Consider the following 57,671-nt stretch of genomic DNA (forward strand, 5'->3'; position numbering starts at 1 on the left):
CTCCCCATGCGAGAGTAGGGAACTGCCAGGCATCAAATTAAGCGTGCTGATATGGCTCAGTTGGTAGAGCGCACCCTTGGTAAGGGTGAGGTCCCCAGTTCGACTCTGGGTATCAGCACCACTTTTTAGGTTAAAGTTCGGCGCGTTAAAAAGAATTTGTCTGGCGGCCGTAGCGCGGTGGTCCCACCTGACCCCATGCCGAACTCAGAAGTGAAACGCCGTAGCGCCGATGGTAGTGTGGGGTCTCCCCATGCGAGAGTAGGGAACCGCCAGACATCAAATAAAACAAAAGGCCCGATCGCAAGATCGGGCCTTTTGTTTTGCCCATTATTTATCGCTAAGCGCAAGCGGTTTACGCAGCGACAGCGGAGTCAAACGCCGCTTAGCGGCTGATGACAATGATTCAGTTAGTAAAAGGCCCTGCGAGTGGTTTTGCGCCTGATGCCGGTCGTCATAGCAAAGCCTTGCCGTTGCGCAGACCATAAAATAAAGCAGCTTGCAGAATTATAAATATTAATTGATACGGCTGCCCCAGTTAAACTGCAGGCGAGGTGGTTGACTGGGGAACGGCAGGATAAAACAAGAGAACGCTAATTTCCCGATAAGATATAGAGTAAATACCGTTATTATTTATTGTGGATGTAGGACATAAATTATCCGGACTCAGGATGCGGAAATACCGCACCCTGAAAGGATTATTTTGAAAGTGCAATAATACCCAGCGTCAGGCCAGCTACTGCAGCTGCGCCGCCGGCGATAGCGCCAGCCGTTTCCCAGTTATCCTGAGTGGTGCCTTTCATACAGGTATTGGTATGTACCAGACGTCCCTGGTCGTCGTATACGGGCACGCATGGGGAATTATGAGCGCAGCCTGCCAACAGAGCGGTAAGCAATGCGACCGGAATCAATTTTTTCATCTTGTCACCTCAAATTAAGCGTTCCGTTAAAGACTGAACCTTTTACGAATCCAGAATTATTTTACCACCGCTGTACAAGGGGCGAACCCGGGAAATAATCTCAAGGAGTGAGTATTGTAAACATCATGGAGAAATCGGCTAGGCTCTTCGAAAGAGAAAGCGTTATCTGCTTAATATATAAAGGTGTTTAACCCTTACGATTTTTATTGTATTGCTGCATTAGCTCATGATGCAAAATAGTTATCTGCTCCCGGAAAGAGCGGAGCGGAAGAGAGGAGCCGCACGGCTGGCCTGCATAGTGCGCCCGGTACTTATTGTCATGGGGTTTAAGAGCGACAGGAATATAACAGGAGATGCCGGAGAGCGCCCGGCGTTTAGCTTTCCCGGCTTTTTTTCGACAGGTTGTTGGTTTTTCGCCTTTTAATCCTGACCAGCTCCTCAGAGGAGTAGTGCGAACTGACGTTGAGCCTGCGCAAACCCATTTTTATATATTCGCCGTTAACTTCGATACCAATAAATTTGCGCCCGTAGGCTATCGCTACCGCACCGGTGGTAAAACTTCCGGCAAACGGGTCAAGCACTCTCTCCTCTGGGTTTGAGGAGGCGAGGATAATGCGCTCCAGCAGGGCCTGGGGCTTTTGCGTCGGATGGTTCTCATACTCCTCCATCAGATAGCGCACCCGCGGAAAGGTCCAGACGTTGCCGGGCACCTTTTGCGTATTGTAGGGGCGAGGTGGGTTTTTGCGGTAATCGATCAGCGCGCGCTTTGCCCCGGTTTTGGCCTCGACCAGAATTTCGCTGCTATTGAAGGTGTAGCGCTTTGGATCTTTTACCATCATCAGAATCGGCTCATACATGGAGCCGAAGAATCGCTTCGCCTGCACGCCGGAGCTGTCGTAAGCCCAGACGATGCGGCTTTTAATGGTAAACAGTTTGCGGCACTGGAGGTCGATCCAGGGCATATTTTCCGTGCTGTTCATGATATACATGGTGCCGTGCTTCCTGAGGACCCGATGGCACTCCCTGATACACTCCAGCAGCCATGCCAGGAACAGCTCTTCATCCCATGACTCCACCATGCCGTCGAAATCTTTTCCGATGTTATAGGGCGGATCGGCAAAGATCAGATCGATGCTTTCCGGAGGCAGTTTTTTCAGTTCCGAAAGCGCATCGCCGTGGATAATCTTTTTTGTATCATCGCCGAAGTAGTGAGGTTCAATGCCTGCCTTCATGATTATTCTCACAGCTAATACCTATAAAAAAGGCGCTCACCCGTGTCGGGCCGCGCCTTTTTACACAAGCAGCGAACTGAATAAATTAGTTCATGCCGTATTTTTTCAGTTTTTTACGCAGCGTACCACGGTTGATGCCCATCATCAGGGCAGCACGGGTCTGGTTACCGCGGGTGTATTGCATCACCATGTCCAACAGGGGCTGTTCTACTTCAGCCAGTACCAGCTCGTAGAGGTCATTGACATCCTGACCGTTTAATTGAGCAAAATAGTTCTTCAGTGCCTGTTTAACCGAGTCACGCAGGGGCTTTTGGGTCACCTGGTCCTGAGAGTTAACGGTAGAAACGGTCAGTACGTCAGAATTTACGCGTTGTTCGAACATAGTTCTGTCAGCTCTTTATTTCTGTTTACGCAAAATTTTCGAAGTATGCCTCCAACGCCTCCAGCTGTTCGCTGGCATTCTCAATGGCGTTGAATGTGCGCCGAAACTGGTCATCTGGAGCGTGCTCCCGGAGATACCAGGAGACGTGTTTACGTGCTATTCGGTATCCTTTTGCCTGACCATAGAAGTCATGCAGTTCCCGAACGTGCGCGCAAAGCAAGCGCTTTACCTCTGCCAGAGGCAGGGGGGCCAGTAACTCCCCAGTGTCCAGATAATGCTGGATTTCCCGAAAGATCCAGGGTCTTCCCTGAGCTGCCCGGCCTATCATCAGGGCATCCGCCCCCGTATAGTCAAGCACTGCTCTGGCTTTTAGCGGGTCAGTAATGTCGCCATTCGCGATAACCGGAATGGAAACTTTCTGCTTAACTGCCCGAATGCTGTCGTACTCAGCGTCTCCGTTGAACAAACAAGCGCGGGTGCGGCCATGAATGGTCAGAGCCTGAATGCCACAGTCTTCGGCCAGTTGGGCAATTTCTACGCAGTTACGGTGTTCCGGTGCCCAGCCGGTGCGAATCTTCAGGGTTACAGGAACGTCCACGGCACTGACGACTTCGGCAAGTATCGATTTTACCAAATCGGGGTGCTGCAAAAGGGCTGACCCTGCAAGCTTGCGATTCACTTTTTTGGCCGGACACCCCATATTGATATCAATAATCTGGGCACCGCTTTCCACGTTAATACGTGCGGCATCGGCCATCTCAACAGGATCGCTGCCGGCAATTTGCACCGTGCGAATACCTGGCTCATCAACGTGCACCATCCGTAGCCGGGACTTGTCGCTTTCCCATACCTGCGGGTTAGAAGACATCATCTCGGATACTGTTAAACCGGCTCCCATCTCATAGCACAGCGTCCGAAATGGCCTGTCCGTGATGCCTGCCATGGGCGCTGCGATCAGGCGATTTCTGAGCTGGTAATGTCCGATGCGCATGAGTTAAGAAATGACCATACTGTGACTGCAAGGCGGCGTATATTACGCATTTTTTGCGCGAGATGAAAGGCCAAACTTTGAGCAATCCACTGAGGCGGATCAAAGAATCGCGCTTCAGAGGTCAGGAGAAAAATATTTTCCTGTAAAAATCAATCGCTTGATATTTTATGGCGTTTTTTTGTACATCGACAATTTTGCGCAACTTCGCATTTTTTCTTAGTCATTCCGGCAGAGAGCCAGATAATCTGCTGAATTAAACGGCAAATTATCTGGCCTCTGCTGTGATAAAGGCGGAACGTGGGAGGCCTATTCGACAATAGTCCGACCGTTCAGCGGCTGCGTCGGGCGGTTGTTATCATGACGCATCGCAGTTTTAAATTTACGCAGCTGTTCGGCAGAGAGAGTTAAGGGCGACTTCATGACGATCCAGGCGACTTTTTCGCTGCAGGGCGGGGTGGTTAATGAACCGCTAAAGCGCCAGTAGGCCCTGTTCTTCGGCAGCAGCTGGTTAATTTTAACCGGCGAAGAGAGCGAAACGCTGTTGCCCGTTGCCGGAATGGTTTTCCACAAATGCTCAAGTGCCTTGTTAGGGCTGCCGGGTTCAAACATGACGGCGACCACGGCAAGCTTTCCGGTCAGGCTTTTATGCACCAGATGCATTTCCATCGCGTAGTGCTGGCCATTAACGGTATTTTCACTCGGCGCGTGGAAATGAAACTGCTCCAGCGTGTAGGCATAGCCATCAAGTTGAATTGAATTTACGCCACCGCCGTCCGGCGCGGCCTGTAGCGTGTGGCCGTTGTTCAGAAAGATCGCCGGGCTATCCACATAGCGGATCTCAAGGGGCGGGAGACGCTCTTCGCGTACGAACTGTTGCCGGATATCGACAGGAGACTGGCTCATGCCGGTCTGGCATACTTTGAACGCTTCGCTGATTTCTCCCCAGCGCTCGGGCGCGCCGTCGCCCTGATAGCTCCAGTGAGCCGGGGCCGCCGAAGCGGACAGAGAGGTAAGGCAGAGAGCCGCCAGGGTTATTGCAGAGGGACAGATTTTCATATATTCACCTAATAAATCCATTTGGGTAAGAAATAATTTAATATTATGATTTTAATGGATATTATATCGGTGCGACGCAGGGGAAGAGAAGCGGATTAGAGGAAAAGGGTGCGATCGGGCGATCGCACCGAAAAGCGTTACTTCTTACAGCCGGTAATACGACACCACTCCTCTTTCTCAATCACCGGATCGAGGGTAAAGAGATCGGCATAAGCGTCGCAGACGCTCTCCGCCTGGCTGGCAAGAATACCGGAAAGGCCCAGCAGACCGCCTGTAACGGGCAGCACGCTGATTAACGGTGCCAGCTCGCGCAGTGGGCCTGCCAGGATGTTTGCCACCACCACATCGGCTTTCATGCACTCTGGCTGGTCCTGCGGCAGATAGAGCTCCAGTCGTTCGGAGACGCCATTGCGTTCGGCGTTATCACGGCTGGCCTGAATCGCCTGCGGGTCGATATCCACGCCAATGGCTTTCGCCGCGCCCAGCTTCAGGGCGGCGATGGCCAGAATACCGGAGCCGCAGCCGAAGTCGATTACCGTCTTACCGGTTAAATCAAGGCCGTCAAGCCACTGCAGGCACAGGGAGGTGGTCGGATGGGTGCCGGTGCCGAAAGCCAGACCCGGATCCAGCATCACGTTAACGGCGCTGGCATCCGGTACATCGCGCCAGCTCGGGCAGATCCACAAACGTTCCCCAAAGCGCATCGGGTGAAAGTTGTCCATCCACTCGCGTTCCCAGTCTTTATCCTCAAGCTGTTCGATTTTGTGTGCAAAGCCCGCGCCCAGCAGCGGATGATTTTCCAGTATCGACACCACTTTCTTCATATCGGTTTCCGCGTCGAACAGCCCGATGACGTCGGTATTGCCCCACAGGCGGGTCTCTCCCGGCAGCGGCTCAAATACCGGCGTGTCGTGGGTGTCCTGGAAGGTAATGGAAACGGCACCCGCTTCCATCAGGGCATCGCTTAAATCTTCCGCATTAGCGTCGGAGGCATTTAATTTCAGTTGAATCCATGGCATGGTAAAACTCTTTATTTATCAGTAGATAAAATGGCTTCCTGCGGGGCGGAAACACCGAAGCGGTTGCCGATCAGGAAGGCCAATAAGCTCAATAGCAGCGAGGGGACGATCGGATGAAAGCCCAGCCACTGGATATTTAGCGTTGCAAGAACGGCATACAATCCACCGCCGACGATCATCGCGCTTAAGGCACCGGTGGCGTTCGCACGCTCCCAGTACAGTCCCAGCACCAGCGGCCACAGAAACACCGCCTCCAGGCCGCCAAAGGCCAGCAGGTTGAGCCAGATGATCATCTGCGGCGGTTTCCATGCCGCCAGTAGCAGCAGTGCGCCCAGCAGCAGGGTTATCGCCGCCGACATCCGCTTCAGCCGGGTCTCGTTCTGTTGCTGCTCAGGATGAAGATTAAGATAGAGATCTTTAACGATCGTCGCGGAGCTTTGTAGCAGCTGGGCGTTGATCGTCGACATGATGGCCGCCATCGGTGCGGCGAGGAAGATCCCGGCGGCGACCGGCGGCAGAACCTTCACTATCAACGTGGGGATGACCAGATCCGGAACCGTCAGCCCCGGAAGCACTGCCCGTCCCAGCGCGCCGGCCAGATGCATACCCAATACCAGGATCGCCATGATGATGGTGCCGATTATTATTCCCCGGTGTACCGCTTTGCTGTCCTTATAGGAGATACAGCGCACCGCCGTATGCGGCAGGCCGACCACGCCAAAGCAGACCAGTACCCAAAAAGAGGTCATAAAGGTCGGCGACAGAATGTCGTCGGCCCCCTGCGGCGAAACCAGCTTCGGATCGATAGTCCGCAGCGTCTCTACCGCGTGGCTGAGGCCGCCCGCGGCGTGCACCACGCCCGCCAGCAGGACGATGGTGCCGATCAGCATCACCAGCCCCTGCATGGTATCGTTGAGCACGCTGGCGCGAAACCCGCCGAAGGCGGTATACAGCGCAATGCTGATGCCGAAAATCAGCAGGCCGGTTTCATAGGGAATGCCCGCCGCCGTCTCCAGCAGGCGCGCGCCGCCGATAAACTGCACCGTCATCGCGCCGATAAATGCCACCAGCAGGCTGAGGCTTGCCAGCCAGACCAGCAGCCGGCTGCGATAGCGTGCGAACAGCATGTCGTTAAGCGTCACGGCGTTATAGCGACGGGCGAGGATGGCGAACTTCTTACCGAGGATGCCCAGCGACAGCCAGATGGCGGGGAGCTGAATCATCGCCAGCAGTACCCAGCCCAGACCGTACTTATAGGCGGCACCGGGTCCGCCTATAAACGAGCTGGCGCTGATATAGGTGGCGGTCATCGTCATTGCCAGCACGATCCCGCCCATTGAGCGGCTGCCGAGAAAATATTCGTTAAGGAAGGTGCCCGTCGATCGCTTGCGCATCGCATAGAGAGAGAGCGCGAACACTACCAGCAGGTAGGCGATGAGCGGCAGAATGACTTCAGACTGCATCGTCATCCTCCAGCGGGATTTCACGATAGATAAATTTCACCATCGCCCGGCACAGCAAAATAAAGATCAGCGGCGTCAGCAGGCAGGCCATTTCGAACCAGTGCGGCAGGCCGGTCATGCCCGGCTCCACGCCGGGTAAGTAAGCGGTTGCTAACCACGCAGCCAGATAGGAAAGGGTCAGCCACAGCGCCCAGCGCGCCTCTCTGTGGGCCTGAACAAAACGTTTGTCCATTTTTTGTCCCCCGGGATGAAGAAAACGAGAATTGTACCCTAAGGAGCACGGCGGCCCCCAGCAATAAAAAAGGCCGGAATATCCGGCCTTGTATGGCGAAAGCAGGCCTATTTTTCCTGCATGCCGAGCTTCTTCTCCAGATAGTGGATGTTGGTGCCACCGTGCTGAAAATGCTCGTCGTTCATGATGCGGGTCTGCAGATCGATGTTGGTTTTAATGCCGTCGATAATCAGCTCCTGCAGCGCGTTCTTCATGCGGGCAATCGCCACATCGCGGTTTTCGCCGTAGCAGATAAGCTTACCGATCATGGAGTCATAATACGGCGGAACGGTATAACCGGCGTAAATATGAGACTCCCAGCGCACGCCGAAGCCGCCCGGCGCGTGGAAGCGGGTAATTTTCCCCGGGCTTGGCAGGAAGGTATTCGGATCTTCGGCGTTGATACGGCACTCGACCGCATGACCTTTAACCTGGACCTCTTCCTGCTTAATCGACAACGGCTGGCCGGCCGCAATGCGCAGCTGTTCTTTAATCAGGTCAACGCCGGTGATCATTTCGGTAACCGGATGCTCAACCTGAATACGGGTGTTCATTTCGATGAAATAGAACTCGCCGTTTTCAAACAGAAACTCAAAGGTGCCCGCCCCGCGATAGCCAATATCCACACAGGCTTTCGCGCAGCGCTCGCCGATGTAGCGGCGCAGCTCCGGGGTGATGCCCGGTGCCGGCGCTTCTTCGACCACTTTCTGGTGACGGCGCTGCATGGAGCAGTCGCGCTCGGCCAGATAGATGGCGTTGCCCTGGCCATCGGCCAGCACCTGAATCTCGATATGGCGCGGGTTTTCCAGATATTTTTCCATGTAGACCATGTCATTGCTGAAAGCGGCTTTCGCTTCAGCTTTGGTCATGGAGATGGACTGCGCCAGTTCGGCATCGCCGCGCACCACGCGCATACCGCGACCGCCGCCGCCGCCGGATGCCTTAATAATCACCGGGTAGCCAATGCGTTTGGCATGGGCGCGGTTAACGTCCATATCATCGCCCAGCGGACCGTCGGAGCCTGGCACGGTCGGCACGCCAGCCTTCTTCATCGCGGTAATGGCGGAGACCTTATCGCCCATCAGGCGGATAGTCTCGGCCTTCGGGCCGATGAAGATAAAGCCGGAGCGCTCAACCTGCTCGGCGAAGTTGGCGTTTTCGGAGAGGAAGCCGTAGCCCGGGTGGATAGCCACCGCGCCGGTAATTTCGGCGGCGCTGATAATAGCCGGGATATTCAGATAACTTTTTACGGACGGGGCCGGACCGATACAGACCGTCTCATCCGCCAGCAGTACGTGTTTTAAATCGCGATCCGCGCTTGAGTGCACGGCAACGGTCTTGATGCCCAGCTCTTTGCAGGCCCGAAGAATGCGCAGTGCAATTTCGCCGCGGTTGGCGATGACTATTTTATCCAGCATGTTCGCCTCGTTACTCGATGACGACCAGCGGCTCGTCAAATTCTACCGGTTGTCCACTTTCGACCAGAATGGCCTTCACTGTTCCTGACTTGTCCGCTTCGATCTGGTTCATCATTTTCATGGCTTCGACGATGCACAGGGTGTCGCCTGCGTTCACTTTCTGACCCACTTCGATAAACGCTTTTGCGTCAGGGCTTGGGGTGCGGTAGAAGGTACCGACCATCGGAGAGCGTACGATGTGACCACTGATTTCCGCTGCCGCCGCTGGTGCTTCCATTACCGGCGTGGTTGCAGTCGCGACGGCGTTAGACAGAGCTGGCTGCTGCATTGGCGCAGCGTAGGCCTGTTGCATCACGGGAAAGCCTGCGCTCGGTGCCGCACGGCTGATGCGTACAGACTCTTCGCCTTCAGAAATTTCCAGTTCAGAGATGCCTGATTCTTCAACCAGCTCGATCAGTTTTTTTATCTTACGAATATCCATGAGTGGGTTCCGTACTCTTTGTTTAGTGTGTTTGTGACAGCGTGCTGCCGCTGTCCGTAAAGCGTATGTCCCGCTGCGCGGGGAGAATTCAGCCCAGGGCGGCGAGACGCCGGCAGAGTAAGCGTCGGCGCTCAAAATGAGTCTTATCTGACATTGTGCAGCGATCTTCTGCCATCCTCCGGCAAAAAACAAAATATACCTTCGATACGCGATTGTCACCCTTTCAGCGGCTTAAATATTACCAGCCCGGGCGTCAGGGTTGCGCATTATAACGATTTCGTGGCAATTGGCAGCTAAATACTGGTCTTATCAGAGAAGATAATCAACCGCTAACATGTGGATAACAACCGTACGACCGCATCCGGCAACGCGGCGCACGGCTATTGACGCTAGCGCCACCACTGGCGGAACGTGCGGTAGCGGCAGGCCAGCAGGGCGATCGCCAGGGCGGCGTAGAGGAGCGGCTGCGGTGATAAAATTTTTACTGACCACAGATAATGAACGGGTGCCAGAATTGCCGCCAGATAGACGAAATTGTGTAAACGCTGCCAGCGCCTGCCCAGCTTTTGCTGCGCATAGCGCGTGGAGGTCAGCGCCAGCGCCAGCAGGATCAGCCAACTGAGGATGCCCAGCGTCAGGTAAGGGCGGGTAAGCAGCTCGCGGCCCAGCAGCGCCAGGTGATTAATGCCCAGCTCCAGCAGCGCATAGCAGGCCAGGTGCAGCGTTGCCCATGCGAAACACCATAGCCCCAGCAGGCGTCGGGTGCGAATCAACAGCGGCTGCCTGGCGTATCGCGCCAGCGGCGTGACCAGCAGGGAGGCCAGCAGGAATTTCAGCGCCGTCCTGCCGGTGAAGTGCTGAATATCCTTAGCGGGATCGGCGCTCAGGCCGCCGTGATTCAGCGCCCAGATCAGCCACAGCAGCGGGAGCAATCCGGCGAAATGGAGCACGACTTTCAGTCCGGTAATCTGTTTTGCCGTCAGACGCACTTAAAAGTTCTCCCGTAGATCGAGACCGTGATACAAGGACGCCACCTCGTCGGCATAGCCGTTAAACAGCAGGGTGGGCTGGCGCTGTACGTCCAGAATGCCGCCCGCGCCGATAACGCGCTCGCTCGCCTGCGACCAGCGCGGATGGTCGACGTGCGGATTGACATTGGCGTAGAACCCGTACTCGTCCGGCGCGGAAAGATGCCAGGTCGTCGGCGGCCGCTCGCGGGTCAGGGTAATGCTGACTATCGACTTAATGCCCTTAAAGCCATATTTCCACGGTACGGTCAGGCGGACGGGCGCGCCGTTTTGCGGCGGCAGCGTTTTGCCGTAGACGCCGACGGTCAGCAGCGTCAGCGGATGCATGGCCTCATCCAGGCGCAGACCTTCAACGTAGGGATACTGAAGGCCGCCGCCGATAAAGCGATCCTTCTGGCCGGGCATCTCCTCCGGAGCGTAGCGCGTTTCGAAGGCGACATATTTCGCGCTGCCGGTGGGTTCAGCCAGCGCCAACAGTTTCTGAAGCGGAAAACCAATCCACGGCACCACCATCGACCACGCCTCGACGCAGCGCATCCGGTAAATGCGCTCCTCCAGCGGGAAGCGGTTAAACAGGTCATCGTGATCCAGCGTCAGGGGCTTTGCCACTTCGCCGCCGATCTTCAGGGTCCAGGGATCGGTTTTCATACTGCCGGCGTTGGCCGCCGGGTCCGCCTTGTCGAGACCGAATTCGTAGAAGTTGTTATAGCCGATGACTTTGGCTTCCGGGGTCTGAGGGAGGGGGCTTTGCCAGGCGGCGGGCTTGCTGAACTCAAGCGGCTTGCCGGGCGGCGCGGGGGAGCGATCGTTACCTTTAAACCAGCCTAACAGATCGGCGTGCGCCGCGGTGGGTAAAGAGAGGGCGGCAGCGCCGATCCCCAGCGTTTTCAGCACCTGACGCCGCTGCATAAAAAAAGCCGACTCGGCGGTAACATCGGCTTCTGTAAAGGGACGAATTTTCTTCATAACGGACTCCTGGGTAGCCATAGCGCGTAGTTACTATGGCAGGGAGTCCGTCAGCGTGCTGAGAAATTTTGTTGCTAATTTGTAAGGTGCACGGGTGATTGATTAGCTAATTTTCACCAGCGTGCGGCCCTGTGCCTGGTTATTCATGATGGCTTCGGCAAACGTGGGTGCCTGCTCCAGCGTAATTTCCGTTGCCGTCTGGTCGTAGAAGCATTCCGGCAAATCGTTGGCCAGGCGCTGCCAGGCTCGGGTACGACGGTCGGCAGGCGTCATGACCGAATCGACCCCCTGCAGGCGGACGTTGCGCAGAATAAACGGCATCACCGTGGTGGGCAGGGCAAAACCGCCCGCCAGACCGCAGGCAGCGACGCAGCCGCCGTAGTTCATTTGTGCCAGCACCTTCGCCAGCACGTTGCCGCCGACGGTATCGACGGCACCGGCCCACAGCTGCTTTTCCAGCGGCCGCGTTTCGGCAAATTCATCGCGTCCGAGGATACGATCTGCGCCGAGGCTCTGCAGATAGGCGTGGGTGCTTTCGCGACCGGTAACGGCCGCCACCCGGTAGCCCAGCTGGTGCAATAGCGCTACGGCGGTGCTGCCCACGCCGCCGCTGGCACCGGTCACCACGATCTCGCCCGCTTCGGGCCGCACGCCGGCCTCTTCCAGCGCCATGACGCACAGCATGGCGGTAAAGCCGGCAGTACCGATAATCATCGCTTTACGCCCGTCCAGCCCGTCGGGCAGCGCCACCAGCCAGTCGCCTTTGACGCGCGCGCGCTCCGCGAGGCCGCCCCAGTGGTTTTCACCTACGCCCCAGCCGGTCAGCAGCACCGCCTGTCCGGCGTGGAAGCGGGGATCTTCGCTGGCGCGCACGGTGCCCGCGAAGTCAATACCGGGAATCATTGGAAAGTTGCGGATAATTTTTCCCTTCCCGGTGATGGCCAGCGCATCTTTGTAGTTCAGACTGGACCAGTGAATGTCCACCGTAACGTCGCCTTCCGGCAGCCGACTCTCTTCGAGCTTCTGTACGGATGCGAGAGTTTTACCGTCCTGCTGTTCCAGGATCAAAGCCTGCATAACGTGTCCTCAATTTGCCTGGTGAATTGGAAAAATCGTCCCAAAGACTATACTCGCTAAATGAAACGTGATGCCGATTTAACGCAATAAATTGCCAGTTAAGCCTGATTTGGTAATATGCGCGCATTCTTTTATGCCTGGTTAAACTTCGCGTTCAGTTTTACGTTTTCGTGTCGCTTTACCACTTTCGTACCGTTTCCAACCGTCGGAGTTAACACAAGGATGCGATTAACGACGAAATTTTCAGCGTTTGTCACCCTGCTTACCGGGCTAACCATTTTTATGACCCTGGTCGGCTGTTCGCTGAGCTTTTACAACGCGATCCAGGATAAGCTCAGAGATCGCGTACAGGCGGTCGCTACGGCCATCGACGCCCGGATGGTCTCCAGCGATTTCTCCACGCTGAAGCCGCAGGTTAACGAGCTGATGATGACGGCGGACATCGTGCAGATTAAGCTGCTGCACGGCGGAAAGCGGGTCGACGGCTATTCGCGGCAGAAAAGTTACCGTCCGGTCGGCCCCGGTAACTTGCTCATCCACCTGACCGTTCCGTTGTTAAAGCATCCCGGCATGTCGCTGCACATGACCTATCAGGATCCGATGGGCAATATTTTCCATTCGCTAAAAACCACCGCACCGCTCACTCTGTCCATCGGCTTTATCATACTGCTGCTGTTTCTGGCGGTGCAGTGGCTGCAGCGCCAGCTTGCCGGACAGGAGCTGCTGGAGGTGCGCGCCACCCGCATTCTGAACGGCGAGCGCGGGCAAAACGTACGCGGCTCGGTCTACGAGTGGCCGGAGCGCGCCAGCAGCGCTCTGGATACGCTGCTTTCCGAAATTCAGTTTGCCAGCGAGCAGCGCAGCCGGCTGGACGCGCTAATCCGCTCCTATGCCGCTCAGGATACAAAAACAGGGTTGGGCAACCGCCTCTTTTTTGATAATCAGCTGGCAACGATGCTGGAAGATCAGGAGAAAGTCGGCGCGCACGGGGTTGTGATGATGATCCGTCTGCCCGATTTTAGCCTGCTGCAGGAAGGCCGGGGGCGCGGCATGGCGGAAGATGAACTGTTTATCCTGATTAACTTGCTGTCGACCTTTATGATGCGCTATCCCGGCGCGCTGCTGGCACGCTATCACCTCAGCGATTTTGCCGTCCTGCTGCCGCACCGCACGCTGAAAGAGGCCGAAAGCATCGCCGGGCAGCTCCTGAAAGCGGTTGATACGCTGCCGATGCATAAAATACGCGATCGTGACGATATGGTGCATATCGGCATCTGCGCCTGGCGCAGCGGGCAATCGACCGAGCAGGTCATGGATCACACCGAGGCGGCGACCCGTAACGCGGTGCTGCAGGGCGGCAACGGCTGGGCGGTTTATGACGACACGCTGCCAGAAAAAGGACGGGGCAACGTGCGCTGGCGGACCCTGATCGAGCAGATGCTCAGCCGGGGCGGGCCGCGTATTTATCAAAAGCCGGCGGTCACCTGCGACGGGCGGGTGCACCACCGCGAGCTGATGTGCCGGATTTTTGACGGCAAGGAAGAGGTGATCGCCGAAGAGTATATGCCGATGGTGCTGCAGTTTGGCTTAGCCGAAGAGTATGACCGCCAGCAGATTGGCCGCCTTATACCGCTGCTCGGCTACTGGCCGGAGGAAAATCTGGCGCTGCAGGTCTCGGTGGAGTCGCTGATTCGCCCGCGTTTTCAGCGCTGGCTGCGCGATACGCTGATGCAGTGTGAAAAATCCCATCGCAAACGCATAATTATTGAACTTGCGGAGGCAGATGTAGGTCAACACATCAACCGATTACGCCCCATTGTCCGTCTGATTAACGCGCTGGGCGCGCGCGTGGCGGTCACGCAGGCTGGTTTAACGCTGGTCAGCACCAGCTGGATTAAGGAACTCAGGGTCGAATTGCTTAAGCTCCATCCGGGGCTGGTAAGAAACATTGAGAAGCGAACGGAAAACCAGCTGTTGGTGCAAAGTCTCGCGGAGGCCTGTACCGGCACCCATACCCAGGTTTATGCCACCGGTGTGCGTACACGCGATGAGTGGAATACGCTGACGGCGCGCGGGGTTGCCGGTGGGCAGGGCGACTTTTTTGCCTCCTCGCAGCCCCTTGACACTAACGTGAAAAAATATTCACAAAGATATTCGGTTTAACCTGCCGTTTAGTGTGTTTTCACGTAGAATAACGCGCGCTGCGCCTGATGGGGATGGGGGGAAGCCAGTCTGCCCGCCGGTTTGTAGCAGCATGTATGCAGGTGAATGTCCTTGGCCAGGTTACAAATGGGGCGAGTTTTCTGCTGAAATATTCAGTTCTGAAGGACTCAGCCAGAGTTTTGTAACAAAGGAAACGAACTGCACTAATTTTCACCGTAGCAGATGATTTTTGCGCCTTGTCGCTGCTGCGTGTGGTTGGTAAAGTAAGCGGATTTTGTTTTCCGCCCCAGCTTTCAGGATTATCCCTTAGTATGTTGAAAAAATTTCGTGGCATGTTTTCTAATGACTTGTCCATTGACCTGGGTACTGCGAATACCCTCATTTATGTAAAAGGACAAGGCATCGTATTGAATGAGCCTTCCGTGGTGGCCATTCGTCAGGATCGTGCCGGTTCGCCGAAAAGCGTGGCCGCCGTGGGTCATGATGCGAAGCAGATGCTGGGCCGTACGCCGGGCAATATTGCTGCCATTCGCCCAATGAAAGACGGCGTTATCGCCGACTTCTTCGTGACCGAGAAAATGCTCCAGCACTTTATTAAGCAGGTGCACAGCAACAGCTTTATGCGTCCAAGCCCGCGCGTTCTGGTCTGCGTACCGGTCGGCGCGACCCAGGTTGAACGCCGCGCGATCCGCGAATCCGCCCAGGGCGCTGGTGCCCGTGAAGTGTTTCTGATTGAAGAACCGATGGCCGCGGCCATTGGCGCGGGCCTGCCGGTTTCCGAAGCAACCGGCTCCATGGTTGTGGATATCGGCGGCGGCACCACCGAGGTTGCGGTCATTTCGTTGAATGGCGTGGTCTACTCCTCCTCCGTGCGCATTGGCGGCGACCGCTTCGACGAGGCGATCATCAACTACGTGCGCCGCAACTATGGTTCGTTGATTGGCGAGGCCACCGCTGAACGCATCAAGCATGAGATCGGCTCCGCCTATCCGGGTGACGAAGTCCGCGAGATCGAAGTGCGCGGGCGTAACCTGGCGGAAGGCGTTCCGCGCGGCTTTACCCTGAACTCCAACGAGATCCTCGAAGCGCTGCAGGAGCCGCTGACCGGCATCGTCAGCGCGGTGATGGTCGCGCTTGAACAGTGCCCGCCGGAGCTGGCGTCCGATATCTCCGAGCGCGGTATGGTACTCACCGGAGGCGGTGCGCTGCTGCGCAACCTTGACCGCCTGCTAATGGAAGAAACCGGCATTCCAGTGGTTGTTGCTGAAGATCCGCTGACCTGCGTGGCGCGCGGCGGCGGCAAGGCGCTGGAAATGATCGACCTGCACGGCGGCGACCTGTTCAGCGAAGAGTAATCAGAGGCTGGCAGGGTGAGTCGCCTTTCCCTGCCGAATCTGATACGAGAATACGCAAGCTTATGAAGCCAATTTTTAGCCGTGGCCCGTCGCTGCAGATCCGCATTGTGCTGGCGGTACTGGTGGCGCTCGGCGTGATTATCGCCGACAGCCGCCTGGGGACGTTCAGCCAGATCCGCACGTACATGGATACCGCCGTCAGCCCTTTCTATTTTATTTCCAATGGTCCCAGAGAGTTACTTGATGGCGTATCGCAGGCGCTGGCGTCCCGCGATCGGCTGGAGCTGGAAAACCGGGCGCTGCGCCAGGAGCTACTGCTGAAAAACAGCGCGCTGCTGATGCTGGGGCAGTACAAACAGGAGAACGCGCGTCTGCGCGAGCTGCTGGGTTCGCCGCTGCGTCATGACGAGCAGAAGATGGTAACCCAGGTGATTTCCACGGTGAACGACCCCTACAGCGACCAGGTGGTGATCGACAAGGGCAGCATGAACGGCGTTTATGAAGGTCAGCCGGTCATCAGTGATAAGGGCGTCGTGGGTCAGGTCGTGGCGGTAGCCAAGCTAACCAGCCGGGTGCTGCTGATTTGTGACGCCACCCACGCACTGCCCATTCAGGTGCTGCGTAACGATATTCGCGTTATCGCCGCCGGCAACGGCTGCACCGACGATCTGCAGCTTGAACACCTGCCCGCCAATACCGATATTCGCGTCGGCGACGTGCTGGTGACCTCCGGCCTGGGCGGTCGTTTTCCGGAAGGCTATCCGGTTGCCGTGGTCTCCTCCGTCAGGCTGGACACCCAGCGGGCCTACACCGTTATCCAGGCGCGCCCGACGGCGGGGCTGCAGCGTTTACGCTATCTGCTGCTGCTGTGGGGAGCGGATCGTAACGGCGCGAACCCGATGACGCCGGAAGAGGTGCACCGCGTTGCTAACGAGCGCCTGCTGCAGATGATGCCGCAGGTCCTGCCGTCACCGGATGCAATGGGCCCGCCTGCGCCGATGCCGGCACCTGCCACCGGTCTCGCTTCACCTGCTGCGCAAGAGACTACCACGCCGCCCCAGCGCACGCCGGGAGGCCGCTAGTGGCCAGTATGCGTCGTCAGGGGCGCTGGATTATCTGGCTCTCCTTTTTTGTGGCGCTGCTGCTGCAAATCATGCCCTGGCCGGAGGAGATTATCGTCTATCGGCCGAACTGGGTGCTGCTTATTCTGCTCTACTGGATCCTGGCGCTGCCGCACCGCGTGAACGTCGGCACCGGCTTTGTGATGGGCGCTATCCTCGATCTTATCAGCGGTTCGACGCTGGGCGTGCGGGCGCTCTCAATGAGCATTATTGCCTGGCTGGTGGCGCTGAAGTTTCAGCTGTTTCGCAATCTGGCGCTCTGGCAGCAGGCGCTGGTGGTCGTGTTGCTTTCCCTGGTCGTGGACACTATTGTTTTCTGGGCCGAGTTTTTAGTGATCAACGTCTCTTTCAGGCCGGAAGTGTTCTGGGGTAGTGTAGTGAACGGCGTGCTCTGGCCATGGATCTTCTTGCTGATGCGCAAAGTGCGTCAGCAGTTTGCCGTGCAATAAAAGGTTTCTATGACGTCACTTTATCTGGCCTCCGGCTCGCCCCGCCGTCAGGAGCTGCTGACTCAGCTGGGCGTAGACTTCGAACGTATCGTTACGGGGATTGAAGAGCGGCGCGGCGAGGGCGAAAGCGCGCGGCGCTACGTTTGTCGTCTGGCGCGGGAAAAGGCGCTGGCGGGCGTGGCGCAGGCGTCGCGCGATTTGCCGGTGCTGGGGGCCGATACCATCGTCACGCTTAACGGCGGGGTGCTGGAGAAGCCGCGCGACGCGACCCATGCGGCGTATATGCTGCGCCAGCTTTCCGGAAAAACGCATCAGGTGCTGACGGCCATCGCGCTGGCGGACCGCCGGCGGGTGCTGGAGCGTCTGGTGGCCACTGACGTCACCTTTCGGGCGCTGAGCGAGAGGGATATCGCGGATTATATCGCCAGCGGCGAACCTATGGATAAGGCCGGCGCGTACGGTATTCAGGGGCTGGGCGGCCGTTTCGTCAGAACGATCGGCGGCAGCTACTATGCCGTGGTTGGCCTGCCGCTGGTTGAAACCGAGGAATTGCTGGGCGAGTTTATTTCACTGCGCGAGAAAAAGGATCAACATGACGGCTGAACTGTTGGTAAACGTAACGCCATCGGAAACGCGAGTGGCGTATATCGATGGCGGTATTCTGCAGGAAATTCATATTGAACGCGAGGCGCGGCGCGGGATCGTAGGCAATATCTACAAGGGTCGGGTCAGCCGCGTACTTCCGGGTATGCAGGCGGCTTTTGTAGATATTGGCCTGGAGAAAGCCGCGTTTTTGCACGCTTCCGATATTATGCCGCACACCGAATGCGTGGCGGGTGAGGAGCAAAAGCAGTTTACCGTTCGCGACATTTCCGAGCTGGTGCGCCAGGGGCAGGATCTGATGGTGCAGGTGGTGAAAGATCCGCTTGGCACCAAGGGAGCGCGCCTGACCACCGATATCACGCTGCCCTCCCGCTATCTCGTGTTTATGCCCGGCGCGTCGCACGTGGGGGTTTCTCAGCGCATTGAAAGCGAAAGCGAGCGCGAGCGCCTGAAGAAGGTGGTGGCCGAGTATTGCGACGAGCAGGGCGGATTTATCATCCGCACGGCGGCAGAGGGCGTCTGCGAAGAGGATCTGGCCTCTGACGCCGCCTACCTTAAGCGGGTCTGGACAAAGGTCATGGAACGCAAGAAGCGCTCCCAGACGCGCTATCAGATGTACGGCGAGCTGGCGCTGGCCCAGCGCGTGCTGCGCGATTTCGCCGACGCCCAGCTCGATCGTATCCGCGTCGATTCCCGTCTGACCTACGAGTCGCTGCTGGACTTTACCGCCGAATATATTCCGGAAATGACCAGCAAGCTGGAGCACTACAGCGGCCGTCAGCCGATCTTCGACCTTTTCGACGTGGAGAATGAGATCCAGCGGGCGCTGGAGCGCAAGGTGGAGCTAAAGTCCGGCGGCTACCTGATTATCGACCAGACCGAGGCGATGACCACCGTCGATATCAATACCGGTGCCTTCGTCGGCCATCGCAACCTCGACGATACTATCTTCAATACCAATATCGAGGCGACGCAGGCGATTGCCCGCCAGCTGCGCCTGCGTAACCTGGGCGGGATCATCATCATCGATTTTATCGACATGAATAATGAGGATCACCGGCGTCGGGTGCTGCACTCTCTGGAGCAGGCGCTGAGCAAAGATCGGGTGAAGACCAGCGTCAACGGCTTTTCGCCGCTGGGGCTGGTGGAGATGACGCGCAAGCGTACGCGGGAGAGCGTGGAGCACGTGCTGTGCAACGAATGCCCCACCTGCCACGGCCGCGGCACGGTAAAAACGGTGGAAACCGTCTGCTATGAAATCATGCGTGAAATCGTTCGCGTCCACCACGCCTACGACTCCGATCGTTTTCTGGTCTATGCTTCTCCGGCGGTAGCAGAAGCCCTGAAGGGGGAAGAGTCGCACGCGCTGGCGGAGGTGGAAATCTTTGTCGGCAAACAGGTCAAGGTCCAGATTGAACCGCTCTATAACCAGGAGCAATTTGACGTTGTCATGATGTAACGAGACGCTGAGCCGGATATTTAACGGTGCGTTATTGGCAGACAAGGAGAGAGGCGTGAGGCGATTGCCGGGGTTTTTACTGCTCACTGGAGCCGCACTCGTCGTCATCGCGGCGTTGCTGGTCAGCGGCCTGCGCCTGGCTCTGCCCCATCTCGACGACTGGCGGCCGGCGATCCTTGGCAAAATTGCGTCCACCACCGGCATTCCGGTCTCCGCCAGCCGGCTTACCGCCAGCTGGCAAAATTTCGGTCCCACCCTGGAAGCCCGCGACGTTCACGCCGGGCTGAAGGACGGCGGCCAACTCTCCGTTAAGCGCGTCACCCTGGCGCTGGACGTCTGGCAAAGCCTGCTGCACATGCGCTGGCAGTTCCGCGATCTCACTTTCTGGCAGCTCAATTTTCGTACCAACACTCCCTTCCGGCAACGCGATGGTAAGGGGATGGAGGCCGATCGGCTCAGCGATCTGTTCCTGCGCCAGTTCGACCACTTCGATCTGCGGGACAGCCAGATCGGCTTTCTGACGCCGTCGGGCCAGCACGCCGAGCTGGCGATCCCGCAGCTGACGTGGCTTAACGATAAAAACCGCCATCGCGCCGAGGGACAGGTCAGCCTCTCCAGCCTGACCGGCCAGCACGGGGTGATGCTGGTGCGGATGGATCTGCGTGACGATGACGGGCTGCTGAACAACGGCCGGGTCTGGCTGCAGGCCGACGATATCGACGTGAAGCCGTGGCTGGGCAAATGGATGCAGGATAACGTGGCGCTGCAGACCGCGCGCTTTAGCCTCGAAGGCTGGATGACCCTCGCTAAAGGTGAGATTTCCGGCGGCGACGTCTGGCTGAAGCAGGGCGGTGCCAGCTGGCAGGGCGAAAAGGGCGAGCACGCGCTGTCGGTGGATAACCTGACGGCGCACGTCAGCCGCGAGCGGCCCGGCTGGCAGTTTTCCATTCCTGATACCCGCATTACCATGGACGGCAAGCGCTGGCCGAGCGGAGCCCTGAACCTGGCCTGGCTACCCGGACAGGCCGGTGACGGCGATGAGCTGCGCGTTCGTGCCAGCAATCTTGAGCTGTCGGGCCTTAAAGGGCTACGGCCGATAGCGGCAAAAATCTCCCCTGCGCTGGGCGACATCTGGCGCGCCACCCAGCCGAAGGGCAAGATAGACCGGCTGGCGCTGGATATTCCGCTGCAGGCGACCGAAAAAACGCGCTTTCAGGCGAGCTGGCGCGATCTGGCCTGGAAGCAGTGGAAGCTGCTACCGGGAGTGGAGCACTTTTCTGGCACCCTGTCCGGCAGCGTGGAGAACGGCGCGCTGACCGCCTCCATGACGCAGGCGAAAATGCCTTACGAGACGGTGTTCCGCGCGCCGCTTGAAATTGAGAACGGCGTGGCGAGGCTGAGCTGGCTGAAGAATGAGCAGGGCTTCCAGCTGGACGGCCACAATATTGACGTCAGGGCGAAGGCGGTGCATGCGCGCGGCGGTTTTCGCTACCTGCAGCCCGCAGAGGGCGAGCCGTGGCTGGGCATTCTGGCGGGCATCAGCACCGACGACGGCTCGCAGGCCTGGCGCTACTTTCCGCATAACCTGATGGGCAAAGCGCTGGTGGACTACCTCAGCGGCGCGATTCAGGGCGGCACCGCCGATGACGCCACCCTGGTGTACGGCGGCAACCCCCGCTTGTTCCCCTATAAGCATAACGAGGGGCAGTTTGAGGTGCGGGTGCCGCTGCGTAACGCGACCTTTGCCTTTCAGCCCGGCTGGCCGGCGCTGACGGGCCTGAACATTGAGCTGGATTTCCTGAACGACGGCCTGTGGATGAAGACGGACGGGGTCAGCCTGGGCGGCGTTAAGGCGAGCCATCTGACGGCGGCCATTCCCGATTACGCGAAAGAAAAGCTGCTGATCGATGCCGATATCCGCGGGCCGGGAAGCGCGGTCGGCCCCTATTTTGACGCCACGCCGCTGAAGGAGTCGCTCGGTGCCACCCTGGCCCAGCTGCAGCTTGATGGTGATGTAAGCGCTCGCTTACATCTCGACATTCCGCTGGATGGCAGGCAGGTAACGGCGAAAGGCGACGTTTCGCTGCATAACAACGCCTTATTTATTAAACCGCTCGACAGCACGCTGAAGAACCTGAGCGGTAAATTCAGCTTTATTAACGGCAACCTTACCAGCGGGCCGCTGACCGCGCGCTGGTTTAATCAGCCGCTGAGCGTCAATTTCACTACCCGTGAAGGGCCAAAGGCTATGCAGGTGGCGGTCAACCTTAAGGGTGACTGGCAGCCCGCCCGCACCGGCGTACTGCCTGCGGGGCTTAACGATGCCGTCAGCGGCAGCGCGGCCTGGCGCGGCCGGGTGGGGATCGATCTGCCGTATCATTCTGGCCTGACCTATCGCGTTGAGCTGGACGGCGATCTGAAAAATGTAAGTAGCCGCTTACCTTCACCATTGCGCAAGCCGGCGGGGCAGCCGCTGCCGGTTAATCTGCAGGTGGACGGCGATCTGCACGGCTTTTCCCTGAGCGGCAAGGCTGGCGAAGGCGAGCGGTTTAACAGCCGCTGGCTGCTTAATCATCGGCTGACTCTGGAGCGGGCAATCTGGAACACCAGCGGCACCACGCTTCCCCCGCTACCGGAACAGGCGGGGGTGGAGCTTAATCTGCCTGCGATAGACGGTGCCGAATGGCTGGCGCTGTTCCGCAAGGGCATGACGGAAAAAGTGAACAGCCCGGCGACGTTTCCGCAGCGCATTACCCTACGCACGCCCGCGCTGGCGCTGGGTGGACAGCGGTGGAACAATCTGCGCATCGCTTCACAGCCCGTGCCGGGAGGCACCCGGATCGCCGCACAGGGGCGAGAGATCGACGCTACGCTGGCGCTGCGCGACCATGGGCCGTGGCTGGCAAATATTCACTATCTCTATTACAACCCCGGCACGGCGAAACGCAGAGCCAATGCCTCCGCCGCGTCGCCGTTTGCCGCCGATGGCGGGATAAGCTTTCGCGGCTGGCCCGATCTGCAGCTTCGCTGTGAGGCGTGCTGGCTGTGGGGGCAAAAGTATGGCCGCATCGCCGGTGATATTGCTATTCAGGGCGATACCCTGACGCTGAACAACGCCCTGCTGGACACCGGTTTCGCAAGGCTGACCGCGGAGGGCGTCTGGGTTAATGCCCCCGGTCGGGAGCGTACCGCTCTGAAGGGCAGGCTGCAGGGTGATAAGATAGACGCCGCCGCCGGCTTCTTCGGAGTTCCGACGCCGATCCGCGATGCTTCATTTCACGTCGATTACGATCTCCACTGGCGCAACCCGCCGTGGCAGCCGGACGAAGCCTCGCTCAACGGCATCATCCGTACCCGGCTGGGGAAAGGTGAGATTACCGATCTGAACACCGGCCATGCCGGGCAGCTGCTGCGGCTGATAAGCTTCGACGCGCTGCTGCGCAAACTGCGCTTTGACTTTAGCGATACCTTTGGCGACGGCTTTTATTTTGACTCTATTCACAGCAATGCGTGGATTAAAGACGGCGTGCTGCATACTGACGATACGTTAGTGGACGGGCTGGAGGCGGATATCGCCATGAAGGGATCGGTAAACCTGGTGCGCCGCGAGCTGAAGGTGGAGGCGGTGGTGGCACCGGAAATTTCCGCAACGGTGGGGGTGGCGGCGGGGTTTGCGGTCAACCCTATTGTCGGTGCCGCCGTGTTTGCCGCCAGCAAGGTGCTGGGGCCGCTGTGGAGCAAGGTGTCAATTTTGCGCTATCGCATAACGGGGCCGATTGATAAACCGCAGATCAATGAGGTCCTGCGCCAGCCGCGCAAAGAAAGCCAGCAATGATTTGACGGAGACGGGGAATTGCCCCACTCTCAGTGAATACGCTCGTCACGCTTCATGCAGCAGATAATCTGGCCTTGCCTGCGGGGGCTGGCGCGGTGGCGGTACGGGCTGAAATCGCTCCTCCTGCCCGGCGGCGACAGGCTGGATAATGAGATATCGCCGTGTTCTTTCCCGGCGGGCCGTTCAACTTCGTGATAATGAACGTGTCGCCGCCTGAATTATTGAGAGTTAAGATCTTTTTACCGCTGTAGCGCAGCGGCAACTAACGAGTAGCAAAACGATGAGTCTGAACCTGGTAAGTGAACAATTGCTAACGGCGAACGGCCTGAACCATCAGGATCTGTTCGCCATTCTTGGCCAGCTGGCCGAACGCCGCCTTGACTATGGCGATCTCTATTTTCAGTCGAGCTATCACGAATCCTGGGTGTTAGAAGACCGCATCATTAAGGACGGCTCTTACAATATCGACCAGGGCGTCGGCGTTCGCGCCGTCAGCGGAGAGAAGACCGGCTTTGCCTACGCCGACCGGATAAGCCTGCAGGCCCTGGAGCAGAGTGCCCAGGCCGCGCGCACCATCGTGCGCGACAGCGGCGACGGCCGGGTGAAAACCCTGGGTGCGGTGGAGCATCAGGCGCTGTATACCGCCGTCGATCCGCTGCAGAGCATGAGCCGCGAAGAGAAGCTCGATATTCTCAGGCGGGTAGATAAGGTCGCCCGGGAAGCCGACAGGCGCGTTCAGGAAGTAACCGCCAGCCTTACCGGCGTTTATGAGCTGATCCTCGTTGCGGCAACGGACGGCACCCTGGCGGCGGACGTGCGCCCGCTGGTGCGCCTGTCGGTCAGCGTGCAGGTCGAGGAGGAGGGCAAGCGCGAGCGCGGTGCCAGCGGCGGCGGTGGACGCTTTGGCTATGACTGGTTTCTTGCCGACCTTAACGGCGAAGTGCGCGCCGACGCCTGGGCGAAAGAGGCGGTGCGCATGGCCCTGGTAAACCTCTCTGCGGTCGCCGCGCCGGCGGGAACGCTGCCGGTAGTGCTGGGGGCGGGCTGGCCGGGCGTGCTGCTGCATGAGGCGGTAGGCCACGGCCTGGAGGGAGATTTTAACCGTCGCGGCACCTCGGTGTTCAGCGGCCAGGTCGGCGAGCTTGTCGCTTCTGAGCTGTGTACGGTGGTTGATGACGGCACGATGGCCGATCGGCGCGGCTCCGTGGCGATCGATGACGAAGGCACGCCGGGACAGTACAACGTGCTGATCGAAAACGGCGTTCTGAAGGGCTATATGCAGGACAAGCTGAACGCCCGCCTGATGGGCGTTGCGCCGACCGGCAACGGCCGCCGCGAATCCTATGCCCACCTGCCGATGCCGCGCATGACCAACACCTACATGCTGCCGGGGAAATCCACGCCGCAGGAAATTATTGAGTCCGTGGAGTTTGGTATCTATGCGCCGAACTTCGGCGGTGGCCAGGTGGACATCACCTCCGGAAAGTTTGTCTTTTCCACGTCGGAAGCCTACCTGATCGAAAACGGCAGGGTGACGAAGCCGGTGAAGGGGGCGACCCTTATTGGCTCCGGGATCGAAGCGATGCAGCAGATCTCTATGGTTGGTAACGATCTGCAGCTGGATAACGGCGTGGGCGTTTGCGGCAAAGAGGGGCAGAGCCTGCCGGTCGGCGTCGGCCAGCCGACCCTGAAGGTGGATAGCCTGACGGTGGGCGGCACCGCGTAATTTCCCGTTCGCCGGATAAGTGATTTATCCGGCAGAATCGTTAGCGTCACGCCTGCGGGCGTGGCGCTCTTTTCCTCTGCCATACATCCCCTGAAACAGCTGCGCGACGTCGACGAAATACTCCGTCAGCGCGTTAATCATCACCTGCACCTTGAGCGGCAGCTTATCTTTTTCGGTATACAGTGCGTAAACCGGGCGCGGATCGGACTGATAGCGGGGCAGCAGGATCTCCAGTTCGTCGCGATTGATCTCGTTGATCACCCACATCAGCGGCACGTAGGCGACGCCGGCACCGGCCGTCAGCCAGCGGCTGAGGGTCATCGGATCGTTGGTGACGAATCTGCCCTGCGGGATCAGGCGGGTGGAGATCCCCTCCGGGGCGATCAGCTCAAACTCATTGTCCGGGCGGACGCTGTACTCCAGCCAGGAGTGGTTGCTGAGATCGGCAGGCTTTTCCGGCACGCCGTACTGGGCGAGATAGCTTTTGGCGGCGCAAATGACCATCGGCATTGCCCCCAGACGGCGGGAAAAGAGGCTGGAGTCGCGCAGGGCACCAACCCGAATCACCAGATCCAGGCCGTCGGCGATCAGATCCGGGGCCGGAATGCCGGTGACGAGATTAATCGACAGGCCGGGATACTCCTTCAGCATGCTGGCGGTCAGCCCGGCGAGGACATTTTGCGCCATGGTTGAAGAGCAGCCGATGCGCAGCGTGCCGATCGGGGTATTGTTAAAGGCATAAAGCTGTTCATGGACGTCCTGCACCTCGCGCAGCATTCGGCGGCAGCCCTGGTAATAGATTTTACCGGCTTCGGTAAGACCGAGGCTGCGGGTGCTGCGGTTCAGCAGCTTAACCTGCAGCTCGTTCTCCAGCCTGGCCACGGTCTGGCTGATGGCGGAGACGCTCATCTGCAGCTGCCTGGCGGCGGCGGTAAAAGAGCCCAGCTCCACCACCCTGGCGAAGACCGACATACGTTTTAATCGTTCCATTATTCACTCTGGCTTAAAAGTGATTTAGATCACACATTGTAGATAACTCCCTGACAGTTACGCTAATATACCCGTCATACTTCAAGTTGCATGTGCGTTGGCTTTATTCGGCCCGGGGGCCTCACCCTGAAGGGCCGCCGCCAGCGGCGTTCAAATCAGCTTAGCTGATTTGTTCTCGCTCACCCCGGTCACTTACTCCAGTAAGCTCCCGGGGACTAATGAGAGACATCCTTGTCTCTCACCAGAGGCAACCTGCGGCTGTTCAAATTCGTTCCTGACGAATTTGTCACTGCGTCGCCGCCTTCCTGCAACTCGAATTATTTAGGGTATACACCGGCTGTTTCCCGCAATTGCGCGCGGCCTGACGGGCATTCTGGCGAACAGACTTTACGTTCTGCGCGCTGTTCTGCATCGACGCCATCGCCTGGGACGCTCTCGATCAATTGCGGGACACAGCCTATATTCAAATCATGGCCGTGTCGCTCTCGCCTGGCTCTCTTTGCCCTTTTCTGCGGCGGCATCGGCTGAAGGTTGTCGCCTGCACTCTCTTAAAAATCAAGGTCAACATGAGTCTGTTTCCCGTTATCGTGGTGTTTGGGCTTTCCTTCCCACCGATATTTTTTGAGCTGCTGCTGTCTCTGGCGGTTTTTTGGCTGGTGCGCCGGGTGCTGGTGCCAACCGGCATCTATGATTTTGTCTGGCATCCGGCTCTGTTCAATACCGCGCTGTACTGCTGTCTCTTTTATCTGATATCGCGTCTGTTCGTTTGAGGTTGAAGTGAAAACGCTAACAAAAAAAATCTCCCGTACGGCCATCACCCTTGTACTGGTCATCCTGGCCTTTATCGCGATTTTCCGCGCCTGGGTCTACTACACCGAGTCGCCCTGGACGCGCGACGCGCGCTTCAGCGCCGACGTGGTGGCTATCGCTCCCGATGTCGCCGGCCTTATCACCCGCGTAAACGTGCATGATAATCAGCGGGTAAAAAAAGATCAGGTGCTATTTACCATCGACCAGCCGCGCTACCAGAAGGCGCTCGAAGAGGCGGAAGCCGACGTTGCTTACTACCAGGCGCTGGCGCAGGAAAAACGCCGGGAGGCCGGGCGGCGTAACCGTCTGGGTGTACAGGCGATGTCCCGCGAAGAGATAGACCAGGCCAATAACGTTCTGCAGACCGTTCTGCATCAGCTGGCGAAAGCCCAGGCTACCCGGGACCTGGCGAAGCTGGACCTGGAGCGAACCGTGATCCGTGCCCCCGCCGACGGCTGGGTGACCAACCTGAACGTGTACGCCGGTGAATTTATTACCCGCGGCTCGACGGCGGTGGCGCTGGTTAAACAAAATTCGTTCTACGTGCAGGCCTATATGGAAGAGACCAAGCTGGAAGGGGTGCGCCCCGGCTACCGCGCGGAGATCACGCCCCTTGGCAGCAACCGCGTGCTGAAGGGCACCGTCGACAGCGTCGCGGCGGGCGTAACCAACGCCAGCAGCACCCGCGACGCGAAAGGGATGGCGACCATCGACTCCAACCTGGAGTGGGTGCGCCTGGCCCAGCGCGTGCCGGTGCGCATTCGTCTGGACGAGCAGTATGGCAACCTGTGGCCGGCGGGCACAACCGCGACGGTGGTGATTACCGGTAAACAGGATCGCGACCAGAACCAGGACTCCTTCTTCCGTAAATTAGCGCATCGCCTGCGCGAGTTTGGTTAAACGCCATGGGCATTTTTACCATTGAAAGCCGCCACCTGCGCTTTGCGATCAAGCTGGCCAGCGCCATCGTGCTGGCGCTGTTCGTTGGCTTTCACTTTCAGCTTGAGACCCCGCGCTGGGCGGTGCTGACCGCGGCGATTGTCGCCGCCGGGCCGGCCTTCGCCGCCGGAGGAGAGCCCTGGTCCGGGGCGATCCGCTACCGGGGGATGCTGCGAATAGCCGGCACCTTTATCGGCTGTATCGCCGCGCTGATTATCATCACCTCGATGATCCGCGCCCCGCTGCTGATGGTGCTGGTATGCTGCATCTGGGCCGGCTTCTGTACCTGGGTCTCCTCGCTGGTGCGGGTAGAGAACTCTTACGCATGGGGGCTTTCCGGCTATACCGCCTTAATTATCGTCATCACTATCCAGACCGAACCGCTGCTGACCCCGCAGTTCGCCGTCGAACGCTGTAGTGAGATTGTGCTCGGCATCGTCTGCGCCATTATGGCGGATCTTCTGTTTTCTCCCCGCTCCATCAAGCGCGAGGTGGATCGCGAGCTGGACAGCCTGCTGGTCGCCCAATATCAGCTGATGCAGCTCTGTATTAAGCACGGCGACAGCGAGGAGGTGGACAGCGCCTGGGGCGCTTTGGTGCGGCGTACCACCGCGCTGGAGGGGATGCGCAGCAACCTGAATATGGAGTCGTCCCGCTGGGCGCGTGCCAACCGGCGGCTGAAGGCGCTCAATACGCTGTCGCTGACGCTGATTACGCAGTCCTGTGAAACATATCTGATACAGAACACGCGCCCGGAGCTTATCACCGGAACCTACCGGGAACTGTTCGCCGCGCCGGTGGAGACCGTGCAGGATGTGCATACCCAGCTTAAGCGGTTGCGCCGGGCCATCGCCTGGACCGGCGAGCGCGAAACGCCGGTCACCATCTATACCTGGGTGGGGGCGGCGACGCGCTATCTGCTGCTGAAGCGCGGGGTGGTGAGCAACGCGAAGATCGGTGCCGCTGAGGAAGAGATACTGCGGGGAGAGCCGGTGGTGAAAGTGGAATCCGCCGAGCGCCACCACGCGATGGTCAACTTCTGGCGCACCACGCTATCCTGCGTGCTGGGCACCCTGTTCTGGCTGTGGACCGGCTGGACGTCCGGCAGCGGCGCGATGGTGATGATTGCGGTGGTCACCTCGTTGGCGATGCGGCTACCTAACCCGCGGATGGTGGCTATTGACTTTATATACGGCACCCTGGCGGCGCTGCCGCTGGGGGCGTTTCTGTTTCTGGTGGTTATTCCGGGAACCCAGCAGAGTATGCTGCTGCTGTGCCTGAGCATGGCGGTGCTGGGCTTCTTTATCGGTATTGAGGTGCAGAAGCGGCGGCTGGGCTCAATGGGGGCGCTGGCCAGCACCATCAACATTATCGTGCTGGATAACCCGATGACCTTTCACTTCAGCCAGTTCCTTGACAGCGCGCTGGGGCAGATCGTCGGCTGCGTGCTGGCGTTTATGGTTATTATGGTGGTGCGGGATAATTCGCGCGACCGCACCGGGCGCGTGTTGCTCAACCAGTTTGTCTCCGCCGCCGTTTCGGCAATGACCACCAACGCGGCCCGGCGCGGCGAGAATCACCTTCCCGCCCTTTACCAGCAGCTGTTTTTGCTGATGAATAAATTTCCCGGCGATCTGCCGAAGTTTCGCCTGGCTCTGACCATGATTATTGCCCATCAGCGGCTGCGTGATGCGCCGATACCGGTCAACGACGATCTCTCCGCCTTTCACCGCCAGCTGCGGCGTACCGCCGATCGGGTGATTTCCGCCGGCAGCGACGATAAGCGCCGGCGCGACTTCGCCCGGCTGCTCGATGAGCTGGATATCTATCAGCAAAAGCTGCGCGTCTGGGAGGCACCCGCGCAGGTGACGGAGCCAGTGAAGCGGCTGGCCGAGATGCTACATAAGTATCAGCACGCCCTGACCATCAGCTAAGCCCCAATAACCGACGCCGAAAGCGTCGGTTTTTTTATGGCTATACTTACCCGTTGTGCGCTAATCAGAACACCGGGAGGAGAAAACAACATGCAAACGCACCAGAATAATGAACTTTTTCAGACGGGGTATCTGGTAGACGGCATCTGGAAGACGCTGGACAGCACGTTTGACGTCGTGAATCCTGCTACCGGCGAGGTGATTGCCAGCGTGGCGAAAGCGGGCAGAGAGCAGACCGAAGAGGCGATTGCCGCCGCGGCGAAGGCGTTTCCCGGCTGGCGGGCGCAAACCGCGAAGGCGCGCTCGGCCATTCTCTACCGCTGGTATACGTTGATTATTGAACATAAACGCGAGCTGGCGCGCCTGATGACCCGTGAACAGGGCAAACCCCTGAAGGAGTCGGAAGGCGAAGTGGAATATGCTGCCAGCTTTATTCAGTGGTTTGCTGAAGAGGCTAAACGAGCCAACGGCGAGATTATACCGCCGGTTAAGCCGGGGTCGCGTATTCTGGCAACGCGCGAGCCGATTGGCGTGGTGGCGGCGATTACGCCGTGGAATTTCCCGATGGCGATGCTGACCCGCAAATTAGGCCCGGCGCTGGCGGCGGGCTGTACCGGGGTGATTAAGCCCGCCAATAACACGCCGCTCAGCGCTTTCGCGCTGCTGACGCTTGCGAAGAGGGCCGGAGTTCCGGACGGCGTGCTTAACGCGGTGGCGGGCAATACGGCTGAAATCAGCGAGGCCATTATGGCCAGCCCCGTGGTGCGTAAGATCTCCTTTACCGGCTCGACCTCAGTCGGCAAAACGCTGGTGCGTAACGCCGCTGAAACCCTGAAAAAAGTGTCAATGGAGCTGGGGGGCAACGCGCCCTACATTGTTTTTGACGATGCGGATATTGACGCCGCCGTGGCCGGAGCCGTCGCCAATAAATTCCGCAACGCGGGCCAGGTATGCGTCAGCGTTAACCGCTTCTATATTCATGAGGCGATCTACGACACCTTTACCCACCGGCTGGCCGAGGCCGTTGCGGCCCTGAAGGTGGGCAACGGTATGGACGATGGCGTAACGGTGGGGCCGCTGATTAATGCTGCGGCACTGGAGAAGGTGCGCGAGCACGTTGAAGACGCCGTCGCCAAAGGGGCGAAGGTGCTGACGGGCGGCGCGCCTCACGCGCTGGGAGGCAACTTCTGGCAGCCCACCGTGCTGGGGGACTGTAGCGACGGCATGAAGCTGGCCGGCGAGGAGACCTTCGGCCCGGTAGCCGCCTGCTTCCGCTTCACCAGCGAAGAGGAGGTGATTACCCGGGCCAACAATACGCCTTACGGGCTGGCCGCCTACTTCTATACACAAAACCTGCAGCGCCTCTTTCGCGTCTCCGCCGCTATTGAAAGCGGAATGGTGGGTATTAACGAATGCGCGGTTTCCACGGAGCTGGGGCCCTTTGGCGGCGTAAAAGAGTCAGGGCTGGGGCGTGAGGGATCGGTGCTGGGGCTGGAAGAGTATCTGCAGGTAAAAACGCTGCATATAGGCGGTCTGTAGTCCGACCGACGCTGGAGATGGTGGCGACAAATGAAAATTTATAGGTTTGATTTTAGCGGTATTAAGGATCAGTACGATTTTTATCAGCAGTTTATGCGGACGTTTGGCCTGGAAAAAGAGGCGATCAACGATCTCGACGCCCTCTGGGAGACGGTGATGAGCGACGCGCTGCCGTTACCGCTGGAAATCGAGTTTGTGCATCTTCCTGAGAAGCTGCGCAGGCGCTACGGGGCGCTTATTCTGCTGTTTGATGAGGCGGAAGAGGAGCTGGAGGGGCGACTGCGCTTTAACATTCGCCACCAGGAAATAAAAAAGCCCCCGGCAGTTGGAGGCAAGTCGTCAGAATAGACGACGAGGGTTACTTATAAAGCTCCGCGGTGGCGTGCCAGTTATCGCCGCTGCGGGCCTCAGTAATCTGATAGGCGGAAGCGCCATGCTCTTCCGCTTTTTTATTTAACATTTCATGCATCTCGGTAGGAGAGGAGCCGATAGCGTTAACGGAAACGGCACCGATGGACTGACGGTTTTGCGCTTGTTCTGCGTTAATGGCTTCCGCGGCGAAAGCGCCAAAAGAGAGAACGGAAAGTACGCTTAACGCTGCAACAGATGTTTTAATTTTCATGTTTTTTACCTCGTCGAATGCTTTTATCAGGGGTCTGCATTTCGTGACCCCCATCACAGAAAGAAGTATACGCTAATAACGTGATAAATTAATACCCTGCTAATTGTTTCATATGTTGTTAAGTGATGAGATGCGCGTTTTTTTATAACCTCAGGAAATTAAAAACGCAGATACTTTAGACGGTAAGTTATATTTACATTAAAATTCAGCGGGTTATAAAAGTTGTCGTTTTGTGCGTTTATTTGTTTTATTGGTGTAAATGTTAATGATGTGAGTGGTTTTAACGCACAAAATGTTAAATGAAAAGTGCCTGGTAGTGGAGTCAGGAGAGTGCCGGGAGCGATAAATTTCCGCCGCAGGCGCGGCGGAGGGGCTTACAGTTCCTGTTCGAATAGCTCCAGAATGGCTTCATAAAGATCCTGGACGCTAAAGCCCCGGGCGGGGGTGGTAAAGATAGTGTCGTCACCGGCGATGGTGCCGAGAATGCCTTCCGCTTTACCCAGCGAGTCCAGCAGGCGGGCAATCAGCTGGGCGGCCCCGGGGCTGGTATGGATGACGACCACCGCGTCGTTAAAGTCGATATCCAGCACCAGGTTTTTTAGCGGGCTGGAGGTGGTCGGCACGCCTAGCTCTGCCGGGAGGCAGTAGACCATCTCCATTTTTGCGTTGCGGGTGCGCACCGCGCCAAATTTGGTCAACATGCGTGAGACTTTGGACTGGTTGATGTTGTCAAAGCCCTGCTCCTGCAATGCGAGCACGATCTCGCCCTGGGAGCTAAATTTTTCTTCTTTAAGCAGCGCTTTAAACGCCTTAACTAATTCTTCTTGCTTGGCCGAACTTCGCATAAGTCACCCGTAATAAGTGGATGGAAACAACATTATTATGCATACAGATGAATTTTTATGCAAATTGTCCGCCAGGGCGGAGGCTGAAATAATGTTATGAAAGGGCGAAATTTTATCAAATATTCTTATAAAGAAACATGCCTGCGTCACGGGGTATAAATGGAACAAAAAGTAAATTAATTGTTATAAAATTGCTGTTGTTTTTGATGGGTGTCAGGGTATATTGTCTTAACCTGTTGAGCGTTGCCCGGCTGTGCAGGCGGCTTTGGATTACGAAAATTAAATGCATAAAAGCTAAAATCGCGCGACCCCACATTCCTGACGCGCGAAGATTGTTTTCATTGAATTTGTAGATTAAGGTCGCGGCCGCGGAGCAACAAACACTTAGCTTATCAATATAATAAGGAGTTTAGAATGAAAGTCGCAGTCCTCGGCGCTGCCGGCGGTATCGGTCAGGCGCTGGCACTACTGTTAAAGACCCAACTGCCTTCAGGTTCAGAACTCTCCCTGTATGACATCGCTCCAGTGACTCCCGGCGTGGCCGTCGATCTGAGCCATATCCCAACGGCTGTAAAAATTAAAGGTTTTTCCGGAGAAGACGCGACCCCGGCCCTTGAAGGGGCTGACGTGGTATTGATCTCCGCTGGCGTGGCGCGTAAGCCGGGTATGGATCGTTCCGATCTGTTTAACGTCAACGCCGGTATCGTGAAGAATCTGGTGCAGCAGGTTGCCGCAACCTGCCCGAAAGCCTGCGTTGGCATTATCACCAATCCGGTGAACACGACCGTAGCGATTGCTGCGGAGGTGCTGAAAAAGGCGGGCGTTTACGATAAGAATAAGCTGTTTGGCGTGACCACGCTGGACATCATCCGCTCCAACACCTTTGTGGCGGAACTGAAGGGCAAGCAGCCGAATGAGATCGAGGTGCCGGTTATCGGCGGCCATTCCGGCGTGACCATCCTGCCGCTGCTGTCACAGATCCCCGGCGTCAGCTTCAGCGAGCAGGAAGTGGCGGATCTGACAAAACGTATTCAGAATGCGGGCACGGAAGTGGTTGAAGCGAAGGCCGGCGGCGGGTCCGCAACCCTCTCAATGGGGCAGGCGGCGGCCCGCTTTGGCCTCTCGCTGGTTCGCGCGCTGCAGGGCGAAAAAGAGGTTGTCGAATGCGCCTACGTTGAAGGTGACGGTGAGCACGCGCGCTTCTTCTCTCAGCCGCTGCTGCTGGGCAAAAACGGCGTTGAAGCGCGTCGTCCCATCGGTAAGCTGAGCGCATTCGAACAAAATGCGCTGGAAGGGATGCTCGATACGCTGAAAAAAGATATCACTCTGGGCGAAACGTTCGTTAATCAGTAAGCGAGCCTGCGCCAGTAAAAAACCGGAGCCTGTGTACTGGCTCCGGTTTTTTTGTGCCGCCCGCTGACGGACGGGGGGTATCCCGCGAAGCGCTAGCGGGTGGCCGGATATTCCAGAATGGTGACGTGCAGCGTCAGCCGTTTGTCATCGCGCATGACCACGACCGGAATCACCGATCCCGGGCGGATTTCCGCCACCTGGTCCATCGTCTCCAGCGCGGAGACGGCGGGTTTGTTATTTACGGAAACAATCAGATCGTTAACCTGAATGCCCGCTCGCGCCGCCGGGCCGTCCGGCGTCACTTCGTTGACCACAATGCCCTGAATCTGATCGATGCCGCCGCTCTGGGCGTGCAGCGGGGCGATCTCCCGGCCGCCGATGCCGATATAGCCGCGGATCACGCGGCCATCGCGGATCAGTTTATCCATAATCTTGGTCGCCAGCTGGAAGGGAATGGCAAAGCCGATCCCTTCCGGCGTCTCGCCGTCGTTACTTTTATCAAAGGAGAGGGTATTGATGCCGATCAGCTCGCCCAGCGAGTTTACCAGCGCGCCGCCGGAGTTGCCGTGGTTGATGGAGGCGTCCGTCTGCAGAAAGTTTTGTCGGCCGGTTGGGTTCAGGCCGATGCGGCCGGTGGCGCTGATGATCCCCTGGGTGATGGTCTGCCCAAGGTTGTACGGGTTGCCGATAGCCAGCACCACGTCGCCAATGTGCGGGGTGCGCTTAATGTTGATTGGAATGGTTGGCAGCCCGCCGGTGGCGTTGATCTTTAATACCGCAAGATCGGTAAGCGTATCAGAACCCACCAGCAGCGCCTCAAATACGCGGCCGTCCTGTAGCGCGACGATAATCTGGTCGGCGTCGTTGATCACGTGCTTGTTGGTAATGATATAGCCGCGCTGATCCATAATGACGCCGGAGCCCAGCGTGCGGATCTCCAACTGGTTGCGCGCGGTGCTGTTTAAACTGCGGTTATAGACGTTGACGACGGCCGGCGCGGCGCGGCGAACCGCGAAGTTATAGCTGGCCGGCGTCTCATCGGTGCTATCGTACTGCGGTACGGAAAGGGTGTTTATTTTGCGCAGCGAGGGTATGGCGGCCAGCAGAATGGCACCGACAATCAAACCAATCGCAACCGAACGTAAAAGTTTCACAAACATGATGGAGACGTCATTAAAAGAGGAAACCACAGCAGCATATCATGAGTTAACCGGACATCACACGCGAGGCTGACGCCCGGTCCAGGATTTCAGGCTGCCCGCTCACCGGGCGTTGTGAGTGGGCGGGGCGTTTAGCCTCGTATCTGCTGCCCTGTCAACCTTACGAACCGCCGGTTAAGGGTTAAGGGGCACGTCCTGGCGCAGCAGCAGATAGATTTTCTCATTGCCGCGCGCCACCTGTAGGGCGACGATCGAGGGCTTTGTCTCCAGCACCTTGCGCATTTCGGCGATGGAGCCGACGCGATCGCGGTTAATACCGACGATCACATCGTCCTTATGCAGTCCGGCCAGCGCCGCAGGGCTGCCTTTTTCAACGCCGTCAATATGAACGCCTTTGGACCCATCCTTCAGCTGTCCGTCGCTGAAGGTGGCCCCCTGCAGCGCCGGGATAATAAGCTCCGCGCTGGCGGAGGACGAGGTGCTGGCGTCCAGGGTGACTTCAACCTCCAGCGGCTTGCCGCTGCGCAGCAGCCCGAGCTTCACTTTGGCACCCGGTTCGGTGGTGGCGATGCGCGAGCGCAGTTCGGCGAAGCTGCTAAGCGGTTTTCCGTTGAGGCTGATAATAATATCTCCGGATTTAACGCCCGCCTTTGCGGAACCGGAGTTGGGCAGCACCTCGCTGACGAACGCGCCGCGCTGGATCTCCAGCCCGAACGCTTTGGCGATGTCGGCGGACATTTCCATTCCTTTGATGCCCAGCAGGCCGCGTTTGATCTCGCCAAACTGCATCAGCTGTTGCGCCAGAATGCGGGCCATATTGCTGGGGATCGCAAAGCCAATTCCGATACTGCCGCCGCCGGGCGCGAGGATGGCGGTATTGATACCGATAAGCTCGCCATTAAGGTTAAGCAGCGCGCCGCCGGAGTTGCCGCGGTTAATGGAGGCGTCGGTCTGGATAAAGTTCTCCAGGCCTTCAAGGTTCAGCCCGCTGCGGCCCAGGGCGGAAACGATGCCGGAGGTGGCGGTCTGCCCAAGGCCGAACGGATTGCCGACGGCGACGGCGAAATCGCCGACGCGCAGCTTGTCGGAGTCGGCGATGGCGATCTGCGTCAGCCTGTCGGGGTGCTGAATTTGCAGCAGTGCAATATCGCTCTGGTCATCGCTGCCGATGATCCTGGCATCAAACTCGCGGCCGTCATTGAGCTGAACGCCGATTTTCTGCGCCTCGCTGATGACGTGGTTGTTGGTCAGCACATAGCCTTTGGCGGCGTCGATAATCACGCCGGAACCCAGCCCTTCGAACGGCTGAGGCGGCCTGTCCGGCAGCTCGTCGCCAAAGAATTTCTTAAATTCTTCCGGCACTTGCTGGCTCTGGGTCGCCGTGCCTTCCACCTTTACGCTCACCACCGCAGGGAGGACCTTTTCCAGCATTGGAGCGAGGCTGGGGAGCGCTGCCTGGCCGGGGATCTGGGTGGGTATTGCCGCCGCGGCCTGAAACGGCGTTGAGAGCGTTAACCCGAGGCTTAACGCTAATGCACTTAACAGCGGGGTGTATTTTTTCATGGGGCCTGCTCTCATACCTTGAGTGAAAGGGAGGTGGATTCAAAACCGGCTGATGTTATTGAATTTTCGCTCGCCAACGGGTTGGGGGATGATTAAATAATAGCTGGGAAGGAAGAGAAGAGGCGGACGCCGTCGCGGCGTCCGTAAAATTTCTTGCCGTTGGCGGGGCTAATCGCGCTTTACGCCGCTGCGTAGCAGGCCGGACGCCCCTTCGGAATAGTCTCGCGGCATCTGCACCGGTGCCTGATCGTTGCTGGCTTCTGACTCCGCCAGACGGTTACGGAACGGGTTGGTCTCCGCCGTCATTTCCGGCAGCAGGCTGCTGGAGCTTTTCGCCATATGCTGGTACAGCTGGCGATAGTCGTCGGCCATATTATCCAGCAGCTGCGCGCTGTGGGCAAAATGGCTGACCAGCTCGTTGCGATAATCTTCCAGCTCTTTCTTATTCTTTTCCAGCTCATACTGCAGCGCCTGCTGCTGGCGCAATTTCCGATTACCAAAACGCATGGCTACAGCACCAATGATGATGCCGACGATTAGCCCAATGAGCGCATATTCCCAGGTCATGAACATCTCCCGTTGTTTTTTGTTTCCGTAGGGGGGTGGCTTTTCAGGCTCCATGCCTGTGCCTGATTATGCCACTATACCCTAAATAATTCGAGTTGCAGGACAAAACGCCGCGCGTTTTGAACGGCGTTTTCGCCGCTCTCTGCGCAAGGCCGCCGTGCGCCCGGAGCGAGAGCTTTACGACGCCAGCACGCCCACCGGGGAAGTGGCATCCCGGCGGCGATTCGCGTAGTGTAGAACGGCCTTTTTATCGCCAGCCGTGAAGCACGGCGCACCGATTCTCATGGAATAACAAGAACATCATGCAAAACCTTTCCCCTACATCGCGTTACCTCCAGGCCCTCGACGAGGGCACGCATCAGCCCGATGCGGTACAGCGGGAAGCGGTAGAACGTCTGGAAGCGATTTACCGGGCGCTGATCGACAAGCCTTCTCACGCGCCTGAGTCCGGCGGGCTGCTGGGCCGGGTTGGCAAACTGTTTGCAAAGCGCGAGCCGGAGGCGGCGGTTCAGGGGCTATATATGTGGGGCGGGCCGGGGCGGGGCAAAACCTGGCTGATGGATCTTTTCTACCATAGCCTGCCGGGGGAGCGTAAACAGCGCCTGCACTTTCACCGCTTTATGCTGCGCGTGCATGAGGCGCTGGCCGAGCTGCAGGGGCACAGCGATCCGCTGGAGGCCCTGGCCGACCGCTTTAAGGCTGAAACCGACGTTTTGTGCTTTGACGAGTTTTTTGTTTCCGATATCACCGACGCCATGCTGCTCGGCGGGCTGATGAAGGCGCTGTTTGCCCGCGGGATCGCCCTGGTGGCCACCTCCAATATCCCGCCGGACGAGCTTTATCGCAACGGCCTGCAGCGCGCGCGCTTCCTTCCGGCAATTGAGGCAATTAAACGGCACTGCAAGATTATGAACGTTGACGCCGGAATGGACTACCGGCTGCGGACGCTTACCCAGGCACATCTGTGGCTGTCGCCGCTTAACGAGGCGACGCGGCAGCAAATGGACACGTTCTGGCTGGCGCTGGCCGGGACACAACGCAGCCGGGCACCCACTCTGGAGGTGAATCATCGTCCGCTTCCGACGCTGGGCGTGGAGAACCAGACGCTCGCCGTCTCTTTCACCACGCTGTGCGTCGACGCCCGCAGCCAGCACGATTATATTGCGCTGTCGCGCCTGTTTCATACCGTGCTGCTGTTTGAGGTGCCGGTGATGACCTCGCTGATGGAGAGCGAGGCGCGGCGCTTTATCGCGCTGGTGGATGAGTTTTATGAGCGCCGCGTGAAGCTGGTGGTCAGCGCCGCCGTTCCGTTAGCGGAGATTTATCAGGGGGAGCGCCTGACATTTGAGATTCAGCGCTGCCTGTCGCGCCTGCAGGAGATGCAGAGCGAGGCCTATCTGCAGCTTGAGCATCTGCCCTGACGCCCCCCGCTAACCGCAGCGTAAAACGTAAAAAGGGGTCGATCTTTGACCCCGACTTCTCTATAATCCTGCGACCCCACGTTACAACGAAGTTTTTTTCCCGAAACTTTGTGTGTCGGTGAAACGTATCCGAGGGGGTAGGTTTGCCGGACTATGTCGTGTGAGCCTCAACAATTGAAAACGTTTGGGTGAACACCTACGTGTAACATATTTATTTGGGTAAGCTTTTAATGAAAACTTTTACAGCTAAACCAGAAACCGTAAAACGCGACTGGTATGTTGTTGACGCGACCGGTAAAACTCTGGGCCGTCTGGCTTCCGAACTGGCTCGTCGCCTGCGCGGTAAGCATAAAGCGGAATACACTCCGCACGTTGACACCGGTGATTACATCATCGTTCTGAACGCGGATAAAGTTGCCGTTACTGGTAATAAGCGTACTGACAAAGTGTACTATCACCACACTGGTCACATTGGTGGTATTAAAGAAGCGACCTTTGAAGAGATGATTGCCCGCCGTCCTGAGCGTGTGATTGAAATCGCGGTTAAAGGCATGCTGCCAAAAGGCCCGCTGGGTCGTGCTATGTTCCGTAAGCTGAAAGTTTACGCAGGCAACGAGCACAACCATGCGGCACAGCAACCGCAAGTTCTTGACATCTAATCGGGATTACAGGCAATGGCTGAAAATCAATACTACGGCACTGGTCGCCGCAAAAGTTCCGCAGCTCGCGTATTCATCAAACCGGGCAACGGCAAAATCGTTATTAACCAGCGTTCTCTGGAACAGTACTTCGGTCGCGAAACTGCCCGCATGGTAGTTCGTCAGCCGCTGGAGCTGGTCGACATGGTTGAAAAACTGGATCTGTACATCACCGTTAAAGGTGGTGGTATCTCCGGTCAGGCAGGTGCGATCCGTCACGGCATCACCCGCGCTCTGATGGAGTACGACGAGTCTCTGCGTGCTGAGCTGCGTAAAGCTGGCTTCGTTACTCGTGACGCACGTCAGGTTGAACGTAAGAAAGTCGGTCTGCGTAAAGCACGTCGCCGTCCGCAGTTCTCCAAACGTTAATGGTTTTCTGCTTTCGCAGATTACCTTTGGCGAAAACCCGCTTCGGCGGGTTTTTTTACGCCTGAAGGGGCCGTTAACCTCTCTTAATGCTCTGAATTACGCCTCTTTTTTCCTTTTCCAGAATCGACTCACCACAAAGGTGTCAAAATCTGGTAAACTATCATCCAATTTTCTGCCCAAATACCGGGTATTGTTCATTTTTTGTTTGCTTAGTGAACGAGAATGGCTTCCCGAAGCGGGCGCTACGCTTCTGACCGGCTACCTGGTGGCCGGTAGCAGTAAAAATTCTGACTATACCTGGAGGTTTTCATGGCTGTCGCTGCCAACAAACGTTCGGTAATGACGCTGTTTTCTGGTCCTACTGACATCTATAGCCATCAGGTCCGCATCGTGCTGGCTGAAAAGGGCGTCAGTTTTGAGATCGAACACGTGGAGAAGGACAACCCACCTCAGGATCTGATTGACCTCAATCCGAATCAGAGCGTTCCGACGCTGGTGGATCGTGAACTGACCCTGTGGGAATCGCGCATCATTATGGAATACCTTGACGAGCGTTTCCCTCACCCGCCGCTGATGCCGGTCTATCCGGTGGCGCGCGGTGAAAGCCGTCTGTACATGCATCGTATCGAAAAAGACTGGTATACGCTGATGAACGTTATCGTCAGTGGTTCCGCCGCTGAAGCCGATGCGGCGCGCAAGCAGCTGCGCGAAGAGCTGCAGGCCATCGCGCCGGTCTTTGGTCAGAAGCCCTACTTCCTCAGCGATGAGTTCAGCCTGGTCGACTGCTATCTGGCACCGCTGCTGTGGCGTCTTCCGCAGCTGGGCATCGAGTTCAGCGGCGCGGGCGCAAAAGAGCTGAAAGGCTACATGACCCGCGTCTTTGAACGCGACTCTTTCCTGGCTTCCTTAACGGAAGCTGAACGTGAAATGCGCCTCGGCCGGGGTTAACCAGTATGGATTTGTCACAGCTCTCCCCGCGTCGTCCCTACCTGCTGCGCGCATTCTATGAGTGGTTGCTGGACAACCAGCTGACGCCGCATCTGGTGGTAGATGTAATGCTGCCGGGCGTGCAGGTCCCGATGGAATATGCGCGCGACGGGCAGATCGTTCTTAATATCGCGCCGCGCGCGGTAGGTAATCTTGAACTGGCCAATGATGAAGTACGCTTTAACGCGCGCTTTGGCGGCGTGCCGCGTCAGGTCTCCGTGCCGCTGGCGGCCGTTCTGGCGATTTACGCGCGGGAAAACGGTGCCGGTACGATGTTCGAGCCTGAAGCGGCCTATGATGAAGAGGTTGCCAGCCTGAATGACGATGCGCCGGACGCCGGGAGCGAGATCGGCAGCGTCATGTCCGTTATTGATGGCGACAGGCCCGATCGCGAAGAGGATGACAATCCGGATGACGATCCGCCGCCGCCGCGCGGTGGACGACCAGCGCTACGTGTTGTGAAGTAAGCAGTGACAGGCCCGCCGGGGCCTGTTTGTTTTTGGACCGCCCGTAGCCGTTGCCGCGCGCCTTATCCCGTTTCCCTGGCAGCCCGCAGTCGGCAAATCGCCGTAGACCGGGCGTCTACGGCGCTGTCGACGCGCCAGGCTAGCGCTTAAACGTCACGGCTTCCGGCTGCGCCAGGTGCAGCGTTGTCCGGCTGGGGAGCGTCTCGGCAATGACCCGCCCGTGACGCACAGAATAACGCGCGGGCGTCTGACGGCGAACCGCATCAAAGCCATTTTCAGCCGGTAAAATCACCAGGTTAGCCGAATTGCCAACCCTCAGGCCATAATCCTCCAGCTGGAGCGTCTTCGCGCTGTGGGTGGTAATCAGATTCAGCCCATCGTTAATCTGTCCGTACCCCATCAGCTGGCACACGTGTAATCCCATATGCAGCACCTGCAGCATATTGGCGGTTCCTAACGGATACCACGGATCGAAAACGTCATCATGGCCAAAGCAGACGTTGATCTCCGCCTCCAGCATCTCTTTTACCCGCGTGACGCCGCGGCGTTTGGGGTAGGTGTCAAAACGTCCTTGCAGATGAATATTCACCAGCGGATTGGCGACGAAGTTAATGCCCGACATTTTCAACAACCGGAAAAGACGGGATGCATACGCGCCATTATATGAATGCATCGCCGTGGTGTGGCTGGCGGTCACGCGCGCGCCCATTCCGTCCCGATGCGCCAGCGCCGCGACGGTCTCCACAAAGCGCGACTGTTCATCATCAATTTCGTCACAGTGTACGTCGATAAGCCTGTCGTACTTCTGCGCCAGAGAGAACGTTTTATGCAGAGACTCCACGCCATATTCACGGGTAAATTCGAAATGGGGGATCGCGCCAATCACGTCGGCTCCCAGACGTACGGCTTCCTCTAACAGCGCCTCGCCGTTGGGGTAAGAAAGAATACCCTCCTGGGGGAAGGCCACAATTTGCAGATCCACCCACGGTGCGACCTCCTGCTTTACCTCCAGCATGGCTTTCAGCGCCGTCAGCGTGGGATCGGATACGTCAACGTGAGTTCGTACATACTGGATGCCGTTGGCCATCTGCCACTTCAGGGTCTGCATGGCGCGGGACTTCACGTCTTCGTGGGTCAGCATCGCCTTCCGTTCGGCCCAGCGCTCTATCCCCTCGAATAACGTACCGGACTGGTTCCAGGCGGGCTCACCTGCCGTTTGCGTGGTATCCAGATGAATATGCGGTTCAATAAAAGGGGGAATGGCCAGCCCGCCTTCGGCATCAAGCACCTGGCCCTGCGGCGTGGAGGCCGCTTCCTGAGGTTCAATACGGCTGAAGCGTCCGTTTTCAATGACGATCTGCCATAAGCCTTCCTGCTCCTGGAGACGAGCCTGACGGAGGGTAAGCGTATTATTCTGCATGGCCGATCTCCGGGGAGTTAGCAAGGGTTCGTCTGGCGAACGGAGTTAACAGGATATAGCTGAATACACCGCCGAGCACCGCGTTGACCGGTACAATACCGGGAATATAGTGTCCGGCCGCCACGCCCAGCGCGACTGACAGAATGGCTGTCCAGTTGACGGGCACAAATTGGGCGCGGTGGAAGTTGCGATAGCGGCGGTGGTTTAGCAGATAGTCGGCGATAATCACCCCGCCAATGGGAGGAATCGCAGCCGACAGGAACGTCAGCCAGCCGACAAAGTTATTATAAAGCCACAGGGCGCACAGCGTGCCGATAATGCCGTTAACCACCGACAGCGTGCGGCTGGAGAGTCCGGTAATATTAGCGAAGCCGAGGCCCGAGGCATACAGCGCGTTGTCATTGGTCGTCCAGATATTTAAGCCGAGTACCACAATGGCGGGCAGCAGCAGCCCCTGGGCGATCATCACGTCAGAGATATCCGCCTGTCCTACGGCGGCAGCGCCTGCCGCTCCGAAGATAAACATCAGCGAGTTACCCAGAAAAAACGCCACCATAGCGACCAGCACCGCGCCTTTGGCATTGCGGCCAAAGCGAACAAAGTCGGCGGTCAGCGTCCCGGCGCTGATAAATGAACCCACGACCAGCGCCAGCGCACCTGAAAAATTGAGCGGCGTCTGCGGCATAATGGTTTTTAAATGCGCCAGGCCGCCCACGCCGTCCACGGCCAGCCAGACGGAGTAGCTGCCCAGAATGAGGATAGCGGGAACGGCGACGATCGATAAAATCGTCAGGGCCGAGATGCCGAAGAAGATAGTCATGGTCATCAGCAGGCCGGAGACCGCAATCAGGATATTGACGTCTATGCCCGTCGCTTTGCTGACCGGGATCGCGAACATGGCCACGCCTACCCCAAACCAGCCCACCTGGGTTCCGCCTAACAGCATTGAGGGAAGCCATGAACCTTTGACGCCAAATGAATACCGCGCGAGAAGGTGGGTTGACAGCCCTGTTTTTGCGCCAATATAGCCGAGAAAAGCGGTGTAAATACCGAGAAGAAGATTACCGAAGAGTACGGCCAGGAAAAAATCGTTATAGGAAAGACCGGTGCCGAGCGTGCCCCCGGTCCACATACTGGCGGAGAAAAAGGTTAAGCCCAACATCACAAACATCAGGGGAACTACACCTTTCCGCGCCGCCTGAGGGACGGGGCCCTGGCTATAATTGTTATCCTGCGACACAACGCCTCCTTGAATTTTGGCCAAAAAATCCGCCGCATGATATACGCTTCCCGGAAAAAAGCAAACGATTACGTTTATTTTCCCCGCTAAAAGCTGCGGTTCCGTCAGATGGTTATTGCCGGGCAATCTCTTGCCCATCGGGAAGAGGTTAACCCCGGTCCAGGACGCCCGGCCTTTGCTGGCGTAAGGGAAATAGCGGCTCCCCTTCCTGAAGGTGATGCTCAGGGCGGGGAGCCGGTGCGCCTTTATACGTCCAGGTAGTTCATGATCCCGTCGGCGGCTTTACGGCCTTCGGCGATGGCCGTAACCACCAGATCGGAACCGCGCACAATGTCGCCGCCGGCGAAGATCCGCGGGTTGCTGGTCTGGAACGGGTTGTCGCTGCCTTCCGGGGCGATAATCCGGCCCTGGGTGTCCAGCTCAACGCTGTGCTCCTTCAGCCACTCCATCTTTTGCGGGCGAAAACCAAAGGCCATCACCACCGCATCGGCCGGCACCACATGTTCCGAACCCGCGACGATCTCCGCGCGACGACGGCCCTGCGCATCCGGCGCGCCCATTTTAGTGCGCGCCATTTTAATCCCGCAGACCTTGCCGTTGGCGTTTACCTCAATACCGAGCGGCTGGACGTTGAACTGGAACTCAACCCCCTCTTCACGCGCATTTTTTACTTCACGCCTCGAGCCGGGCATGTTCGCCTCGTCGCGGCGGTAGGCGCAGATGACGTGCGTCGCCCCCTGACGAACCGAGGTGCGCACACAGTCCATGGCGGTATCGCCACCGCCCAGCACCACCACGCGCTTGCCTTCCATGCTGACATACGGCTCGTCAGCGGTTTCGCCAAAGCCCATGAGCTGCCTGGTGTTGGCGATCAGAAACGGCAGGGCGTCGAAGACGCCGTCGGCCTCTTCGTTCTCCAGCCCGCCGCGCATCGGCTGCCAGGTTCCGACGCCGAGGAAGACCGCGTCATACTCTTCCAGCAGGGCGTTGAGCTGTACGTCACGGCCAACTTCGACGTTCAGGTTGAACTCAATGCCCATGCCGGTGAAAATTTCGCGGCGGCGGGTCATCACCTCTTTTTCCAGCTTGAAGGCCGGAATGCCGAAGGTCAGCAGGCCGCCGATCTCCGGGTGGCGGTCAAACACCACCGCCTTTACGCCGTTGCGGGTCAGCACATCGGCGCAGGCCAGCCCCGCCGGGCCGGCACCGACGATCGCCACCCGCCTGTCGGTCTGACGCACGCCGGTCATATCCGGACGCCAGCCCATCTCAAAGGCTGTATCGTTGATATAGCGCTCAATGTTGCCGATGGTCACCGCGCCGAACTCGTCGTTCAGCGTGCAGGAGCCTTCGCACAGGCGATCCTGCGGACAGACGCGGCCGCACACCTCCGGCAGGGTGTTGGTCTGGTGTGACAGCTCGGCGGCCTCAAAAATACGCCCCTCGTTGGCCAGCTTCAGCCAGTCTGGAATGTAGTTATGCACCGGGCACTTCCATTCGCAGTATGGGTTGCCGCAGGAGAGGCAGCGATCCGCCTGCGCCCTGGCCTGGCCTTCGGAAAACGGTTCGTAGATTTCCACAAACTCAATTTTACGAATTTTCAGCGGCTTCTTTGGCGGGTCCACGCGCTGCAGGTCGATAAACTGGTATACGTTCTGACTCATTGCTGCTACCCCTTACTGCGCCTGCACGCGCAGCTCTGCCGAGCTACGGCTGCGATGGCCTAACAGTGCTTTCACATCGCTGGACTTTGGCTTCACCAGCGCAAATTTAGCGGCAAAGGCTGACCAGTTAGCCAGAATCTCTTCGCCGCGCTGGGAGCCGGTATGCTGTACGTGCTCGGTAATAAGTCCGCGCAGATGCTCCTCGTGGATCGCCAGATCCTCAACGCTCAGCACCTCCACCAGCTCCGGATTGACGCGCTTACGGAACTCGCCGTCTTCGTCAAGGACGTAGGCGAAGCCGCCGGTCATGCCCGCGCCGAAGTTGACCCCGGTTTTACCGAGAATACAGACGATGCCGCCGGTCATGTACTCACAGCCGTTGTCGCCAATGCCTTCCACCACGGTAATCGCGCCGGAGTTACGCACCGCAAAACGTTCACCCGCCCGGCCCGCGGCGTACAGACGACCGCCGGTGGCACCATACAGGCAGGTGTTGCCGATGATGCTCGCCTCATGGCTGCGGAAGGCGGAACCGACCGGCGGACGTACCGCCAGCAGGCCGCCCGCCATGCCCTTGCCGACGTAGTCGTTGGCGTCGCCGGTCAGGAACAGCTCCACGCCGCCCGCGTTCCAGACGCCGAAGCTCTGGCCCGCGGTGCCGTTGAAGTGCACCCTGATCGGGTCCGACGCCAGCCCCTGATCGCCGTGGGTCCGGGCGATATAGCCGGAGAGCGAAGCGCCAACGGAGCGGTCGGTATTGCGGATATCGAACCAAAAGGTTTTGCTCCGTCGCTCGTCAACATAGGGCTTCGCCTGCTGCAGCAGCTGGGCGTTCAGTACGCCGTTATCAAACGGCGGGTTGTTTTCAGTGCAGTACAGCGCCTTGCCTGCGACAGGCTCTGCGGTTTCCAGCAGCCGGGAGAGCTCCAGCTTCTGCTGCTTAGCGGTAAAGCCCTCCAGCTCCTTCAGCAGGTCGGTCCGGCCAGGCAGATCCACCAGGCGCGTTACGCCGAGCTGCGCCATCAGCTCGCGGGTTTCGCGGGCAATGAACTCAAAGTAGTTGGTCACTTTGAACGGCAGCCCGTGGTAATGGTTTTTCCGCAGCTTGTCATCCTGGGTCGCTACGCCGGTGGCGCAGTTGTTCAGGTGGCAGATGCGCAGATATTTACAGCCCAGCGCCACCATCGGGCCGGTGCCGAAGCCGAAGCTTTCCGCACCGAGAATGGCGGCTTTAATGATATCGACGCCGGTTTTCAGGCCGCCGTCCACCTGCAGGCGGATCTTATGGCGCAGCCCGTTGGCCACCAGCGCCTGCTGGGTTTCCACCAGCCCCAGCTCCCACGGACAGCCCGCATATTTCACCGAGGAGAGGGGGCTGGCGCCGGTGCCGCCGTCGTAGCCCGCAATGGTGATCAGATCGGCATAGGCTTTCGCCACCCCGGTGGCGATAGTGCCCACGCCAGGTTCGGAAACCAGCTTCACCGAGATCATCGCTTGCGGATTGACCTGCTTGAGGTCGAAAATCAGCTGCGCAAGATCCTCGATAGAGTAAATATCATGGTGCGGCGGCGGGGAGATGAGCGTCACGCCCGGCACCGAATAGCGCAGCCTGGCGATGTAGGGCGTCACTTTATCGCCCGGCAGCTGGCCGCCTTCCCCCGGCTTCGCCCCTTGGGCGACCTTAATCTGAATCACATCGGCGTTAACCAGATACACCGGGGTGACGCCGAAGCGGCCGGAGGCTACCTGCTTAATGCGCGACACTTTATTGGTGCCGTAGCGCGCCGGATCTTCACCGCCTTCTCCGGAGTTGGAGTTGCCGCCGAGGCTGTTCATCGCTTCCGCCAGCGCTTCGTGGGCTTCCGGGCTCAGGGCACCGATAGACATCGCGGCGGTATCAAAGCGCTTGAAAAGTTCGCTAGCCGGTTCAACGTCGTCAATGCTGACCGCTTCGCCGCCGGGATTGATGGCCAACAGATCGCGCAGCGTGGTCGCCGGGCGTTCATTAACCAGCTTCGCGTATTTTTGGTAGTCGCTGTACTCGCCGCTCTGCACCGCCTGCTGCAGGGTGCGCACCACGTCCGGGTTCCAGGCGTGATATTCGCCGCCGTGGACGTACTTCAGCAGCCCGCCCTGGGCGATGGGTTTGCGCGTCAGCCAGGCGCGCCTGGAGAGATTCTGCAGATCCTGCTGGAAGTCGGCAAAGCCCGCGCCGCCGATGCGGCTGACCACGCCCTGGAAGCAGGCATTGACCACCTCGTCATGCAGGCCGACCGCTTCAAACAGCTTCGAGCAGCGGTAGGAGGCGATGGTCGAAATGCCCATTTTGGACATGATTTTATACAACCCTTTATTGATGCCGTTCCGGTAGTTCAGCATCACGGTGCGGTAGTCTTTGGCGATGGCCCGGCTGTCGATCAGACGCCCCAGGGTTTCGTATGCCAGGTAGGGATAGATTGCCGTCGCGCCGAAGCCGAGGAGTACCGCAAAGTGGTGCGGGTCCCGGGCGCTTCCGGTTTCAACAATAATGTTGGCGTCGCAGCGCAGGCTCTGTTCCACCAGGCGTGTCTGTACCGCGCCGACCGCCATCGGGGCAGGAACCGGCAGGCGGTTTTTGCCGATATTGCGGTCGGAGAGCACCAGCAGTACCGTGCCGTTGCGCACCATCTGTTCGGCGGTGTCGCACAGGGTTTTCACCGTCTCTTCCAGGGTGGCTTGCGTGGCGTCAAAGGTCATATCCAGCCGATCGGCGCGATAGTGCTCCTCTTTCATGGTGGTAAGCTGTCTGAAGTCGGAGTACAGCAGGATCGGCGATTTAAAACTCAGCCGGTGCGCCTGGCCTTCCGCTTCGCAGAAGACGTTCATTTCGCGGCCGATGCTGGTAGCCAGCGACATCACGTGGGCTTCGCGCAGCGGATCGATCGGTGGGTTGGTCACCTGGGCAAACTGCTGGCGGAAGTAGTCGTAAATAATGCGCGGCTGGCTGGAGAGCACCGCGAACGGGGTGTCGTCGCCCATGGAGCCAACCGCCTCCTGGCCATTTTCCCCCAGCACGCGGATAACGGAATCCAGCTCCTCGGCGCTGTAGTTAAACTGCTTCTGGTAGCTGGCGAGCGTGTCGTCGTCCAGCTCGCGTACGCCTACCCGATCGTCGGGCAGATCTTCAAACGGCACCAGGCGGCGGACGTTTTTCTCCATCCACGCCTGATAGGGATGACGGCTTTTCAGGTCGTTATCGGTTTCCGCCGAATGCAGGATGCGCCCCTCGCGGGTGTCGATAACCATCAGCTCGCCCGGACCTACCCGGCCCTTTTCCACCACTTCATCGGGCTGATAATCCCAGATCCCCACTTCAGAGGCGCAGGTGATCAGCTTGTCTTTGGTGATGACGTAGCGCGCCGGACGCAGGCCGTTGCGGTCGAGGTTACAGGCGGCGAAACGTCCGTCGGACATGACGATGCCCGCCGGGCCGTCCCACGGCTCCATATGCATCGAGTTAAAGTCGAAGAAGGCGCGCAGCTCCGGATCCATATCCGGGTTATTCTGCCACGCCGGCGGCACCAGCAGGCGCATGGCGCGCACGATGTCCATTCCGCCCGCCAGCAGCAGCTCCAGCATATTATCCATCGAGCTGGAGTCGGAGCCGGTTTCATTGACAAACGGCGCGGCGTCGTGCAGATCCGGGATCAGCGGCGTCTGGAATTTATAGGTTCGGGCGCGCGCCCACTGGCGGTTGCCGGTAATGGTATTGATTTCGCCGTTGTGCGCCAGGTAGCGGAACGGCTGCGCCAGCGGCCAGCGCGGCACGGTGTTGGTGGAGAAGCGCTGGTGAAACAGGCAGATGGCCGACTCCAGCCGCAGGTCCGCAAGATCCAGGTAGAAGCGCGGCAGATCCGCCGGCATACACAGGCCTTTATAGATGTTTATCAGGTTCGACAGGCTACAAACGTAGAAATCGGAGTCGTCCTGCAGGCGCTTTTCGATGCGGCGGCGGGCGATGAACAGGCGACGCTCCATATCGCGCGGACGCCAGCCCGCCGGAGCGTTAACGAAAATTTGCTCGATGCGCGGCAGCGAGGAGAGGGCGATCTCGCCGAGTACCCCTTCGTTGGTCGGCACGTCGCGCCAGCCGACGATAGACAGCGTTTCCTGTTGTAGCTCCTCTTCGACCACACGCCGGGAGGCGGCGGCTCGCTCAGGATCTTTATTCAGGAAGATCGTGCCGACGGCGTAGTTTTTCGCTAAGCGCCAGCCATGCTCATCGGCAACGAGGCGAAAAAAACGGTCGGGCTTTTGCAGCAGCAGGCCGCAGCCGTCGCCGGTTTTACCGTCAGCGAGGATCGCGCCGCGGTGCTGCATTCGGGCCAGTGCGTGTATGGCGGTACGCACTACCTTGTGGCTAGGTTCGCCTTCTATGTGGGCGATCAGGCCGAAACCACAGTTATCCCTCTCAAGGGATTTATCGTACAACATATCAGTGAACCTCCCCAGGCTCTGCGGGATCCCCATCCGGACCGCGGCAAACGGGCACACCAAAAGCCTGGCGATGGGGTCGGCGCGTTATACGCTTACCTCGCATTCGCCCTCTTTATCGTCCGTTTCGCATAGGTCAAACAAGTTTGAAGACTTGCCGTCAGAGGGAATCGCAATTACTGCATAAATATGATGAGCGCCCGGCTCATCCAGAAGCTTCCAGCGGATGTTCAACTTATCGGGAAACCCCATCGAGGTCAAATGGCAACCTGATTTATGTGAAAATGTGCTGTAACGCGCTTAATCTTTTGAATCTATTGTTTTTATTTGCTTTTTATAGCGCGATTTATGCCTGCGGCGCGGAGGCGGGAGAAGTCCGGGTCTCACTGGCTGGGCGGGGTGGTATGCCTTGTCTCATCTGGTTTTGGTGGGATAGTTGGTTTTTTATGCTGACTCATAGGTTTATGGTGAATTAAGATACTGTTTTTTTGCGGAAGCCGTCAGAGGATAAAAATTACGCGAAGCAGAGGATAAAAAAAATCGTCATCTTTTGAATGAAATATCGTTTGTTTTGACTTTTTATGCATTTGGTAAAAGGCCGCCGGGACGATTGATCCAGGTCATCGTCGGAGTGGGTAAAAGGTGGCAGGCTTTGGCCTCTTTTTCAGGGGCGGTCTATCAGATTATGCAGTTACAGAAATTAGTCAATATGTTTGGCGGGGATCTTTCCCGGCGCTATGGACAAAAGGTCCATAAGCTGACGCTGCACGGTGGGTTCAGCTGCCCCAACCGCGACGGCACCCTCGGGCGCGGGGGCTGTACTTTCTGTAACGTCGCCTCCTTTGCCGACGAGGCGCAGCAGCACCGCTCTATTGCCGAACAGCTTGTGCACCAGGCGCATCTGGTCAATCGCGCCAGGCGCTATCTGGCCTATTTTCAGGCCTATACCAGCACCTTTGCTGAAGTGCAGGTACTGCGATCGATGTATCAGCAGGCGGTCAGCCAGGCCAGCATTGTCGGGCTGTGCGTGGGCACGCGCCCCGACTGCGTGCCGGAAGCGGTTCTCGATCTGCTGTGCGAATATAAAGACCAGGGCTATGAGATGTGGCTGGAGCTGGGCCTGCAGTCGGCTCACGATAAAACGCTGCATCGCATTAACCGCGGCCACGATTTTGCCTGCTATCAGCGCACTACCCGGCTGGCGCGCGAGCGCGGGCTGAAGGTGTGCGCGCACCTGATCGTCGGGCTGCCGGGAGAGGGGCAAGCGGAGGGCCTGCAGACCCTGGAGCGCGTGGTGGAGACCGGCGTCGACGGCATTAAGCTGCATCCGCTGCATATCGTAAAGGGCAGTATTATGGCGAAGGCGTGGCAGGCCGGAAGGCTGAACGGTATTGAACTGGCCGATTATACGGCGACGGCGGGCGAGATGATCCGCCACACGCCGCCGGAGGTGATCTACCACCGCATCTCCGCCAGCGCCCGTCGCCCGACGCTGCTGGCTCCGCTGTGGTGCGAGAATCGCTGGACCGGCATGGTGGAGCTGGATCGCTACCTGAACCAGCACGGCCCACAGGGATCGGCCATCGGGCGCGGCTGGGTTATGCCACCAGACGCGGCGTAAACAATTGTTGCATGAAGGCGGCAAGCAATTCATCAGAACGAATTTGCCCGGCCGCAGGCAGTTTCCGGAGAGGGGGAGGGGAGGGATGTCCCTCATTCATTCCCGTGAGCATAGCGAACGAAGTGCCGGGGTGAGTGACAAATTTGTCCGGAGCAGATTTGAATGCCGCGCGGCGGCGGCCCGTCAGGGTGAGTCTTATGGAGGAGACGAGTAACCCGTAGCCAACGCATATGCAGCCTGAAATATGGCGGGTTTTATTAATACGATATCCTGGACGATTTATCTTAAACGTTTCGACGTGTTAATCCTCGAAAATTCACGTTACGCTGTGCTTCTTATCCTCCTAAAGGAGCCTGGCTATGACAGAAGAAAATAATCAAACGATAACCTGGCATAAACCGGAGTGGAATGAGCAAGGAAAATGCATCTGGCGCAGCATTCAGACTCGGCCTGCTTCTGAAAGGGCTATTGCAAAGCTTCTCGCTCCCCCTGCAAAAGTCATTCCGGTAATATTTCTGCCCGGGGTGATGGGTTCCAATTTGATGTCAACGCAGAAATCAGAAACATCAGTCTGGAGAGGAGATAGTGAAGTTTCAGTTTTATTCGACTGGGCTGGAAAGAGCGGAATTCAGCGTCGGCAACTGCTCGATCCAGATTTAACAGTAGTTGATAGTGCGGGGAAAATTAGCAAAGAGATCTTTTCTCCTGTGTCCGATGATGGATGTCTTTTTCCACCCCGCAGCAAACGCGGCTGGGGAGAAGTGCTCTATTTTAGCTATGGCAAATTTCTCAGCGTCTTTCAGGGGGCGCTAATTGATGACTGGCAAAAATCGCTTGACGCGCTTTACCAGGCAGGAAAAGCAGGAAAAACGGCTGAACCCGCCGCCGGAGCGTTAAGCCAGCTGGTCGAGGTCATGCTGCATACGGAAGAGGAAAATGAATCTCCCCTGACGGCAGAAGAGCTGGCGCACTTCCGCGGGTTTCTGTTTCCGCTCCACGTATTTGGCTATAACTGGCTGCAGGATAACAAAATTTCGGCGCAGCGGCTGGGGGAATACATTGATGAGGTGCTTGATCTTTACCGCCACCAGCACGGACATGGTCTGGCTACGGAAAAAGTTATCCTGGTTACGCATTCAATGGGGGGGCTGGTGGCCCGCTATACGTCCCAGGTGCTGGGCTATCAGGATAAAATTCTGGGCATAGTGCATGGCGTAATCCCCGATCTGGGTTCGCCGGCGGCTTATCGAAGGATGAAGGTGGGTGCCGGGCAGGAGGGGCCTGCGGGCGTGGTGATGGGTAAATCAGCGGAAGAGCTGATGCCGGTACTGGCCAGAGCGCCAGCGCCGCTGCAGCTTTTACCATCGGCAAGCTATTACGACGGGAGGCCCTGGCTGACGATTAAAGGTGGCGAAGCGGATGGCAGCGATCTGAAGCTGCCAAAAGAAGGGGACCCGTTTGGCGAGATCTACCTGAATAAAACGCTGTGGTGGCGTCTGTATGAGGCGGATGTAATTGATAAGGATAGAATAGTTATTGAAAAAAACTGGAATGCGTATCTCGATTTAATGGGGAAATTCGTTCAGCCTTTTATTGATGATATTGAAAATGCCTATCATCCAAATAGCTATTTGTTTTACGGTAATTCGTCTAAGACAGACGGTAATTTGATCTGGATTAAAACTTCTATTACCTGGCCAAAAAACACGCATGAAAGCGATAAAAAACTGCCGAATAACCACAGGGAAATACCGCTTCCTTTTAACCGTTCAACCCTGTTTAAACTGGTCTCCTCCGGCTCGCCGGGAGACGGAACCGTACCGGTAGAGTCATTGCGGGCTATACGCCGTTCTGCGACGCTAAAAAGCGCGCTGGCGGTAAACGTGGAACACCAGGGGGCATATAATGTGGACAGCCTGAGGGATATTGATAATCGGCCGGCGGTGCGCTTTACGCTGAGGGCGATAGTAAAAATGGTGCAGGAGGTGCCAGCATCATGGTGAATAAGATAACCAATCAATTTAGCCTGACGCATTTTATTATTGCGGCGGGCCTGCTGTGTATCAGCCCGGAGCCTCAGGCAGCAGTAACATCATCACTCAAGGAGACAGCCGTGACAGAGAATCTGTTTTTCCGGACCAGGCCCCAGTGCATAGGCCGATATCTGATAGATGTACCGGAGTCATTTAATAATCAGCGCAGGGATATGGTATTTATTGATGAATTTAAAATAGAGAGCAAACCACAGTATCGCCCGGCGTTCGAGCAGCGTGTGCAGCGCAGGGAAAAAGAACTTGTGGATTCTATTAACAATCCAGGTAACAAACCTGAAACAGCGCCATATGTTAAAGAAATAATACATTTACAAAACGGCAGGGGAATAATTTTTGATCATAATATCCCCGGAACTCCGGATAACTATCGTCAGCTTGAAGCTCATATTTATAGCAATGAAATATCTTTTGTTATAAAAACTGATATTCGTGATTTTACAGATGAACGCCATAAAAAGAAAAAGGCACAGTATATAGCAGGTGGCTTTACTGAAGAGAATGTTAATAATAAGTCTGCAAAACTTGCCGCGCTTAAATCACTTATTTCCCGCCTGAGCGGCAGGCAGGATGAAGATATACCGACAGGCAAAGGGTTGTGTATACCAAACGGTTTTATTCGGGATGATGGCTATAAGCATAAAGAGCAGGTTACCTTCAGCTACAAAAATGATGACTTTATCTTCTGGCTATATATGAGCAATGAGATCAATGATCCCGATGATACGTTATTTAACCGAAGCGCGCAGATAAATGAAGTTTTGAAGCAATCGCAAACCATGTACTCAATACGTAAGAAGGCATTTTCTCCTGGAGGGATCCCTGTCCAGGAGTGGTTGTTTGGTGATGTAAAGGAGAGCTATGCACCAGCTCCCGGAGAAAAAGATAAGGTAGCCGTATATCACTTTAAGCTTGAAGCCAACGAAGCTGTGTCTTCAGCAGAAAAACCGGTGCTCTCGATAGGTCTGAGCAGTGAACGAACACGCACGACAACCTACAGTCAGACCCAGATGATCGAAATCTGGGACCGGCTGGTGGGCACATTGCGCTACCGACCGGGGACGTTCTGAATCTGTGATATGCATGACTATGAGCCTGGCCCATTAGGGCTATTTTGTCAGCCATTATGAACCTGGGCTGTGCTCGCACAAAACGCATCGCGTTTTGAACGCGCTACAGGGCGGCCCGGAGGGTGAGCTTCGCGAATCATCCTCACGTACTGGGTGTAGGCTCTGGTTTTTGCGCGCTGTCCGTGTTTAAACAGCCTGCGTCATTTACGTCTGGTGGGCCAGGCTCTGAGCGTAGCGAAAAAGCCCGCTTTTGAGATGGCTGGGAAGACCTTTTCACAGCAGGAACCCGATCCCCTGGCGTTGAAAAAACACGCATCTTCAATAGAAGCTGGTATAGGTTTGTGGTTACTAGTATGGTAGTATGAATAAACTAACCGATAACTATTGGATCAGGTGATTTTGTATGCAGATGACAATGCGCTGGTTTGGGCCAGATGAAGATAAAGTATCCCTGGAACATATCCGCCAGGTTCCGGGCGTAGAAGGCGTGGTTGGCGCGCTGTACGACGTTGCGGTTGGCGAAGTATGGCCGGTTGATAAAATTGAGCGGCTGGTAAAACAGGCCCACGACGCCGGGCTGAAAATGGAAGTTATCGAAAGCGTTAACATCCATGACGATATTAAGATCGGCCTGCCTTCCCGCGATCGCTATATCGCCAACTATCAGCAAACTATCCGCCATCTGGCTCGCGCCGGGGTGAAGGTGATCTGCTACAACTTTATGCCCGTTTTCGACTGGATGAAGACGGATATGAACTACGTTTTACCGGACAATTCCCTGACGATGGCCTTTGAGAAAAAGGATATCGATAAGAGTCTGGAAGAGGTCGTTAAAGAGGTGCTGGATAATTCGAACGGCTTTGCGCTGCCGGGCTGGGAGCCGGAAAGGCTGGCGAAGGTTCAGGAGCTGTTTACGAAATATCATGACGTTGACGACGCGAAGCTGCGCGAAAACCTGGTCTATTTCCTGAAGGCGGTGATTCCGGTTTGTGAGGAAGTGGGCGTGAAAATGGCCATTCACCCTGACGATCCGCCGTACTCTATTTTTGGCCTGCCGCGGATTGTGAAAAACCGCGACGATCTCGACTGGATCTGTAACGCCGTTGATTCAGAGGCCAACGGTATCACCCTCTGCACCGGCTCCATCGCCGAAGATCCTGACAACAATGTCTATGAGATCCTCGCCGAGTTTACCCGCCGTAAACGGATCCACTTCGCGCACGTCCGTAACATTAAGCTGATTAAAGATAAAGACTTCTACGAGTGCGCCCACCCGTCCCGCTACGGCTCGCTGGACATGTATAAAGTGATGCAGTCGCTGTATGACAACGGTTTTGACGGCTACATCCGTCCGGATCACGGGCGCTTCATCTGGGGGGAAACGGGCCGTCCGGGCTATGGCCTGTTCGACCGTGCGCTGGGCGTCACCTACCTGATGGGGCTGTGGGAAGCGCTGGGCAAGCGCTAATCCCGGTACGCCCTCCGTCGCCTGCGGGTCCGCCAGCCGGACCCGCTCTCCACGCCTTCTCCCGCCTCGCATAGCGTTATTCCCGGCCTATTTTTGCCACAATCTTCAACGCCCTGCTCATAATTGGGTATTATTGTGCCAGACTGTCGTGAAGGAATTCCCTATGAAGCAAATTCGTATACTGGCGCAGTATTATGTCGATCTGATGATGAAGCTGGGCCTGGTGCGCTTTTCGCTGCTGCTGGCGCTGGTATTAGTTATTCTGGCGATTGTGGTGCAGATGGCCGTGACTATGGTGCTGCACGGTGAAGTGGAAAGCATTGACGTTATTCGCTCCATCTTTTTCGGGCTGCTGATCACGCCATGGGCGGTCTATTTTCTCTCGGTGGTGGTCGAGCAGCTGGAGGAGTCGCGGCAGCGCCTTTCGCGGCTGGTGCAGAAGCTGGAAGAGATGCGTGAGCGCGACCTGAAGCTGAACGTCCAGCTAAGAGACAACATTACCCAGCTCAATCAGGAGATCGCCGATCGCGAAAAGGCGGAGGCGGAGCGCCATTCAACCTTTGAACAACTGAAGGTGGAAATTAAAGAGCGCGAAGAGGCGCAAATTCGGCTTGAGCAGCAGTCCTCCTTTCTGCGCTCTTTCCTCGATGCGTCACCGGATCTGGTGTTTTACCGCAATGAGGATAAAGAGTTCTCCGGCTGTAACCGGGCGATGGAGCTGCTCACCGGGAAGAGTGAAAAACAGCTGATCGATCTGAAGCCGGAGGAGGTGTACTCGCCGGAGGCGGCCAGAAAGGTTATCGAGACCGATGAAAAGGTCTTTCGCCACAACGTCTCCCTGACCTACGAGCAGTGGCTGGACTACCCGGACGGGCGCAAGGCCTGTTTTGAAATTCGCAAAGTTCCCTATTACGATCGCGTCGGTAAACGCCACGGCCTGATGGGCTTTGGCCGCGATATCACCGAGCGTAAGCGCTACCAGGACGCCCTGGAGAGCGCCAGCCGCGACAAGACAACCTTTATTTCCACCATCAGCCATGAGCTGCGTACGCCGCTGAACGGCATCGTCGGCCTGAGCCGGATACTGCTCGATACGGAGCTTACCGCGGAGCAGGAAAAATATCTGAAAACGATCCATGTCTCCGCCGTCACTCTGGGTAATATCTTCAATGATATTATTGACATGGATAAGATGGAGCGGCGCAAGGTTCAGCTTGATAACCAGCCGGTAGACTTCACCAGCTTCCTGGCGGATCTGGAAAATCTCTCCGGCCTGCAGGCCCAGCAAAGCGGGCTGCGCTTTGTGCTCGAACCGACTTTACCGCTGCCCCATAAGGTGATTACCGACGGTACACGTCTGCGGCAGATCCTGTGGAACCTGATTGGCA

47 protein-coding genes, 1 tRNA gene and 1 rRNA gene (1 of these 49 running past the window's edge) are annotated in these 57,671 nt (G+C 57.5%); 26 read left to right on the plus strand and 23 right to left on the minus strand.

What is annotated here, in order from left to right; translation table 11 throughout:
• Nucleotides 1-45 precede the first annotated feature (45 nt).
• Both GJV78_RS04925 and rrf read left to right on the plus strand, forming a co-directional pair.
• Nucleotides 46-121 (plus strand) — tRNA-Thr (locus tag GJV78_RS04925).
• Between the two features lie 38 nt (nt 122-159).
• Nucleotides 160-275 (plus strand): 5S ribosomal RNA (gene rrf, locus GJV78_RS04930).
• Nucleotides 276-695: 420 nt separating this feature from the next.
• Here the strand turns inward: rrf and GJV78_RS04935 are convergent.
• From GJV78_RS04935 to acuI, 13 genes are all read right to left on the minus strand, one after another.
• Nucleotides 696-917, minus strand: coding sequence for a putative periplasmic lipoprotein (locus GJV78_RS04935; RefSeq protein WP_155107280.1), 222 nt, complete (start codon nt 915-917; stop codon nt 696-698).
• Between the two features lie 374 nt (nt 918-1,291).
• Nucleotides 1,292-2,149, minus strand: coding sequence for an adenine-specific DNA-methyltransferase (gene yhdJ, locus GJV78_RS04940; protein ID WP_155107281.1), 858 nt, complete (start codon nt 2,147-2,149; stop codon nt 1,292-1,294).
• An 85-nt stretch (nt 2,150-2,234) separates the two neighbouring features.
• Nucleotides 2,235-2,531, minus strand: a complete 297-nt coding sequence (gene fis / locus GJV78_RS04945; RefSeq protein ID WP_000462905.1) for a DNA-binding transcriptional regulator Fis — start codon at nt 2,529-2,531, stop codon at nt 2,235-2,237.
• A 25-nt stretch (nt 2,532-2,556) separates the two neighbouring features.
• The gene (dusB, locus tag GJV78_RS04950) at nt 2,557-3,522 is read right to left on the minus strand and encodes a tRNA dihydrouridine synthase DusB (RefSeq protein WP_155107282.1); all 966 of its coding nucleotides are present in this window, start codon (nt 3,520-3,522) and stop codon (nt 2,557-2,559) included.
• 306 nt (nt 3,523-3,828) lie between these two features.
• Nucleotides 3,829-4,578, minus strand: coding sequence for a carbonic anhydrase (locus GJV78_RS04955; RefSeq protein ID WP_155107283.1), 750 nt, complete (start codon nt 4,576-4,578; stop codon nt 3,829-3,831).
• Between the two features lie 137 nt (nt 4,579-4,715).
• Nucleotides 4,716-5,597, minus strand: coding sequence for a 50S ribosomal protein L11 methyltransferase (prmA, locus tag GJV78_RS04960; protein WP_155107284.1), 882 nt, complete (start codon nt 5,595-5,597; stop codon nt 4,716-4,718).
• An 11-nt stretch (nt 5,598-5,608) separates the two neighbouring features.
• Nucleotides 5,609-7,060, minus strand: a complete 1,452-nt coding sequence (panF, locus tag GJV78_RS04965; RefSeq protein WP_155107285.1) for a sodium/pantothenate symporter — start codon at nt 7,058-7,060, stop codon at nt 5,609-5,611.
• Nucleotides 7,050-7,292, minus strand: a complete 243-nt coding sequence (locus tag GJV78_RS04970; RefSeq protein ID WP_155107286.1) for a YhdT family protein — start codon at nt 7,290-7,292, stop codon at nt 7,050-7,052. Before GJV78_RS04970 ends, panF begins: the two co-directional genes overlap by 11 nt.
• A 107-nt stretch (nt 7,293-7,399) precedes the next feature.
• Nucleotides 7,400-8,749, minus strand: a complete 1,350-nt coding sequence (accC, locus tag GJV78_RS04975) for an acetyl-CoA carboxylase biotin carboxylase subunit (RefSeq protein ID WP_155107287.1) — start codon at nt 8,747-8,749, stop codon at nt 7,400-7,402.
• Nucleotides 8,750-8,759: 10 nt separating this feature from the next.
• Nucleotides 8,760-9,230 (minus strand): acetyl-CoA carboxylase biotin carboxyl carrier protein, encoded by a 471-nt coding sequence (accB, locus tag GJV78_RS04980; RefSeq protein ID WP_155107288.1) that lies wholly within the window; start codon nt 9,228-9,230, stop codon nt 8,760-8,762.
• A 389-nt stretch (nt 9,231-9,619) separates the two neighbouring features.
• Nucleotides 9,620-10,219, minus strand: a complete 600-nt coding sequence (gene msrQ / locus GJV78_RS04985; RefSeq protein ID WP_167519379.1) for a protein-methionine-sulfoxide reductase heme-binding subunit MsrQ — start codon at nt 10,217-10,219, stop codon at nt 9,620-9,622.
• Entirely contained in the window at nt 10,220-11,224 is a 1,005-nt protein-coding gene (gene msrP, locus GJV78_RS04990; RefSeq protein ID WP_155107289.1) for a protein-methionine-sulfoxide reductase catalytic subunit MsrP, read from the minus strand.
• 102 nt (nt 11,225-11,326) lie between these two features.
• Nucleotides 11,327-12,301 carry an acrylyl-CoA reductase (NADPH) gene (gene acuI / locus GJV78_RS04995; protein WP_155107290.1) on the minus strand — a complete coding sequence of 325 codons (975 nt, stop codon included), beginning with the start codon at nt 12,299-12,301 and terminating at the stop codon, nt 11,327-11,329.
• Nucleotides 12,302-12,523: 222 nt separating this feature from the next.
• Between acuI and csrD the strand changes: the two genes are divergently transcribed.
• The 8 genes from csrD to tldD all read left to right on the plus strand — a co-directional run bounded on the left by csrD (nt 12,524) and on the right by tldD (nt 25,012).
• Nucleotides 12,524-14,464 carry an RNase E specificity factor CsrD gene (gene csrD, locus GJV78_RS05000; protein ID WP_155107291.1) on the plus strand — a complete coding sequence of 647 codons (1,941 nt, stop codon included), beginning with the start codon at nt 12,524-12,526 and terminating at the stop codon, nt 14,462-14,464.
• Nucleotides 14,465-14,775: 311 nt separating this feature from the next.
• The gene (gene mreB, locus GJV78_RS05005; protein WP_155107292.1) at nt 14,776-15,819 is read left to right on the plus strand and encodes a rod shape-determining protein MreB; all 1,044 of its coding nucleotides are present in this window, start codon (nt 14,776-14,778) and stop codon (nt 15,817-15,819) included.
• 62 nt (nt 15,820-15,881) lie between these two features.
• The gene (gene mreC / locus GJV78_RS05010; protein ID WP_155107293.1) at nt 15,882-16,901 is read left to right on the plus strand and encodes a rod shape-determining protein MreC; all 1,020 of its coding nucleotides are present in this window, start codon (nt 15,882-15,884) and stop codon (nt 16,899-16,901) included.
• Nucleotides 16,901-17,389, plus strand: coding sequence for a rod shape-determining protein MreD (gene mreD / locus GJV78_RS05015; RefSeq protein WP_167519380.1), 489 nt, complete (start codon nt 16,901-16,903; stop codon nt 17,387-17,389). Before mreC ends, mreD begins: the two co-directional genes overlap by 1 nt.
• Nucleotides 17,390-17,398: 9 nt before the next feature.
• Nucleotides 17,399-17,992 carry a Maf family protein gene (locus GJV78_RS05020; RefSeq protein ID WP_155107294.1) on the plus strand — a complete coding sequence of 198 codons (594 nt, stop codon included), beginning with the start codon at nt 17,399-17,401 and terminating at the stop codon, nt 17,990-17,992.
• Nucleotides 17,982-19,451, plus strand: coding sequence for a ribonuclease G (gene rng, locus GJV78_RS05025; RefSeq protein WP_155107295.1), 1,470 nt, complete (start codon nt 17,982-17,984; stop codon nt 19,449-19,451). Before GJV78_RS05020 ends, rng begins: the two co-directional genes overlap by 11 nt.
• Before the next feature lie 55 nt (nt 19,452-19,506).
• Nucleotides 19,507-23,286 carry an AsmA2 domain-containing protein YhdP gene (gene yhdP, locus GJV78_RS05030; protein WP_167519381.1) on the plus strand — a complete coding sequence of 1,260 codons (3,780 nt, stop codon included), beginning with the start codon at nt 19,507-19,509 and terminating at the stop codon, nt 23,284-23,286.
• A 280-nt stretch (nt 23,287-23,566) separates the two neighbouring features.
• Nucleotides 23,567-25,012, plus strand: coding sequence for a metalloprotease TldD (gene tldD, locus GJV78_RS05035; protein ID WP_155107297.1), 1,446 nt, complete (start codon nt 23,567-23,569; stop codon nt 25,010-25,012).
• A gap of 24 nt (nt 25,013-25,036) precedes the next feature.
• Here the strand turns inward: tldD and aaeR are convergent, their stop codons facing one another.
• Nucleotides 25,037-26,002, minus strand: coding sequence for an HTH-type transcriptional activator AaeR (aaeR, locus tag GJV78_RS05040; RefSeq protein WP_155107298.1), 966 nt, complete (start codon nt 26,000-26,002; stop codon nt 25,037-25,039).
• A 566-nt stretch (nt 26,003-26,568) separates the two neighbouring features.
• On the opposite strand from aaeR, the gene aaeX reads away from it, so the two are divergent.
• The 5 genes from aaeX (at nt 26,569) to GJV78_RS05065 (ending at nt 31,572) form a co-directional block, all read left to right on the plus strand.
• Complete coding sequence (aaeX, locus tag GJV78_RS05045) at nt 26,569-26,772, plus strand: p-hydroxybenzoic acid efflux pump operon protein AaeX (protein ID WP_155107299.1); 204 nt, start codon at nt 26,569-26,571, stop codon at nt 26,770-26,772.
• Between the two features lie 7 nt (nt 26,773-26,779).
• Nucleotides 26,780-27,712: a p-hydroxybenzoic acid efflux pump subunit AaeA gene (aaeA, locus tag GJV78_RS05050; RefSeq protein WP_167519382.1), complete on the plus strand. Its 933-nt coding sequence runs from the start codon at nt 26,780-26,782 to the stop codon at nt 27,710-27,712.
• Nucleotides 27,713-27,717: 5 nt separating this feature from the next.
• Nucleotides 27,718-29,685: a p-hydroxybenzoic acid efflux pump subunit AaeB gene (gene aaeB / locus GJV78_RS05055; protein WP_155107300.1), complete on the plus strand. Its 1,968-nt coding sequence runs from the start codon at nt 27,718-27,720 to the stop codon at nt 29,683-29,685.
• A gap of 90 nt (nt 29,686-29,775) precedes the next feature.
• Nucleotides 29,776-31,224, plus strand: a complete 1,449-nt coding sequence (locus tag GJV78_RS05060) for an NAD-dependent succinate-semialdehyde dehydrogenase (protein WP_155107301.1) — start codon at nt 29,776-29,778, stop codon at nt 31,222-31,224.
• Between the two features lie 30 nt (nt 31,225-31,254).
• The gene (locus GJV78_RS05065) at nt 31,255-31,572 is read left to right on the plus strand and encodes a barstar family protein (protein WP_155107302.1); all 318 of its coding nucleotides are present in this window, start codon (nt 31,255-31,257) and stop codon (nt 31,570-31,572) included.
• Nucleotides 31,573-31,582: 10 nt separating this feature from the next.
• Here the strand turns inward: GJV78_RS05065 and yhcN are convergent, their stop codons facing one another.
• On the minus strand, nt 31,583-31,846 hold the full coding sequence (gene yhcN / locus GJV78_RS05070) for a peroxide/acid stress response protein YhcN (RefSeq protein WP_155107303.1): 264 nt from the start codon (nt 31,844-31,846) through the stop codon (nt 31,583-31,585).
• A 374-nt stretch (nt 31,847-32,220) separates the two neighbouring features.
• Nucleotides 32,221-32,691, minus strand: a complete 471-nt coding sequence (gene argR / locus GJV78_RS05075) for a transcriptional regulator ArgR (protein ID WP_155107304.1) — start codon at nt 32,689-32,691, stop codon at nt 32,221-32,223.
• 414 nt (nt 32,692-33,105) lie between these two features.
• Here argR and mdh point away from each other — a divergent pair, with 414 nt between their 5' ends.
• The gene (mdh, locus tag GJV78_RS05080; RefSeq protein WP_155107305.1) at nt 33,106-34,044 is read left to right on the plus strand and encodes a malate dehydrogenase; all 939 of its coding nucleotides are present in this window, start codon (nt 33,106-33,108) and stop codon (nt 34,042-34,044) included.
• A gap of 92 nt (nt 34,045-34,136) precedes the next feature.
• Here the strand turns inward: mdh and degS are convergent, their stop codons facing one another.
• From degS to zapG, 3 genes are all read right to left on the minus strand, one after another.
• Entirely contained in the window at nt 34,137-35,204 is a 1,068-nt protein-coding gene (gene degS, locus GJV78_RS05085) for an outer membrane-stress sensor serine endopeptidase DegS (protein ID WP_155107306.1), read from the minus strand.
• Between the two features lie 174 nt (nt 35,205-35,378).
• The gene (degQ, locus tag GJV78_RS05090; protein ID WP_155107307.1) at nt 35,379-36,767 is read right to left on the minus strand and encodes a serine endoprotease DegQ; all 1,389 of its coding nucleotides are present in this window, start codon (nt 36,765-36,767) and stop codon (nt 35,379-35,381) included.
• Nucleotides 36,768-36,935: 168 nt separating this feature from the next.
• Nucleotides 36,936-37,334, minus strand: a complete 399-nt coding sequence (zapG, locus tag GJV78_RS05095) for a Z-ring associated protein ZapG (protein ID WP_155107308.1) — start codon at nt 37,332-37,334, stop codon at nt 36,936-36,938.
• Between the two features lie 302 nt (nt 37,335-37,636).
• Here zapG and zapE point away from each other — a divergent pair, with 302 nt between their 5' ends.
• From zapE to sspB, 5 genes are all read left to right on the plus strand, one after another.
• A complete protein-coding gene (gene zapE / locus GJV78_RS05100) occupies nt 37,637-38,755 on the plus strand; it encodes a cell division protein ZapE (protein ID WP_155107309.1) in 1,119 nt (372 codons plus the stop codon).
• 230 nt (nt 38,756-38,985) lie between these two features.
• Nucleotides 38,986-39,414 (plus strand): 50S ribosomal protein L13, encoded by a 429-nt coding sequence (rplM, locus tag GJV78_RS05105; RefSeq protein ID WP_046488313.1) that lies wholly within the window; start codon nt 38,986-38,988, stop codon nt 39,412-39,414.
• 15 nt (nt 39,415-39,429) lie between these two features.
• Nucleotides 39,430-39,822, plus strand: coding sequence for a 30S ribosomal protein S9 (gene rpsI, locus GJV78_RS05110; protein WP_023480836.1), 393 nt, complete (start codon nt 39,430-39,432; stop codon nt 39,820-39,822).
• Between the two features lie 309 nt (nt 39,823-40,131).
• Complete coding sequence (gene sspA / locus GJV78_RS05115; RefSeq protein WP_155107310.1) at nt 40,132-40,770, plus strand: stringent starvation protein SspA; 639 nt, start codon at nt 40,132-40,134, stop codon at nt 40,768-40,770.
• Nucleotides 40,771-40,775: 5 nt separating this feature from the next.
• The gene (sspB, locus tag GJV78_RS05120) at nt 40,776-41,276 is read left to right on the plus strand and encodes a ClpXP protease specificity-enhancing factor (RefSeq protein WP_155107311.1); all 501 of its coding nucleotides are present in this window, start codon (nt 40,776-40,778) and stop codon (nt 41,274-41,276) included.
• 139 nt (nt 41,277-41,415) lie between these two features.
• Here the strand turns inward: sspB and GJV78_RS05125 are convergent, their stop codons facing one another.
• The 4 genes from GJV78_RS05125 to gltB all read right to left on the minus strand — a co-directional run bounded on the left by GJV78_RS05125 (nt 41,416) and on the right by gltB (nt 50,073).
• Nucleotides 41,416-42,696 (minus strand): cytosine deaminase, encoded by a 1,281-nt coding sequence (locus tag GJV78_RS05125; RefSeq protein WP_155107312.1) that lies wholly within the window; start codon nt 42,694-42,696, stop codon nt 41,416-41,418.
• Nucleotides 42,686-43,936, minus strand: coding sequence for a cytosine permease (gene codB / locus GJV78_RS05130; RefSeq protein WP_167519383.1), 1,251 nt, complete (start codon nt 43,934-43,936; stop codon nt 42,686-42,688). The genes GJV78_RS05125 and codB overlap by 11 nt, the downstream gene beginning before the upstream one ends.
• Nucleotides 43,937-44,181: 245 nt before the next feature.
• A complete protein-coding gene (locus GJV78_RS05135; RefSeq protein ID WP_155107314.1) occupies nt 44,182-45,600 on the minus strand; it encodes a glutamate synthase small subunit in 1,419 nt (472 codons plus the stop codon).
• Between the two features lie 12 nt (nt 45,601-45,612).
• Entirely contained in the window at nt 45,613-50,073 is a 4,461-nt protein-coding gene (gltB, locus tag GJV78_RS05140) for a glutamate synthase large subunit (RefSeq protein ID WP_155107315.1), read from the minus strand.
• A gap of 685 nt (nt 50,074-50,758) precedes the next feature.
• Between gltB and GJV78_RS05145 the strand changes: the two genes are divergently transcribed.
• The 5 genes from GJV78_RS05145 to arcB form a co-directional block, all read left to right on the plus strand.
• Complete coding sequence (locus GJV78_RS05145) at nt 50,759-51,694, plus strand: TIGR01212 family radical SAM protein (protein WP_155107447.1); 936 nt, start codon at nt 50,759-50,761, stop codon at nt 51,692-51,694.
• A gap of 359 nt (nt 51,695-52,053) precedes the next feature.
• Nucleotides 52,054-53,697, plus strand: a complete 1,644-nt coding sequence (locus GJV78_RS05150) for an esterase/lipase family protein (protein WP_155107316.1) — start codon at nt 52,054-52,056, stop codon at nt 53,695-53,697.
• The gene (locus GJV78_RS05155; protein WP_155107317.1) at nt 53,691-54,815 is read left to right on the plus strand and encodes a T6SS immunity protein Tli4 family protein; all 1,125 of its coding nucleotides are present in this window, start codon (nt 53,691-53,693) and stop codon (nt 54,813-54,815) included. The genes GJV78_RS05150 and GJV78_RS05155 overlap by 7 nt, the downstream gene beginning before the upstream one ends.
• Nucleotides 54,816-55,218: 403 nt before the next feature.
• Entirely contained in the window at nt 55,219-56,283 is a 1,065-nt protein-coding gene (uxuA, locus tag GJV78_RS05160; protein WP_155107318.1) for a mannonate dehydratase, read from the plus strand.
• A gap of 163 nt (nt 56,284-56,446) precedes the next feature.
• A protein-coding gene (arcB, locus tag GJV78_RS05165) for an aerobic respiration two-component sensor histidine kinase ArcB (protein WP_155107319.1) crosses the window boundary here: on the plus strand, nt 56,447-57,671 show its 5' portion. It continues 1,112 nt past the right edge of the window; 1,225 of the gene's 2,337 nt are visible here — the first part of the coding sequence; its start codon is at nt 56,447-56,449; the stop codon falls past the right edge of the window.

The sequence above is a fragment of the Intestinirhabdus alba genome, assembly GCF_009711095.1.
In the GTDB taxonomy this organism is placed as follows: domain Bacteria; phylum Pseudomonadota; class Gammaproteobacteria; order Enterobacterales; family Enterobacteriaceae; genus Intestinirhabdus; species Intestinirhabdus alba.

Excerpts from the sequence above, each read along its gene's own strand:
- GJV78_RS05020 (WP_155107294.1), top strand. The coding sequence starts at position 17,399 with ATGACGTCACTTTATCTGGCCTCCGGCTCGCCCCGCCGTCAGGAGCTG.
- rplM (WP_046488313.1), top strand. The coding sequence starts at position 38,986 with ATGAAAACTTTTACAGCTAAACCAGAAACCGTAAAACGCGACTGGTAT.
- GJV78_RS04935 (WP_155107280.1), bottom strand. The coding sequence starts at position 917 with ATGAAAAAATTGATTCCGGTCGCATTGCTTACCGCTCTGTTGGCAGGC.
- aaeB (WP_155107300.1), top strand. The coding sequence starts at position 27,718 with ATGGGCATTTTTACCATTGAAAGCCGCCACCTGCGCTTTGCGATCAAG.
- gltB (WP_155107315.1), bottom strand. The coding sequence starts at position 50,073 with ATGTTGTACGATAAATCCCTTGAGAGGGATAACTGTGGTTTCGGCCTG.
- dusB (WP_155107282.1), bottom strand. The coding sequence starts at position 3,522 with ATGCGCATCGGACATTACCAGCTCAGAAATCGCCTGATCGCAGCGCCC.
- panF (WP_155107285.1), bottom strand. The coding sequence starts at position 7,060 with ATGCAGTCTGAAGTCATTCTGCCGCTCATCGCCTACCTGCTGGTAGTG.
- accC (WP_155107287.1), bottom strand. The coding sequence starts at position 8,749 with ATGCTGGATAAAATAGTCATCGCCAACCGCGGCGAAATTGCACTGCGC.
- GJV78_RS05065 (WP_155107302.1), top strand. The coding sequence starts at position 31,255 with ATGAAAATTTATAGGTTTGATTTTAGCGGTATTAAGGATCAGTACGAT.
- yhdJ (WP_155107281.1), bottom strand. The coding sequence starts at position 2,149 with ATGAAGGCAGGCATTGAACCTCACTACTTCGGCGATGATACAAAAAAG.
- uxuA (WP_155107318.1), top strand. The coding sequence starts at position 55,219 with ATGCAGATGACAATGCGCTGGTTTGGGCCAGATGAAGATAAAGTATCC.
- GJV78_RS05145 (WP_155107447.1), top strand. The coding sequence starts at position 50,759 with ATGCAGTTACAGAAATTAGTCAATATGTTTGGCGGGGATCTTTCCCGG.
- mdh (WP_155107305.1), top strand. The coding sequence starts at position 33,106 with ATGAAAGTCGCAGTCCTCGGCGCTGCCGGCGGTATCGGTCAGGCGCTG.
- rpsI (WP_023480836.1), top strand. The coding sequence starts at position 39,430 with ATGGCTGAAAATCAATACTACGGCACTGGTCGCCGCAAAAGTTCCGCA.
- yhcN (WP_155107303.1), bottom strand. The coding sequence starts at position 31,846 with ATGAAAATTAAAACATCTGTTGCAGCGTTAAGCGTACTTTCCGTTCTC.
- tldD (WP_155107297.1), top strand. The coding sequence starts at position 23,567 with ATGAGTCTGAACCTGGTAAGTGAACAATTGCTAACGGCGAACGGCCTG.
- msrP (WP_155107289.1), bottom strand. The coding sequence starts at position 11,224 with ATGAAGAAAATTCGTCCCTTTACAGAAGCCGATGTTACCGCCGAGTCG.
- zapE (WP_155107309.1), top strand. The coding sequence starts at position 37,637 with ATGCAAAACCTTTCCCCTACATCGCGTTACCTCCAGGCCCTCGACGAG.
- GJV78_RS04955 (WP_155107283.1), bottom strand. The coding sequence starts at position 4,578 with ATGAAAATCTGTCCCTCTGCAATAACCCTGGCGGCTCTCTGCCTTACC.
- aaeX (WP_155107299.1), top strand. The coding sequence starts at position 26,569 with ATGAGTCTGTTTCCCGTTATCGTGGTGTTTGGGCTTTCCTTCCCACCG.
- fis (WP_000462905.1), bottom strand. The coding sequence starts at position 2,531 with ATGTTCGAACAACGCGTAAATTCTGACGTACTGACCGTTTCTACCGTT.
- mreB (WP_155107292.1), top strand. The coding sequence starts at position 14,776 with ATGTTGAAAAAATTTCGTGGCATGTTTTCTAATGACTTGTCCATTGAC.
- GJV78_RS05125 (WP_155107312.1), bottom strand. The coding sequence starts at position 42,696 with ATGCAGAATAATACGCTTACCCTCCGTCAGGCTCGTCTCCAGGAGCAG.
- prmA (WP_155107284.1), bottom strand. The coding sequence starts at position 5,597 with ATGCCATGGATTCAACTGAAATTAAATGCCTCCGACGCTAATGCGGAA.
- GJV78_RS05150 (WP_155107316.1), top strand. The coding sequence starts at position 52,054 with ATGACAGAAGAAAATAATCAAACGATAACCTGGCATAAACCGGAGTGG.
- aaeR (WP_155107298.1), bottom strand. The coding sequence starts at position 26,002 with ATGGAACGATTAAAACGTATGTCGGTCTTCGCCAGGGTGGTGGAGCTG.
- GJV78_RS05155 (WP_155107317.1), top strand. The coding sequence starts at position 53,691 with ATGGTGAATAAGATAACCAATCAATTTAGCCTGACGCATTTTATTATT.
- acuI (WP_155107290.1), bottom strand. The coding sequence starts at position 12,301 with ATGCAGGCTTTGATCCTGGAACAGCAGGACGGTAAAACTCTCGCATCC.
- rng (WP_155107295.1), top strand. The coding sequence starts at position 17,982 with ATGACGGCTGAACTGTTGGTAAACGTAACGCCATCGGAAACGCGAGTG.
- accB (WP_155107288.1), bottom strand. The coding sequence starts at position 9,230 with ATGGATATTCGTAAGATAAAAAAACTGATCGAGCTGGTTGAAGAATCA.
- degQ (WP_155107307.1), bottom strand. The coding sequence starts at position 36,767 with ATGAAAAAATACACCCCGCTGTTAAGTGCATTAGCGTTAAGCCTCGGG.
- mreC (WP_155107293.1), top strand. The coding sequence starts at position 15,882 with ATGAAGCCAATTTTTAGCCGTGGCCCGTCGCTGCAGATCCGCATTGTG.
- zapG (WP_155107308.1), bottom strand. The coding sequence starts at position 37,334 with ATGACCTGGGAATATGCGCTCATTGGGCTAATCGTCGGCATCATCATT.
- argR (WP_155107304.1), bottom strand. The coding sequence starts at position 32,691 with ATGCGAAGTTCGGCCAAGCAAGAAGAATTAGTTAAGGCGTTTAAAGCG.
- sspA (WP_155107310.1), top strand. The coding sequence starts at position 40,132 with ATGGCTGTCGCTGCCAACAAACGTTCGGTAATGACGCTGTTTTCTGGT.
- GJV78_RS05060 (WP_155107301.1), top strand. The coding sequence starts at position 29,776 with ATGCAAACGCACCAGAATAATGAACTTTTTCAGACGGGGTATCTGGTA.
- sspB (WP_155107311.1), top strand. The coding sequence starts at position 40,776 with ATGGATTTGTCACAGCTCTCCCCGCGTCGTCCCTACCTGCTGCGCGCA.
- GJV78_RS05135 (WP_155107314.1), bottom strand. The coding sequence starts at position 45,600 with ATGAGTCAGAACGTATACCAGTTTATCGACCTGCAGCGCGTGGACCCG.
- csrD (WP_155107291.1), top strand. The coding sequence starts at position 12,524 with ATGCGATTAACGACGAAATTTTCAGCGTTTGTCACCCTGCTTACCGGG.
- GJV78_RS04970 (WP_155107286.1), bottom strand. The coding sequence starts at position 7,292 with ATGGACAAACGTTTTGTTCAGGCCCACAGAGAGGCGCGCTGGGCGCTG.
- degS (WP_155107306.1), bottom strand. The coding sequence starts at position 35,204 with ATGTTTGTGAAACTTTTACGTTCGGTTGCGATTGGTTTGATTGTCGGT.